Genomic DNA, 56,385 nt, shown 5'->3' with positions numbered 1-56,385 from the left:
GTTCAGCACATATTCTTCGAACCGATACTGCAACTTGCACTCCAGCAAAGGCATGCCACCGAGCCCGTCGAATGAAGGCCAAGGTAAGGAAAAAGTAAGCCGTTCGCAAAGCGGTCATGCCGAGGGCATGGCACAAGTATCGCGATAGTGTTGCAGCAAAAAGGGCCCAGCTCATGACCATTGCGCGCCGTAGACTGCTTCAACTCGCCGCGGGGATTGCCGCTCTGCCGGTCCTGGGAACGACCGCACGAGCAGAGACGTACCCGGCGCGGCCAATCCGCTTGATTGTGCCGCAAGCCGCCGGAGGCGCTGCCGACGTCAGCGCACGGTTGATCGGTCATTGGTTGTCGGAGCGCCTTGGACAGCCCTGCACCATTGAAAACCGGCCGGGCGCGGGCGGCAATATCGGGACCGAGGCGGTGGTGACGTCGGCGGCGGACGGCCACACACTCCTGCTGGCTGGATCGTTCAACGCCATCAATGCCACTCTCTACGAGAAGCTCAGCTTCAACTTCATCCGCGATATCGCGCCGGTCGGCGGGATCATGCGCAATCCGCTCGTCATGGCGGTGCATCCATCCATTCCGGCAGGCACCGTGTCCGAGCTGATTGCTCACGCCAAGGCCAATCCGGGCAAACTGAATTTTGGGTCCGCGGGCAACGGCAGCCCGCAGCACATGGCGGGCGAGCTGTTCAAGATGATGACCGGCATCGACGTGGTGCATGTGCGCTATCGCGGCTCCGCAGCGATGTTGTCCGACCTTCTGCGAGGCGAAATCCAGATGGCGTTCGATCCGATCGTCTCGTCGCTCGAACACGTCAAGTCGGGCAAGCTGCGCGCGCTGGCGGTGACAACCGTGACCCGGTCTTCAGCTTTGCCTGACATTCCTGCTGTCGCGGAGACCGTGCCGGGTTACGAGTCGGTCGGCTGGGTCGGCATTGGAGCGCCCCGACACACGCCAATTCAGATTGTCGAGCGGCTGAACGCCGAGATCAATGCGGGTCTGTCGGATACCGCTATCCAGGCGCGGCTGATGGACCTCGGGGGGGCGCCGTTACAGGGCTCCCCGGCCGAGTTCGCCAAGCTCATCGCCGAGCAGACTGAGCGCTGGGGGCATGTGATCCGCACCGCCCAGATCAAACCGGAGTAGCGTGGTGTCGGAAATCGAAATGTCACGAAGATACGAAGAAATCATTACGACGCAGGAGCGCTTGCGCGAAGTTTGCAATCCGCCGAGCTTTCGTGCGAGCAACAAAGTCATCGACCACGTTGACGAGATATGCCGCCGGTTCATTGCGGCTTGCCCGTTCGTGGTCGTGGCTTCTCGTGGGAGCGACGGCCGGATAGACGTCTCACCCAAGGGCGATCCAGCCGGCTTCGTCGGGGTACTCGACGAGAAGACGCTGGCGATTCCAGATCGAGTGGGAAATAATCGCCTCGACACGTTCGAGAATTTGCTGGCGCATCCCGAAATAGGGCTGATCTTCATGATCCCTGGCCATGGCGACACGCTACGCATCAGCGGGATCGGAAAAATCGTCCGTGATTGTGCGCTGCAAGCGCGTTTTGCCGTTAATGGCAAGCCACCGAACTTGATCCTCATCATCGACGTGCGCGAGGTGTTCCTACATTGTCCGAAATGTGTGCTCCGTTCGAGACTCTGGGACCTCGAGCATTGGCCCGATCGATCGACCTTGCCATCGCTGGCCCACGCGATCGCGACTCACTCGCGATCAGGCGAGACGGAAGCGGACGTTCAAGCGGTCATCGATCATGGAACTGCCAATCTCTACTGACTGGATCGGCGTTCGGCTGCCCGACCGGGATGCGGTTGCGCGCGCCGAGGGCATCGAGCGCGGATCATCATGACCGGGAATCCAGGCCTGGCGCTATTTGCCGACCAGGCCGCATTTGCTGCGGTCGAGCGGACGAAAGGCCTGGTCGGGCGGGATCGTTGCGACCAGCTTGACGAAGTCCCACGGGCCTTTCGATTCCTCCGGCGTCTTGACCTGGACCAGATAGAGATCGTGCACCATGCGCTGGTCCTCGCGGATGCGGCCGTTGGTGGTGTAGGCGTCCGACACCGGCGTCTCCTTCATCTTCGCCATAACGGTCGCGCTGTCGTCGGAATCGGTGTCCTTGATCGCCTGCAAATAATGGCGCACGGCGGAGTAAACGCCGGCCTGGATTTGCGAGGGCATCGCCTTGCGGCGGCCATAGAACGCATCGGAGAATTTCCGGGCGGCCGGCGAGACGTCCTCGAAGAACGAGGTGACGATGAGATCACCGCGCGTCGCCTTGAGCCCGACCGCCTCGATGTCGACGTTCTGGAACGACATCGGCACGATCTTCATGCCCTGGCTGGCGAGCCCGAACTCCTCGGCCTGCTTGATCGCAGTCGCATTGTCGCCGGCGACGTTGATGGCCAGGATCTTGGCGCCCGACGACTGCGCCTGAAGCAGGAAAGAGCTGTAGTCAGGCGTGCCGAGTTGCGCCTTGACGCTGCCGGCGACCTTGCCGCCGAGGGCGGCGATGCGCTCGCGCGCGGTTACCTCGATCGAATGGCCGAAGGCGTAATCGCCGGTGATGAAGAACCAGGGCTCCTTGCTGGTCTGCATGATGCCGGAGACCACGGCGGTGGCGGTGGAATAGGCGTCCTGGGTCCATTGCACGCTGGTCGGGGCGCATGCTTCATCGGTCAGCTGGTTCGCGCCGGCGCCGGAGATGAGGAATATCTTGCCGTTGCCGCGCACCAGCTCCTGCACCGCCAGCGCCGCGCCGGAGCTGCCGCCATCGGCGATGGCCTGGACCCCGTCGCTGAACCATTTTCGCGCCAGCGATGCAGCGAGATCCGGCTTGTTCTGGTGATCGGCCTGCAGGATCTCGATCGGCTTGCCGTTGATCTTGCCGCCGAACTCTTCGGCGGCCATCCGCGCCGCCTCGACCGAGCCCGGGCCCATGGCGGTCGCGAACACGCCGTTCATGTCGGTGAGGACGCCGATGCGGATGGCTTCGCCCTTGATCTCGGCCCGCGCGGGGAGGGGCGCGAGCGCGAGTGTGATCAGTACAGCGGCCGCGGAGCTGGTGCGGGTCGTGCCCATGACGTTTCCTTGGGTTTATCGTTGATTGATCGGTCTTGGCGATCAGGCCGGTTCGGCGATCACCGTGTTGCGCAAGGTGCCGATGCCGGAGATCTCGACTTCGACGGTGTCGCCGGGGCGCATCCACAAGGGCGGCGTGCGCTTGGCGCCGACACCGCCCGGCGTGCCCGTGACAATGACGTCGCCGGGCACGAGCGGGCAGATCGTGGAGATGTAGGCGATCAGCTCGGGGATGGCGGTGATCAGGAGATCCGTCGTGGTGTCCTGCACGATGTTGCCGTTGAGCCGGGTCTGCAAGGTGAGCTTTGACGGATCCGGAATCTCGTCGGTCGTCACCAGCCACGGACCGAAACTGCCGCTCTCGGCAAAGGTCTTGCCGGCGAGGAATTGGCTGGTGTGGCGCTGCCAGTCGCGGATGCTGCCTTCGTTGTAGCAGGAATAGCCGGCGACATGGTCGAGCGCGCGGCCGGCCGGGATGTGACGGCCAGCCTTGCCGATGACGAGCGCGAGCTCGCCTTCGTAGTCGAAGTCGTCGCTCACCCCTGGTTTCACGATGGGCTGGAGATGGCCGACCTGGCTGCAGGCGAAGCGCGCAAACAGCGCCGGCTTCTCCGTGACGGTGCGACCGGTCTCGGCGACGTGATCGCGATAATTGAGGCCGACGCAGATGATCTTGCCGGGATCGGGGATCACGGGCGCGAAGCTGACCTTGTCGAGCGCATGGTCGGGGGCAGCCGATGCGGTGAGCCTTGCCGCTTCGGCGAGGCGACCGGATTCGAGCAGCTGCCGCAGCGTGGCGCACCCCGCCATCCGCGCGCCGAGATCGACGACGCCATTGTCCTTGAGGGCCCCGAAGGAGGCGCGATCGCCGGTGATGAAAGACAGCAGCTTCATGAGGTATCCTTGAAAGTTGGTTCGATCAGGCCGCGGACGGCACGTGGGTCGCAAGATTGATGGCGGCGATGAGGCGGTCGAGCTCGGCCGCGTTGCGGGCGGTGCCGCGAATGTAACGGTCGGGACGAACCAGTGCGGCGATGATGCCGTGCTCGCGCAGCCAGTCTCCGACACCTTCGGCGTCGTCGCCGGTGAGGATCTCGATCCCGGTCTGCGACAGCGCGAGGCGCGACGGCAGTGCGGCCGCGGTCTCGATGAGCAGCACATGACGATAGCCGGTCCGGTCGTCGCTGCGGTGTCCGCTCAGCATGAATTGTGGCGCCAGGTGTCCGGCGAGCGGCAAATCGCCGAACCCCAGTCCGGGGCCGAGCAGCGGCTTCTTCACCTCCAGCCTGACCGGCGCGTTCTCGCGCGCTTCGCCGGCAGCAAGGCCGGCCTCGATCGCCTTGGTGTTGATGACCCCGCCGAGGCGAATGGCGAGCTCGATGAACTCGCGCACATGCGGCAGGCGCTCGCTCTGATAGGTGTCGAGCAGATCGGGCGCGGCGCCGCCCTGGATCACGCTCGCCAGCTTCCAGGCGAGGTTGGCGGCATCGCGGATGCCGGCGCACATGCCCTGGCCGAGAAAGGGCGGGGTCTGGTGCGCGGAATCGCCCGCGAGCAGCAATCGTCCGTTCCGCCATTGCTGCGCGATGACCGAATGGAAAGTGTAGACCGCAGCGCGCTCGAGCTCGGCATCGTCGGGCGTGATCCAGCGCGACAGCAGCTCCCAGACCTTCCCGGGTTGCGCGACCTCCTGCGAGTCCTCGTCGGCGAGGACCGTGATCTCCCAGCGCCGCCGCGTGCCGGTGCCGCGCACGTAAGTCGCCGGCCGCCTGGGATCGCAATGCTGCAGGCTGTAATCGCCGAGGTCGTCGCGCGCGCGCTTGAGCAGAACGTCGATCACCAGCCAGCGCTCGTGGAAGCCGAGGTCGTCCATCCCCGAGCCGATGAAGCGGCGCACCAGGGAGCGGGCGCCGTCGCAGCCGATCACGTAGCCGGCGCGGACCTCGCCGAGCCTTCCGTTGGAGAGGTCTTCGTAACGGACGCGCACGCCGTGCTCGTCCTGATCGAGCGCGAACACATCGCAGCGGCTGCGCAAGGCGACGTGCGGCCAGCGGGCGAGGCCGCCGATCAGCACGTCCTCCAGATCCGGCTGGTGGAAGCGATAGCTGAGATGCCAGCCCATCGGCGTCGGCGTCTGCGGACGGGACCAGTCCAGCAGCATGCGGCCGGCGGCATCGAGAAAGAGCATGCCGGGGCTGAGAATGACATGCGGCAGGATCGCTTCGGCAAGCCCGATGGTCTGGAACACGCGCATGCATTCATCATCGAAATGCACGGCCCGCGGCAAATGATAGGTCCGCGCCTCGCGCTCCAGCACCAGCGTCCGCACACCGCACAGGCCGAGCAGGTTGGCGAGCGTGGCGCCCACCGGCCCGCGGCCGACGATCACGACGTCATACTCTTCAGCGATGGATTTATCTTGCATGGGGTATCTCTTCCCCAGGACGGGCCGGCCCTTCAACGCCGGCGTGCCAAGTGTCCAACCAGCGGACAGCCTCCTCCACAGCCGGTCTTGTCCGCCAGCCGGACGCTTTCGCAATGGCGCTACTTCGAGCCGGCCTGCCTTGGTTACCTAGGCACAGGAAAAAAAGTGCAGGTTGTCTGTTGAGGCAACCGCGGAGGAGCGACGATGCTGAAACGCGCGGGAGTGGCGTGCCTAGCAATCCAATTGTTCGTGGCGCCGGCTTCGGCCGCGGACATCAACGTGGGAATCCTGCTGTCCACGACCGGCCCGGCTGCCGCGATTGGAAATGCCGAGCGCAACGGCACCAGCTTTGGCGCAAGCGAAATCGCGGGCCACAAGGTCAACTATCTGTTTCTCGACGAAGCCTCGGACAGCACCGCGGCGGTCGCAGCGATGCGGAAGCTGTTTCAGGGCAGCAGCATCGACATTCTCGTCGGCCCGACCACGACGCCCGGATCTTTTGCGGTCATCGATCCCGCGGTCGAATACCGGGTTCCGGTGATCACGCTTGCCCCCGTCAACGCCCTGGTGGCTCCGGTCGATGCGCGCAGGCGATGGATATTCAAGACGACCACCAACGACGATCACGAAGCCACGCCGTTGTTCGCACATATGAAGAAGAGCGGCGTCCGGAAACTCGCCCTGATCGGTTTCGGCGATTCCTATGGTGACGCCTGGAGCAAGGTCAGTGCGGAGATGTGCGCGGCAGCGGGCATCGCGCTGGTCGCCGACGAGAAATATGCACGGACCGATAACACCGTCGTCGGGCAGATCCTCAAGATCGTCGCCGCCGATCCCGACGCCGTTCTCATTGCGGCCTCCGGCGCGCCCGCGGCGCTACCGCTGCTTCAGCTGCGTGAGAAGGGATTTGCAGGCAAGGTGTACGGCACGCTCGGCGCCACTTTCGGAGATTTCCGGAAGCTGACGGGCGCACAAGGCGACGGCATCTTCGTGCCGCTGAGCCCGGCCGTCGGCGCCGCCTCGTTGCCGGACGGCCATCCAGCCAAGCAGGCCGCACTTGAATTCATCCAGCGCTACGAAGGCAAGTTCGGTGCGGGAAGCCGCAACATCTTTGCGGGATCCGCCTACGATGCCCTGCTCCTGATCGAGCGCGCTGCACCCGCTGCGCTGAAGGTGGGCGCGCCCGGAACCCCCGAATTTCGCGAGGGCCTCCGCAGCGCGATCGAAGGGCTCAAAGGCCTGGCCGGCTCCCGCGGCGTCTACAATTACGGTCCCAACGACCACACCGGCCTCGACCAGACTGCGCTGACGCTTGGTCAGCTCCAGAAGGGCGAATGGGTGGCGGTGCCCTGAGGCGGGCCTCCGGACGGACAGGGAGAAGAAAGGATGCCGGCCATTCCCGGACAACCGGTCTACGACGTCGATCTCTACAGCGACGAGGTCCTGCGCGATCCATATCCGCACTACAGGGCCCTTCGCGATCTGGGCGCGGTGGTCTGGCTGCCGCGTCACGAGCTCCATGCGGTGGCTCGCTTCGACGACGTCCGTGCCGCCCTGCGAAACCCAGCCGTGTTCTCGTCGGCCCAGGGAGTTGCGGCCAACGACCACGTCAACAGCATCTCGCGAGGCACGACGCTGGCGAGCGATGCGCCCTTGCATGATCGCCTTCGCGCGATCATAGCGGCCCCGTTGCTGCCGCGGGCTCTGGAAGAGATTGCGCCGCAGATCAGGGCGGAGGCCGCCCGGCTTGTTGACGACCTGGTCGCCCGCGGCGCCTTCGATGCGGTGTCGGATCTGGCTCAGCACCTGCCGCTGACGATCGTCTCCAAGCTCGTGGGGCTGGAGGATCATGGCCGTGGCAGCATGCTTCGCTGGGCTGCTGCGACCTTCAACGTGCTCGGCACCATGAATGAACGGGGCTGCACGGCTCTGAAGGACGTTCAGGAGATGCGCGCCTATCTCGGTGGCGAAGAGATCAGGACGCGTCTGCGTCCCGGCAGCTGGGGCGACCGCATCTTCGCCGCTGCGGATCGAGGCGAGGTCGAGCCCGAGCGCTGCCCGGTGCTGATGCGGGACTATCTCGGGCCGAGTCTCGACACGACCATCTTCGCGACGGCCAACCTGGTCTTGCTGTTCGGCCGGCATCCCGCGCAATGGGATCTGGTCCGCAACGATCCGGCCCTGATCCCGAATGCGATCAACGAGGCGCTACGGCTGGAATCGCCGGTGCGGGGATTCACACGCCATCTTGCGGCCGATGCGGCGATTGCGGACCTCGCCATTCCGCGCGAGAGCCGGCTGCTGCTGCTATACGCGTCGGCCAATCGCGACGAGCGAAAATGGCAGGATCCGGAACGCTTCGACGTGACACGCCGCGCCAACGACCATCTCGGATTCGGCAATGGGACGCACATGTGCGCGGGCCTTCATCTGGCCCGGCTGGAGATGACGGCACTGCTCGAAGCCCTGGTGAAGCGCGTGGCCTGCTTCGAGATCGGGGAACCCGTGCTGGCCCTCAACAACGTGTTGCGGGGCCTCGCTTCCTTGCCGGTTCGGGTGACACGCGCTTAGCCCGCGGTTGCCGCACCCCCGACGTCGATGGCTGCCGCGGCGCTGCGCATCGGATCGACAAAGGTTGCGATGGCTTCCTCCATGCCCAGCGCCGAGCGGATCCAGATGATCGAGATGCAGCCGAATACGGCGCCATCCCGCACGATCGGGACGGCGATCGAGGCGGTCTTGGGATTGTATTCGCCCTCGCTTCGGATGGCGTACCCTCGCGCCGCGGTCTCGGCGATCATGCGGTCGAGCCGGCCCTGATCGAGGAAGGGGCGGTCGTCGGCCTCGTCGATGCGGCGGAGATGATCGAGGATGAGATCGCGTTCGCGCGCAGGACAGGCGGCGAGATAGGCGCGGCCCGCAGACGTGCGCAGCATGGGCAGGCGCTTGCCGATCATGCCGCGATCGATCGAGAGCGGGCTGCGGGAGTGCGTGGTCTCCTGCACCACCATCGCCGCGTTCTCGTAAGTCGAGAGATCGACCGGCCAGACCAGCTTCTTGCTGAGATCGGCGAGGTAAGGCGCCGCCGCCTGGCAGATCACCACGCCGGGATCATAGCCGTCGCCGAGGCTCAGGGCGCGCCGGGTGACCCGAAACCGGTCGTCGCTGGCGCTGCGGGCGATATAGCCGAGCTCCTCCAGGGTTTCGAGCAGGCGGTAGACGGTGGGCCTGGGCAGGTCGAGCGCGCGGGCGACGTCGCCGGCGCGGATGCCGCCGGAACGGTTGACCTCGTGCAGCACGTCGAGCCCGCGCTTGAAGGCGCGGACGCCCTCGGACTGCCGCGGCTGGCCGTTCCGCGTCCGCTCCTTGGACACTGCGTATTTCCTCCCTTGTGGCACGTCGCGGCGCGCTTATTGTCACCTGCGAACGCGAGGCGATTGCGGAACGCCACCGTAGGATCGCGCGCGGCCGGTATCAAGCTCGCTGGAATTCGGCGACCGCGATGCTTCGGGAGGAATTCGATGGAAATCGCAGCGCTCGGCTATATCGGAATCAGTTCGTCCCAGCTCGACCAGTGGAGCCGGATGGCGACCGGGCTGCTCGGCATGCAGCAGGTCGATCGCGGCGGCAAGATGCGGGCCTTCCGCATGGACGACCGCAAGCAGCGGCTGATCGTCGACGGCGGCAGTGATGCCGGCCTTGCCGTGATGGGATGGGAAGTTCCTTCGACCGCCGAACTGGACAAGTTGGCTGGACGGCTGGAAAGCCATGGCATCAAGGTGGTTCGAGGCTCGCGCGCGCTCGCTGACGAGCGGCATGTCGGCGAGCTGATTGCGTTTGCCGATCCCGCCGGCAACCGGCTGGAGGCTTTTTGCAAGCCGGAGCTTGCGGACGAGCCGTTCAGGCCGGGCCGCCCGATCTCGGGCTTCCGCACCGGAGCGCTCGGCATGGGGCATGTCGTGCTCAATGTGGAGAATGTCGAGGTGCTGTTGCCATTCTATCGCGACGTGCTCGGCTTTCACGTCTCGGATTTCGGGCTGAAGCCTTACGGGCTCTATTTCTTCCACGTCAACGGCCGCCACCATTCCTTTGCGATGGTCGGATCGGGGCGGAAGGCGATGCATCACTTCATGGTCGAGCTCGGCTGCCTCGACGATGTCGGGCAGGGCTACGATCTCGCGCAGATGGACGAGGGGCGCATCGCCTACACGCTGGGCCGGCACACCAACGACCACATGACATCGTTCTACGTGAATACGCCATCCGGCTTCTTCATCGAATACGGCTGGGGCGCACGCGTCATCGATCCCGAGACCTGGCAGCCGCACGAGACTTTTGACGGGCCGTCGCTCTGGGGGCATGAGCGGCTCAATATGCCGGAAGAGCAGCGCAAGCGGTTGCGCGACATGCGGCTCGACGCGGCTGCCCGCGGCGTGCGCGTCGCCGATCCGCGCGTGCCGCCGCTCAACTGCGCGTGGCTGGACCAGGTGGTCGCGCGTGAGTGATCTGCGGCGAGCCGCGATCAGGCTTCGCCGAGATCGACCTCGGTCAAAATCCCCTGGCGCAGCGCCAGCCGGACCAGCTCGATGTCGGAGCCGACGCCGAGCTTGTCCTTGATCAGGGAATGCAGGTTGGCCACCGTCTTCGGACTGACATGCAGCGTCTCGGCGATCTCCTCCGTCGTGTTCTCGGCGAGCAGCAGCCGCAGCACCTCGAACTCGCGCGGCGTCAGCACGTCGGCGGCCAAGCTCTCGCCGCTGATGCGGCTGAGCGCAAGCTCGTGGTCGATGTCGGGGCTGATGGCGATCTTGCCGGCGAGCACGTCCTTGACCGCGCGCACCAAGGTCTCGGGCGGGCTGGTCTTGGTGACGTAGCCCCTCGCACCGGCGCGGATCGCCTGCACGGCAAAGCCGGCATTCTCGTGCATGGTGAAGACGAGGATTCGCGCCGCCTTGTCCCACTGCCTGATCCGCCTGACGGCCTCGATGCCGCCGATCCCGGGCATGCTGAGGTCCATGATGACGAGGTCGGGCGCCTCGGACTTGTAAAGACGATAGGCTTCCGCTCCGTCGGCCGCCTCGGCGATGACGCGCAAGCCCGGCTGTTTCTGGAGCACCGAGCGATAGCCCTCGCGGACGACGGAATGGTCGTCGACCAGCAGGATGGTGGCCTCCGTCGCGCTCATGCCGCGTGCTCCAGGGCCCCAGATGCGGCAGCCGCGAGCGGAATGAAGACGCGCAGCGCGGAGCCGTGAGGGCCGGTCTCGAAGCTGAGCCGCCCGCGAAGCGCGGCCACGCGCTCGCGCATGCCGAGCAGGCCCATGCCGGACTTGGCGGCAGCCTCAATCGGCCGGCCATCGTCCTCGATCGCGAGCGCGATCTCGCTGTCGGCCATCGTCAGATGCAGGCTGACCTTCGTTGCGCCGGCATGCTTGGCCGCGTTGGTGAGCGCTTCCTGCACGATCCGATAGAGATTGGCACTGACGTCGGCGGGCACGCTGTCGAAAGCGCCGTCGAACCGGATCTCGAAACGGGGCTGACCGCGGCTGCGGCCGTTCCACCCCGAGACCAGGCCTTCGAGGCTGGCGACGAGGCCAAGCTCGTCGACATCGGGCGGCCGCAACCGGAACAGCGCACCGCGCAGCGTCTCCATCATGCCGGTCGCGGTGCGGGCAATGCTGTCGCATTCGCCGAGCAGGTCGGGACAGTCCTGCGCCGCAGTCTGGCGGGCGGATGCGGCCAGCGCGCGGATCGCGGCGAGCGACTGGCCGAATTCGTCATGCAGCTCGCGGGCGAGATGACGGCGCTCCTCGTCCTGGAGCGCAATCAGCTTCCGCGTCAGCTCGCTGCGCTCGGCGAGCGCGGTGTCGAGGCTTTCGGCGAGATGGTTGAAGACGTCGCGGATGGCGGAGAGCTCGGCGAGGTCGAACGGCGGCAGCCGGGTGCTGAGGTCGCCGGCGGCGATGCGTTCGAGGCCGCTGCCGATCATGCGGGTGGGGCGCAGGGCGCGGGCCAGTGCGGCATAGACCAGCGCGCAGAGCAGCGGTAGCGCGATCGCAAGCGCGATCATCAGGCGGCCGGCCTCGTGCCAGGCCTCCGCCGTCTGCACCGCCGGGTCGACCGAGACCACGGTCTCGCCGAGCCTGGTTCCGCGCACGATCACGGGCCGCGCCGCCTCGCGGCCGGGGTCGAACAGGCTGCGATAGAAGGCGGCGAAGGCTTGCGGCGGCGGACTTGCCGGGGCAGGCGCGCCGCTGCAGAAACGCTGCAGCATCTCGCCGCCCGGCCCACGGAATCCGAGACAGAGGCCGGGCGTCATCACATGGGCCCACACCGGGTCGAGATTCGGAAAGTCGGAGCGGGGGCTCGGCGCCCACTGCACCTTGCCTTGCTGTAGCTCCAGCGTCTTGGCCACGATGGCGGCGATCCCGTCGATGCGCGCATGCGCGGCGCTATCGGCGGTGACGAGGAAATAGGTGGAGATTGCGGCGAAGCAGGCGGCCGATATCGCGGCCACGCGCAGCGTCAGACGGACCTTGAGATCGAATCTCGGGCGATTCCACATCGGCTTGCACCTGGCGCGAACGGACTTGTCGCGCCTCATTAAAGGGCAGAACGCCGGCGGCGGGAAGCGTTCCCGACTTGCCGCAGTGCAACGTCGTGAAATTTTCCCGGCGTTGGTCGCCACCTCTCCCTACGGGAGAGGTGAAGCAAGACGTGCCGCGCTCAGAACGTGAGCTGCACCTTCATCGACTGCGAGCGATCGCTGGCGAGCTCGAAGGCGGCGACCGCGTTCTCGAAGGGCATGGTGGCCGTGATCAGCGGCTTGACGTCGATCAGGCCTTCGCCCATCAGGCGCACCGCGAGCTCGAACTCGGGATCGAAGCGGAAGGTGCCGCGGAGCTGCAATTCCTTGGCGACGATCGAGTTGATCGGCAGCGTCATCTCGCCGCCGAGGCCGAGCTGCACCAGCGTCGCGCCGGGCCGGAGCACGTCGAGCGCGGTGCGGAGCGCTGCCTGGTTGCCGGAGGCTTCGAACAGTGTGTCGAACACGCCCTTACCGGCGCGCCAGGGATCGAGCGCGGTGGCATTGGTCGCGACGTTGATGGCATGCGAGGCGCCGAGCTTTTTCGCGACCGCGAGCGGCGCCTCGGCCACATCGGTGACGACGATCTCGGACGCGCCGCCGAAACGCGAGACCAAGATCATCAGCGCGCCGATCGGACCGCAGCCGGTGATCAGCACGCGCTTGCCGAGCAGGGGACCGGCCTGCTTGCCGGCATGCAGGCACACCGCGAGCGGCTCGGCGACCGCGGCTTCCGCCAGGGACAGCTTGTCCGAGATCGGCACGGCCTGCGTGGCATCGACCGTGATGAACTCGCGAAAGCCGCCCTGCACATGGGGAAAGCGCATCGCGCTGCCGAGGAAGCGCATGTCGAGGCACTGGTTGCGCATGCCTTCCTGGCAATGCAGGCACGCCCCGCACGGCTTGCTCGGGTTGACCGCGACGCGTGTGCCCGGCTTGACGCTGGTGACGCCGGCACCCACGTCGGCAACGACGCCGGCGATCTCGTGACCCAGCGCCATCGGCTGCTGGATCCGCACGACGCCGAAGCCGCCGTGATGGTAGTAGTGCAGGTCGGAGCCGCAGATCCCGCCATTGGCGATCTTGACGCGGACCTCGCCGGGGCCGGGGGCCGGATCGGCATAATTGTCGATTCGCAGGTCCTTCGGGGCGTGGATGACGACGGCGCGCATGGCTTGCTCCCTGGGCTTCGCGATTACATCGCGGCGATCATGCCGCCATCGACATAGATGATCTGGCCGTTGACGTAGGTGGACGCATCGGAGGCGAGGAAGATCGCGGCGCCCACCAACTCATCCGGCTTGCCCCAGCGCTTGGAGGGGATGCGGCCCATCAGCCAGCTATTGAAATCGGCGTTGTTGACCAGCGCCTCATTCATGTCGGTCAGCATGTAGCCGGGGCCAATCGCGTTGGCCTGGATGCCGTGCTGGGCCCATTCCACCGCCATCGAACGGGTCAGGTTCTTGATGCCGCCCTTGGCGGCGGTGTAGGGCGCGATGGTGGGGCGGGCGAGCTCGCTGCCGAGCGAGCCGATATTGATGATCTTGCCGTGCTTGCGCGGGATCATGCGCTTGGCCGCCTCGCGGCCGATCACGAAGGCGCTGGTGAGGTTGGTCTCGATCACCTTGCGCCATTCGTCGGTGGTGAATTCCACCAGCGGCTTGCGGTGCTGGATGCCGGCATTGTTGACGAGGATGTCTACCGCGAGCCCTTCGCGATCGAAGCGCTCGAACGCGGCGACGATGGCGGGCTCGTCGGTGACGTTGAAGGCGGCGCCCTCGGCCTGATGACCGGCGGCACGGAACTCGGCGACGGCCTGCTCGACCCGCTTGGGATCGACGCCGTTGATGATGATCCTGGCGCCGGCCTTGGCCATGCCCTCGGCAATGGCACGGCCGAGGCCGCGGGAGGAGCCGGTCACGAGCGCGGTGCGGCCGGAGAGATCGAAGAGGGAGGTGCTCATCTCAAGAATTCCTCAGACGTTGGAGCGGCGCACGGTGAGATCGGTGCGCTCGAAGACGGCAGGCAGGAGATCGACGCCGAGGCCGGGGCCTTCCATCGGGAAGACATAGCCGTCCTTGATCACGGGCATCGTGGTGACGAGCTCATTGTACCAGCCTTTGTAGAAGGCGCGCACCGATTCCTGGATCAGGGTGTTGGGCTGGCTGAACGACATGTGGATGGCGGCGATGAAGCCGATCGGGCCGATGCAATCGTGCGGTGCGAAGGGCCGGTGATAGGTCTCGGCCATCGCGGCGATCTTGCGGCCTTCGGTGAGACCGCCGGTCCAGCACAGATCCGCCATCACCACGTGCATGGCGTCGCGGTCGAGCATGTCCTTGTAGGGGAAGCGCGAGCCCAGCGTCTCGCTGGCGCAGACCCAGACGTCGGTCGAGCGGGCATATTCGGCCAGCGCCTGCGGCGAGTTCATGCGGATCGGGTCTTCGTACCAGGTCGGCTTGTAGGGCTCGAGCGCACGCGCGATCTGCTTGGCCGTCGGCAGATTCCAAAGCGAATGGAGCTCGACCATGATCTCCATCTTGTCGCCGACGGCTTTGCGGATCTTCTCGAACGGCTCGATCGCCTGCTTCATCTGTGCGGCGGTGATGTAGAGGCCCTTGTTCTCCTGCGCTGCGGGATCGAACGGCCAGATCTTCATCGCGGAGATGCCGCTCTCCAGGAGGCTCTCGGCGAGCGCATCGGCGTGGTTCATGAAGCCGTCGAGATCCTCGTAAGGGCCCTTAGAGGCGCCGAGATTCCAATTGGCCACCGGGCTGATATTGGTCGAGCGCACATATTGCGTGCCGGCGCACGTGTTGTAGATGCGCTGCTTGTCGCGGCAGAGGCCGCCGAGCATCTGGTGCACCGGCTGATTGCAGACCTTGCCGAACAGGTCCCACAGCGCGATGTCGATCGCGGACGCCGCACGGTACTCGACCCCGGTGGAGGACTGCGCCATCGGCAGGTTCAGCATGTCGCGATGGATCGCTTCGATGTGCAGGGGATTGCGGCCGAGCAGGCGGCCGGCAAAGGTGTCGTGGATCTGCGCTTCGACCGCGCCCGCGCCGTAGAAGGTTTCGCCGAGACCGATCAGACCCGTGTCGGTGTGGATGCGGACCCAGATGACGTTGGAAAATTCCTCGGTGCGTAGTGTCTCGATCGATGTGATCTTCACGGCAACTCTCCTCCCATCGAAAGGCGCTTCGCACCCGACGTCTCATTTTGCGCTGCAACATGTTGCAGATCGTGCCGACGTCTTACGCCTGCTTGTAATATATCACAACATGTTTTAAGGGTGCCACAATAGGGCGCCATCCTGCAACGAGAGCGCGGGCTGACGGGAGGACGACATGGCACGACGCAAGCGCGCGCTCGAGGTGGTGAAGGACGAGGATGACGGCGGTGGCCGGCGCTCCCGTAGCAACCGTCTCAACTTCTTCGAGTTGGCCTATCAAAGGATCGAAGAGCTCCTGGTTCATTGCGAGCTCAAGCCCGGCCAGTTCATGACCATGCAGGAATTGCAGCAAATCACCGGTTTCGGCCGCACGCCGGTGCATCACGCCGTCAATCGTCTCTCCGCTGACACCCTCATCATCATCCGGCCCCGTCACGGCCTCACCATCGCGCCGATCGATCTGGCGCGCGAACGCATGCTGCTGGCCTTACGCCGCGACATGGAGCGTTTCGTCATTCGCCTCGCGGCGGATCGCGCCAGTCTTTCCCACCGCAATCAGGCGCTGCACATCGAGCGTTTGTTACGCGAACGTCGCGCTAGCCTGACACTCGACGAGTTCAACAGCCTCGACCGCCGCATCGACGCGCTGGTGCTGGAGGCCGCCGGCGAGCCGTTCCTGGTGCACACGCTGCGGCCGCTGCACACGCTGTATCGGCGCATCGGCTACATCCACCATCGCTTCATGCCGGGGCAGGCGGATCTGTCAGGCACGATCGATCACCATCTCGCCATTCTTGCAGCCGTCGCCAACCGCCGCGTCGAGGACGCGGTGAAGGCGAGCGACGCGTTGATCGACTACATGGGCGAGATGTTCTCAGGGATGGAGGCGGGGATCGATCCGCGCCTGCTCGATTGCAGCATCGAGCCGCTGCTCGGCGCGTAGAGCATGATCCGGAGAAGTGTGCAGCGGTTCTCCGAAAGGATCATGCTCAAAACAACAAGCTGAAGCGCGATGAGATCCTGATCTCATCGCGCTTTGGAGAGTTCTGAAGAAAGGAAGAAGAATGTCAACGATGGCGATGCCACAAGCGACCGTGAGCGAAGCCGCGGTCCGCTACCTCATCACGAATTACAGTCCCAAGGGCAACAAGGTCGGCTGGCTGATGATGGCCTCGATCCTGGTCGAGGCCTGGGACCTCTATTCGATCGCCTTCGTGCTGATCTTCATCAAGGAACAGTACAATCCCGATCCGCTGATGCTGGGCCTGGCCGCTGCCGGCACGCAGGGCGGTGCGCTGATCGGCGCGCTGCTCGGCGGCTGGCTGTCCGACAAGATCGGCCGCCGCGTCATGTTCCTGGTGACGATGGTGCTGTTCATCGTGCTGGCGCTGGCGCAGGCCTTCGTGCCCAGCGTCGGCTGGCTCGTCGTGATCCGCTTCCTGCTCGGCATCCCGCTCGGCTCCGACATCTCGACCGGCTACACCTACATCATGGAATCCATGGCCAAGGGCGAGCGCGAGGTCATGGGCAACCGCTGGCAGTTCATGTTCGCCGTCGGCGAAGTGCTGACCATCGGCGTCATCGTGATCTTCCTCCTGGTCGACATGAACCACGAGATGCTGTGGCGCGTGACGCTCGGTCTGGGTGCGGTGCCGGCGCTGATCATCCTGATCATGCGTCACGACGTGCCGGAGACGGCGGTGTGGCTGGTGCAGAAGGGGCGCTACCGCGAGGCCAAGCAGGTCGCGCGCGAGATGTTCAACGACAATCTCGACATGCTGCCGGATCGGGACGTGGAGGTGCCGAAGACCAGCACCCGCGCGTTCCTCGCCGATCTCAGGAAGGATCCGATCCGCTGGCGCGCCACGTTGTATGGCTGGATCGCCTGTTTCGCGCAGGCCAGCGAATTCTCGACCTTCGCGTTCTACCTGCCGGTGCTGTTCGTGATGGTCGGCGTGTCGAGCGTGCTCGGCATCAACCTGGTGACAATGGCGCTGTTTTCCTTCGCAGCGCTGTCGGGATGGGTCGGGCCGCTGCTGACGCCGAAAATCGGCCATCGCGGCATCTCCATCGCGGGCTTCTCCATCGTGCTGGTATCGCTGCTGGTCGCCGCGTTCGCGCTCTACACCGACAACAAGATGCTGCTGCCCTTCGCCGCGGCCGGCATGCTGTGGGGCCACTACTGGGACGCCTCGAACTGCATGACCATCCCGACCATGGTCGCCCGTCCGCAATATCGCGGCACCGCGAGCGGCTTTGCCTACATGTTCGTGAAGCTGCCGTCGTTCCTGGCGATCTTCCTGTTCCCGACGGTGTTCGCCGCGATCGGACAGGCCAATGCCACGCTGATGGTCGCGATCTTCCCGCTGATCGGATTGCTCGCCGCAATCTTCATCCTGCCGGAAGTCTACGGCTACGAGAACGACTGAAGACGAGTGCTATCTGATCGCGGCGGCCAACGCCGCGATCAGGGCCGGCGGCGTCACCAGCAGGCCGAGCTTGAGGAACGGCCAGGCGCCGACCTCGATCTTCTCGCGCCGGAGCGCCACCAGCCAGAGAATGGTGGCGAGCGAGCCGGTGACCGACAGATTGGGGCCGAGATCGACGCCGATCAGGATCGCGCTGACCACCGGCGCGGGCAGGTGATCGCTGGCGGCAACCGAGCCGGCGACGAGGCCGACGGGTAAGTTGTTGGCGATGTTGTCGGCGATCGCGGTGGCAATGCCGACACTCCAGGCCGCTTTCGGCACGGACTGCGCCACCGCCTGATGCAAGAGCGCGCTGAGCTGCGCGATCACGCCGGTCTTCACCAGCGCTTCCACCATGACAAAGAGTCCGCCGACCAGCGGCAGCACGCTCCAGGAGACGCCGTGCAGCATCGGCAACGGCGACTGCCGGCTGATCAGCAGCACGATCGCAGCCGTCACCACGCCGCAGATGAAGGTCGGCAGGCCGAGCTGCTTGTCCAGCGCCGACGCCGTGACCAGCATGATGCCGATCGCGACGATGCCGAGGGCCGTGAGCTTGCCGCCGCGTCCGAGCTTGGGATGCGGCACGCTGCGCGCGATCGTCTCCTCCTTCAGCGCGCGGTGCTGGGTCAGGCGCAGCACGATGTAGGTCAGCAGGATTGACGCCGCCGAGGGCAAGGCGAACAGGCGCAGCCATTCCGTCAGGTGCGGCATGCGCGCGCCGAAGACGACGAGATTGGCGGGATTGGAGATCGGCAGCACGAAGCTTGCGGCGTTGGCGATGAAGGCGCAGACGAACAGGTAAGGCAGCGGCTTGGCGCCGGCCGCGCGCGTCGCGGCATAGACGGCCGGCGTCAGCACGATCGCGGTGGCATCGTTGGAGAGCAGCACCGTCACCAGCGTGCCGACGAGATAGACCAGCAGGAACAGCCGCTGCGGCGAGCCGCGGGCATATTCCACCGCAAGCGCGGCGAGATAATCGAACAGGCCTTCGAGCCGCGCCAGCTCGGCGATCAGCATCATGCCGATCAGGAAGAGATAGACGTCGAGGCCTTTCTCGATGCCGGTCAAAGCCTCCTGCCACGGCAGCAAGCCAAACAGCACGAGTGCGCCGGCGCCGATCACGGCCCAGATCGCCTCGGGCAGGCGAAACGGCCGGATGATGACGCAGGCGGTCGCGACGACGATGATGCTCCAGGCCCAGATGGCGTCAGACGGCACGGTCGATCCTCGAATGCAGACGATTCATTCGGCAGCGATAGCGGAAGCCGACGCCACTGTCTTCCCCTGCGGGCGCGGGTCGTCGTCGCCGCTTTGCCGCGTCTCGGGCAAAGCGACGAGGCAGATGACCGCGCCGACCGCCGCGACGGCGCCGAGCGTAACGAACGCCGCGCTGTAGCCGGCGCCGACCACGATGAGGCCGGCCAGCGTCGTCGACAGCGCCGCGCCAATGCTCTGGGCGGTGATGACCGCGCCCTGCGCGACGTTGAAGCGGCCGGTGTTGCGCATGAGGTCGGCGATGATGACCGGGAAGATCGCGCCAAAGATGCCGGCGCCGACGCCGTCGAGAAGCTGGACGCCGACCAGCCAGAATGGGTTGTCGGAGAGCGTGTAGAGCGCGCCGCGAACCGGCAGGATCAACAAGGCGGCAAGGAAGAAGCGCTTGTGGCCCCAGCTGTCGGCGCGTGCGCCGACCAGCATGGCAAACGGCACCATCACCAATTGCGCCGCGACGATGCAGGCCGACATCAGGCTGGTGCCGATGTTCTTGTCCTGGAGAGCGAGCTTCTGCCCGACCAGCGGCAGCATCGCCGCGTTGGAAAGGTGGAAGAGCAGGACACAGACCGCAAAGACGAGGAGAGGGCGGCAGGTCAGGAGCACGCCGAGGCCGGAGGGCGTTTCCTGCTGCGCATCTCGGCCCGCATCGTGCAGCCCGCGGGCCAGCTCGTGATCGATGGCGCGGGCGGGAATTGCGACGATGCTGAGGAGGCTTGCGATCGCCATCGCGCCGAGGAGGAAGAAGACGACGGTCGGACCGAAGCAATAGGCAGAGATACCCGCCACAGCGGCTGCGACGGCATTGCCGGCGTGGTTGAAGGTCTCGTTGCGGCCGATCCGCCGGGTGAACGCGGCATGGCCGAAGATACCGAGGGAGACGGCGGCAATCGCGGGCGGAAAGACGACGGCGGCGGCCTGGGCCATGCCTTGCGAGATCGTGACCGGCAGGAAGCCCGGAAACAACGGCAGCGAGAGCGACGCCACCGTCACCATGACCGCAGCGATGACCATCACCAGCCGCTTCGCCCGCGTCGCGTCGACCAGCGCACCGGCAGGCGTCTGTGCCACAATGCCGGCAATGGTCGCGATCGACATCACGAGGCCGATGCGTGCCTCGTCCCAGTGCTGCTCGGTGAGGAGGTAGACCGCGAGATAGGGGCCGAGTCCGTCGCGGACGTCAGCAAGGAAGAAATTGGCCGCGTCCAGGGCGCGGCCGGCCCGCCTTGCCTGATCGGGGTATTCGCTGGACATCGGATTCTCGATCGAGGCTGGACGCGCCGCGGCAAGAACCGATATCACGGCATCATTGTTCCCGCCTTGGAGCTTCACGTCTGTTGGATGGGGCGGCGGTATTCACGGTCGTCATTGCGAGCGCAGGGAAGCAATCCAGTCTGCCTCCGCGGAAAGATTCTGGATTGCTTCGCCGCGCTCGCAATGACGGAAGTTGCGGCGGCTGCTCGCGAATGTGACACTTACCTCGCCACCGATAGCTTCTCCGTGATCGCCTTGCGCAGGATGCGCGAGAGCGATTCCACCGAATACGGCTTCTGGATCAGCTCGAAACCGCGATGGGCGTTCTCGGCGAGCACGTTGCTGTAGCCCGAGGTGAGCACGACCGGCAGGCCCGGATAGCGCTCGCGGATGACGCCGGCGAGCTCGACCCCGTTCATGCCGGGCATGATGACGTCGGAGAACACGAGGTCCACGGCGAATTCGTTCTCGCCGAGGATCGCCAGCGCCGCGTTCGCGTTGGCGACGCGGCGGACGACATAGCCGAGATCCTCCAGGAGCTCGGTGGAGAAGCGGCCGACCTCGTCATCGTCCTCGACCACGAGCACGCGATAGCCACGCCCGGTCGTGGCCGCCTCGTGGCTCAGCGCCGCGGCTTCCTTCTCCGTGGCGGGGCTTTTCGCCTGCGGCAGATAGATGGTGAAGGTCGCGCCCTTGCCCGGCGTGCTCGTCACCGCAATGTCGCCCTCGGACTGCTTTGCGAAGCCGAAGGCCTGGCTGAGGCCGAGGCCGGTGCCCTTGCCGACCTCCTTGGTGGTGAAGAACGGCTCGAAGATCTGTTCGAGATGTTCCGGCGCGATGCCGCTGCCGGTGTCGGTGACGGAGATCGCGACATAGTCGCCGCCGCGCGCCGATTGTGCGCGCAGGCTCGGAATCCCTGCGACCTTGCGCACGGCGATGGTGAGGCGGCCTTCGCCGTCCATGGCATCGCGGGCGTTGATGGCGAGGTTGATCAGCGCGGCCTCGAACTGGGCGATGTCGGCCACCGTGAAGCAATCGGCATCCTGAACGTCCACGGCGATCTCGATGCGGCCACCGACGAGCGGCCGAACCAGCTGCGCCACCCCCTCGACCTGGCTGCCGACGTTGAAGATCTGCGGCTTCAGCGGCTGCCGGCGCGCGAAGGCCAGGAGCTGCGCGGTCAGCTTGGAGGCACGTTCGACCGTCTCCGAGATGGCGTCGACATAGCGGCGACGGCGCTCCTCCGGCAGCTCGCGCCGGCGCAGGAAGTCGGTTGCCGAGCGGATGATGGTGAGGAGATTGTTGAAGTCGTGCGCGACGCCGCCGGTGAGCTGGCCGATCGCCTCCATCTTCTGCGACTGCCGCAGCGCTTCCTCGCCGCGCCGGCGCTCGGTGATGTCGACGGCCTCGGGCACCGCGCCTGTGATGTTGCCGTGGCGGTCGAGCACGGGGCGCATCCCGAACTCGAAATCGCGCTCGCCGACGGGCAGGCGCAGGCGCATCTCGAGCCGCACAGGCTCGCCTTTGAGCACCGTGTCGAAGGCCTCGCGCACGGCGGCACTCATTCCGTCGGTGCCGGTGAACCAGGGCGTGTCCCAGAACGGCTTTCCGATCACATCGGCGGAATTTGCCTTGATGCCGGCAAGCGCCGTCTTGTTGGCGTAGACCAGTTCGCCCCTGAGATTGACCAGGCCCTGATACTGGTTGCTGGTTTCCAGGATCGCGCGCAGCCGCGCCTCGTTGGCTTCGAGCTCGGCGGTACGCTGGGCGATGCGCTCTTCCAGCGTCTCGTTGAGCTGTCGGAGCTCGATCTCGGCCTGCTTGGCGACGGTGATGTCGTGGGCGACGCCGATGAAGCCGATATGCTTGCCGGTCGCATCCCAGCGCGGCTGCGATTCCGAGCGCAGCCAGCGCCATTCGCCGCTGGCGTTCTTGTAACGTGCTTCCAGCACGAACGGCTTCAGCGAGGCTTCGCCCTGAACGGATTGCTGGAGCACGTGCGGCAGGTCGTCCGGGTGCAGCACCTTGCGCCAGTCGAAGTCGATGGCCTGGTCGTAGGGCAGGCCGACGAAATCGACATAGGCCTGGTTGGCGAAGGAGCGCTTGCGGTCGAGCTTGGTGACCCAGATCGGCACCGGCGCGCTGTCGGCGATCAGCCGGAAGCGCTCCTCGCTCTCGCGCAGCGTCTCGCGCGCCAGCGCCTGGTCGGTCATGTCGATATGGGCGCCGACCAGCCGGATGGCGCGGCCGTCCTTGTCGCGCTCAAGCTTGGCGACCACCCGGATCCAGCGCGTCTCGCCGTCGCTGGGGCGGATGATGCGGTATTCGGCGCTATAGTCCTCGCTCGTTCCCGCGAGAGCGTCGAAGAAATGCTTGACGGTTGCGTCGCGGTCGTCGGGATGGATGCGGTTGACCCAATCCTCATGCGACTCGTCGGCGGCTTCCGGCGGAAGGCCGTGGATCATCAGATATTCGGGCGAGCGACGGTTCTTGAAGCCTTCGCGGAAATCGACCTCGACGCCGCCGACCTTGCCGATGCGCTGGATGCGCGCCAGCTCGGCCTCGCGCTCCTGCAGCGCGCGATAGGCGTTGTCGCGCTCACGCGCGACGTCTTCGAGGTGCTGGCGCAGCCTTTCGGCGGCGATGGTCTCGGGCAATGGATCGTTCAAGGCATCGGCCGTTGTCATGCAGGTGCGCACGTGCCGGACCGATATTCACACAGACGGGGCGTCGTGGCCATTGTTTAGAGGGCAGGTGGTGCCCGGAAATGGGCGCGCATGCCCGAATGTGGAGAAGTACGCGGTGGCAACGTCCGGTCTGGCAATTTGTTCCGGATACTGGAACGATCGGCTGATTGAGGCGTCGTCGCGAGGCGCCAGCTCTCCGATAAGCGTTCCTTTCCCACGAGGATAAATCTTGAAGCTCTTTGTCTGCCAGGCCTGCGGCAACGTCCTCTATTTCGAGAACCGCGCCTGCGAACGCTGCGGCCATCGGATCGCCTTCCTGCCGGAGAAGGAGACCATGTCGGCGATCGAGGCCGACGGGGAGGCATGGAGGATCCTCGCCCAAAAGGGCGAAAGCCGGATGCTGTGCCGGAATGCCGAGTACGATGCCTGCAACTGGCTGACCGATGCAGGCGATACCACCGGCTATTGTCGCGCCTGCCGCCACAATGGGACGGTGCCGAACCTCTCGGATCCGGCGCAGCTCGCCGGCTGGCGCGAGCTGGAGGTGGCAAAACACCGTCTGTTCTATTCCCTGATCCGCTGGAAGCTGCCGCTCCAGACCCGAAAGGACAATCCGGAGCATGGCCTGATCTTCAACTTCCTCGCCGACGATCCGCACAGCGGCGAGAAGGTCATGACCGGCCACGACAACGGCCTGATCACGATCGCGCTGACCGAGGCCGACGACATCGAGCGCGAGCGTCGCCGGCTCGAGATGGGCGAGCCCTATCGGACGCTGCTCGGGCACTTCCGCCATGAGGTCGGGCACTATTTCTGGGATGTGCTGGTGCGCGATGGCGGCAGGCTCGACCAGTGCCGCGCCGTCTTCGGCGACGATACCGCCGATTACGGCCAGGCCCTGCAGCGCCACTATGCCGAGGGCGCGCCGCCGGACTGGCAGCAGAACTACGTCTCGTCCTATGCCACGATGCATCCCTGGGAGGATTTCGCCGAGACCTGGGCGCATTACCTCCACATCGTCGATGCCCTGGAAATGGCCGCCGAGTTCGGCATGGAAGTGCGTCCCAAGGTCGACCGCGACGGGGAGTTGACCGCGCGCATCCGGTTCAATCCATACGAGGCGAGGGATGTCGAGGCGCTGGTCAACGCATGGCTGCCCTTCACCTTCGCCATGAACAGCGTCAACCGTGCGATGGGCCTGCGCGACCTCTATCCCTTCATCCTGTCGCCGGCCGTGGTCGGCAAACTGGGCTTCATTCATGACCTGGTCCGGGACGCGGCCAAGACCGGAAAGCCCTAGGGATGCCGCACGGCGGGCGCGCCGGGCCCATTTCGGTCTTGCGCTGGTACGCCAAAGGCGGCCCGATTTAGACCGTTGCCTCCGGCCCATTTTGATGTACCACGGGAGCCACACGGCCCCTCCCAAAGGCCCCAACGGCCAGGGAAGGGTCCCGCCCAAGGTCGAGACTCAAGAAAAGCATGTTCAAACGCATTCTGATCGCCAATCGCGGCGAAATCGCCTGCCGGGTCATCAAGACCGCACGCAAGATGGGGATTCAGACGGTTGCGGTCTATTCCGAGGCCGACCGCGATGCCCTCCACGTCGAGATGGCCGACGAGGCGGTGCTGATCGGCCCGCCGGCCGCGGCCGAGAGCTATTTGGTGATCGAGAAGATCGTGGAGGCCTGCCGCAAGACGGGGGCTGAGGCCGTGCATCCCGGCTATGGCTTCCTGTCAGAGCGCGAGGCGTTTCCGCGCGCGCTGGAAGCCGCCGGCATCGTCTTCATCGGCCCGAACCCGGGCGCGATCGCGGCGATGGGCGACAAGATTGAATCCAAGAAGGCGGCCGCAAAAGCAAAAGTCTCGACCGTGCCGGGCTATCTCGGCGTGATCGAGGACGACAAGCACGCGGTCCGCATCGCCGACGAGATCGGCTACCCCGTCATGATCAAGGCCTCCGCCGGCGGCGGCGGCAAGGGCATGCGCATCGCCCATTCCAAGGCCGAGGTCGCCGAAGGCTTCAACCTCGCCAAGGCCGAAGCCAAGGCCTCGTTCGGCGACGACCGCGTCTTCGTCGAGAAGTTCATCGTCGATCCCCGCCACATCGAGATCCAGGTGCTGGGCGACAAGCACGGCAACGTGATCTATCTCGGCGAGCGCGAATGCTCGATCCAGCGCCGCAACCAGAAGGTCATCGAGGAAGCGCCGTCGCCGCTGCTCGATGAGGCCACCCGCCGCCAGATGGGCGAGCAGGCGGTCGCGCTGGCCAAGGCCGTGAACTATGATTCCGCCGGCACCGTCGAGTTCGTCGCAGGCCAGGACAAGAGCTTCTACTTCCTGGAGATGAACACGCGCCTCCAGGTCGAGCATCCCGTCACCGAGCTCGTCACCGGCGTCGATCTCGTCGAGCAGATGATCCGGGTGGCGAGCGGCGAGAAGCTCGCCATCGCGCAGAAGGACGTCACGCTGACGGGCTGGGCGGTGGAATCGCGCCTCTATGCGGAAGATCCGTTCCGCAACTTCCTGCCCTCGATCGGGCGCCTAGTGAAATATCGCCCGCCGGCGGAGGCCAGCCGTGACGGCATCACCATCCGCAACGACACCGGCGTGCAGGAGGGCGGCGAGATCTCGATCCATTACGATCCGATGATCGCCAAGCTCGTCACCCATGCGCCGTCGCGCGCGGCGGCGATCGAGGCGCAGGCCACCGCGCTGGACTCGTTCTATGTCGACGGCATCAGGCACAACATTCCGTTCCTGTCGGCCTTGATGCACCATCCGCGCTGGCGCGAGGGAAGGCTCTCGACCGGCTTCATCGCCGAAGAATTCCCCAAGGGTTTTGCGGTGCGCGTGCCCGAAGGCGAGGTCGCGCGGCGCATCGCCGCGGTCGGCGCCGCGATCGATCACGTGCTGGGGGCGCGCAAGCGGCAGATCTCCGGTCAGATGGGCGGCCGTGTCGTTCAGCGTGAGCGGCGTCGCGCAGTCTGGCTCGACCGCCAGGAGATCCTGCTCGAGGTCGCGCGCGAAGGCGAGGCGATCGCGATCCGCTTCATCGATGCCGACGGCAAGGCCGGCAATTCGCATCTGTTGCAGTCGCCGTGGAAGCCGGGCGATCCGGTCTGGCAGGGCACCATCGACGGTCACCTCGTTGCCGTGCAGGCGCGCCCGATTCCGAACGGCATCCGTCTCGCGCATCAGGGCGTCGAGGTCCCGGTCTACGTCTGGACCGAGGCGGAAGCGACCTCCGCACGGCTGATGCCGGTGACGACGGCCTCCGACAGCGGCAAGAAGCTGCTCTGTCCGATGCCGGGCCTCGTCGTCTCGATCGCGGTCAGCGAGGGGCAGGAGGTCAAGGCCGGCGAGACGCTGGCGGTGGTCGAAGCCATGAAGATGCAGAACGTGCTGCGCGCCGAGCAGGACGGCACCGTGAAGAAGATCCACGCCAGCGCGGGCGCGACGCTCGCGGTGGACGCGCTGATCCTGGAGTTTGCGTAAAGCGTGCGAGTGGGGCCCACGCTGGCCCCACCAACGCCGTCATTGCGAGCGCAGCGAAGCAATCCAGACTGCCTCCGCGGAAATACTCTGGATTGCTTCGCTTCGCTCGCAATGACGGAGTATGTTGCGGCTGCGTCGCAATAATTGGGAGGGCACCATGGCCTTTCGATCCCGCCGCGAGGAACTGCGCTCCATCCTGTCGGGCACGACTTGCGTCCATCCCGGCTCGGTCTATGACGCGATCTCGATCCGTATTGCCGAGGATCTCGGCTTTCCGCTCGGCATGTTCGGCGGATCGGTGGCCTCGCTCGCCGTGCTCGGCGATCCCGATGTCACGCTGATCACGCTCAGCGAGCTCGCTGAGCAGATGCGGCGGATGTCCCGCGCCTCTGCGCTGCCGGTGCTGGTCGATGCCGATCACGGCTACGGCAATGCGCTGAACGTGCGCCGCACGGTGCAGGAGCTGGAGACGGCGGGCGCGGCCGGCCTCACTATCGAGGACACGCTGTTGCCGGCGGCATTCGGCGAGACCAAGGCGCAGCTGATCCCGCTTGAAGAGGGCGTCGGCAAGATGAAGGCGGCGCTTGGCGGCCGCAGCGATCCCTCGCTGGTCATCATGGGCCGCACGGGCGCAGCCGCGATCACCTCGATCGAGGATGCGGTGCGCCGCGCCCAGGCCTATGAGGCCGCCGGCGTCGATGCGCTGTTTTTCACCGGCATCAAGTCGCGCGCCGAGCTCGAGGCGATCGCCGCCGCCACGCGCCTGCCGATCGTGCTCGGCGGCGCATCGGAGGAATTGAGCGGGCTCGACTATCTCCAGGGCCAGCGCGTCCGCATCGCGCTGCAGGGCCACGCGCCGATCGCCGCCGCGACGCAGGCCGTCTACGAGACGCAGAAGGCGTTGCGCGAGGGCATGGCGCCAAGAAGCCTCAAGGGCCTGGCGTCGGCGGAGCTGATGGCCCGCGTCACGCGCGAGGCCGCGGTCAAGACGCGCAGCGCCGATTGGCTCGGATCGAAGCCATGAGCCGGGTGATTCTCCAGGTCATGATCCGCGGCCGCGTGCAGGGCGTCGGTTACCGGGGCTGGGTGGAGTCGCAGGCCACCGCGTATGGCCTCGAAGGCTGGGTCCGCAACCGCCGTGACGGCAGCGTGGAAGCGTTGTTGGCTGGCGCGCCGACGCACGTTGCCGACATGGTCGCGCTGTGCCGCCACGGCCCGCCGTCCTCGCGCGTCGACAATGTCACCAGCGAGACGGCAAGCGTGGATGAGCTGAACTTGCGCAGGGCAGGGGAAGCCTTTTCGGTGCTGCCGACGGTGTGATGTGGCGGCGGTCTGTGCGCAACGCCTCGTCCTTCGAGACGGCGCTGCCGCGCCTCCTAGGATGAGGCTAGTCAACGTCGGTGCCCGTCGCAGGGAAAAACTCTCAAATGCGATAGCTCCGCCGCTTACGCGGAGAGGTGAAGAAGAAACACTCACCTCGGCAGTTTCGCGATCGCTTCGCTCAGCTCGTGGATCTCGTAGGGCTTGCGCAGGATCGGGAAATCGCCGCGCACGTCGGCGGCGACCTCGCTGTAACCGGTGGCGAGCAGGATCGGCAGGCCGGGACGGATCCGGCGGAGGTGATGGGCGAGGCTGAGGCCGTCCATCTTGCCGGGCATGACGATGTCCGAGAACACGAAATCGACTCCGTCGCTCTCGATCTCGCGCAATGCCGCCTCGGCATCGGCGACACGGCGCACCTGGTAGCCGAGCTGCTCCAGAAGACCGATGCTGACCAGAGCGACGTCGGGATTGTCCTCGACCAGCAGCACCGTGCCGCTGCCGCGGAACGCCGCTCCGGGCGTCTCCCGCGACGGCACGTCCGTGCCGCGCGGCAGGACGATGGTGAATGTCGTGCCCTTGCCGAGCTCACTTGCGACCTTCACCGTGCCGCCGGCCTGGTGGGCGAAGCCGTGCACCTGCGAAAGGCCGAGGCCCGTGCCTTTTCCGATCGGCTTGGTCGTGAAGAACGGCTCGAAGATCTTGTCGAGAACGTCGGATGGAATTCCGAGCCCGGTATCGCGGACGTCGATTGCGACGAAATCGCCGACGAGGGGCGCCTCGTTCAGCACGACGTTGCGCGCTCCGATCGTCACCGCGCCGCCGTCCGGCATCGCGTCGCGCGCATTGATGACGAGGTTGAGCAGCGCGGTCTCGAGCTCGGAGACGTCGGCCTTGATCGGCCAGGTGTCGGAGCCGATGTCGAAGGCGAGACGCACGGAGCTGCCGACGCCCGCGTCGAGCACCTCGCGGATGGCCGCGACGCGTTCGGCAAAATCGATCGCCTGCGGGTTGACGCTCTGCCGCCGCGCGAAGGTGAGAAGCTGGTTGGTCAGCGCTGCGCCGCGCTTGGTCGCGGTGTCGATCGCCGAGATGGCGCGCTCGAGCTTGGAGTCGTCGGCGGCGCTCCTCTTCAGGATGTGAAGGCTGCCGCCGATGATCATCAGAAGATTGTTGAAGTCGTGGGCAACGCCGCCGGTGAGCTGCCCGAGCGCATCGAATTTCTGCGACTCGGCCAGCTGCTTCTGCATCGCCTCGAGCTTGAGCTGGGCATTGCGGCGCTCGGTGATGTCGCGTGTGATCTTGGCGAAGCCGATCAGCCTGCCGTCCTCGTAGATCGGGTCGATCACGACGCTCGCCCAGAAGAACGTGCCGTCCTTGCGGACGCGCCAGCCTTCCTCCTCGTATCGGCCCTTTTCGCGCGCGATCCCGAGCGCCCGTGCCGGCTTGCCATTGGCGCGGTCGGTCTCGGTGTAGAAGCGGGAAAAATGCTGGCCGAGGATTTCCTCGGGGGAATAACCCTTGATGCGTTCGCCGCCGATGTTCCAGCTGGTGATGGTCCCGTTCGGGTCGAGCATGTAGAGGGCGTAGTCGGCAACCCCCTCAACCAACAGCCGGAAACTGCGCTCGCTCTCGAACAGGTCTCTCTGTTGACTGAACTTTTCGGCCATTCCCGGACCCCGCCTCGACGGGAACAAACGCCGAAGACCGGGAGATGGTTCCCGCTCTCTGGGACATTTTTGGGCAGGCCTGGCGGGCCGTATGCAAGGCTTCGTCTTGACAAAAGGCCAAACTCGTCAGCTATTTCTGTCATGACAGAAATAACCGGAAAGAAGAAACTTCCCGCCGCCGTCGAGCGCTTCATCCTGCATTGGGGCGACATGGGCGACGAGTGGGGCGTGAACCGCTCGGTGAGCCAGATTCACGGGCTGCTTTATCTCGCCGAGGCGCCGATGACGGCCGAGGACATCGCCGACACGCTCGGCATGGCACGGTCCAACGTCTCCAACTCGCTGAAGGAACTGCTCGCCTGGAACCTGATCCGGCGGGTGCCGATCCTGGGCGACCGCCGCGACCATTACGAGGCCGAGACCGACATCTGGGAGATCGCCGCGAGGATCGCGGCGCGCCGCAAGGAGCGGGAGATCGACCCGGCGATCGCGGCGCTTCGCGCCTGCGTGTCCGATGCCACGGACGATCCCGGCATCAGTCCCGTCGCAGCCAGGCGCCTGAAGGAGATGCTCGCGTTCACCGAGCTCGCCGACCACTGGTTCATGCAGATGCTGAAAGTGCCGCGGCCGCGGCTGGTCGCCTTGATGCGGCTCGGCGAGAAGATCGCCAACCTGCTGCCGCTGGGCAAAGCCAAATAGTTCTCGAGGAGGTTACGATGACGTCGGCTCGATTACCAGGCTTAGGCGCACCTCCCCCCGCTCACACAAAACTGCTCGACGACCGTCGCTTCCGCGCGCTGCTGTCGGACGAGGATTGGGGCCGCTTGCCGCTGGCGACCTGGCGGCGCTTCTCGAAACGCGTCGCCGACGGCGACAGCGTCGTCTATGTCGGTGTGGTCGACGAACTCGCCTTCAGCGGTTTCGGCTGGTGGTTCGCGCAGGCTGCGCGCCTGATCGGCGGACCATTGCCGACCGGCCGCGACATCGGTGTGCCCATGATCGTCACGGTCACCGAGGACGGCGCGACCGGCGGCCAGACCTGGACGCGCATCTGCGCGCGCAAGCGCGGCTTTCCGCAGGTGATCCATTCCGCCAAGCGCTTTGCCGGTCCGACCGGGCTCGAGGAATATGTCGGCTTCGGCGTGTCGATGGCGCTGCGCATTTCGGTCGAGGACCAGGTGCTGATCTTTCGCAGCGCCGGCTACGGCCTCCAGCTTGGACGGCTGTGGTTGCCGCTGCCGCGCTGGCTGACACCGGGCGAACTGATCGTGTCGCATCGAGATCTCGGCGAGGGTGCTTTCCGCTTCACCCTCGATGTCACTCACCCGCGTCACGGCGCACTGATCCATCAGTCCGTCCTGTTCAGGGAGGCCGTATCATGACGCCGCTGTTGTGGACGCTCATCGCGATCCAGATCGTGATGGGTGTGTTCGACACCTTCTATCACCACGAATTTACCGAGCGCCTGGCCTGGCGGCCGTCACAGCGCTTCGAGCTGAAGCTGCACGGCATCCGCAACATGCTCTATGCGCTCCTGTTCCTGGTGCTCGGCTGGCTCGAGGTTCACGGCGTGCTGGCGCTACTGATCGTCGCGGTGCTGGTCGCCGAGATCGTCATCACGTCGATCGATTTCGTCGAGGAGGATCTGAGCCGCAAGCTGCCGCCGAGCGAGCGCATCAATCACACGCTGCTCGCGATCAATTACGGCGCCATCCTGGTGTTGCTGATGCCCGTGCTGATTGCCTGGGCGATGCAGCCCGTCGGCGTGACCGTCGTCTATCAGGGTCTGCTCAGCATCGCCGCCACCGCCTGCGCATTCGGCGCGGCACTGTGCGGCCTCAGGGATTTTGCCGCGATGCGGCGGCTCGCCCGCATGCGAAGCGTGCCGGCGGCCGGACTTGTCGAAAATCTTGCCGGCCGCAAGACCGTGCTGATATCGGGCGCCACCGGCTTCATCGGCAGCCGGCTTGCGGCAAGCCTCAGCGGGGCAGGGCACCACGTCATCGCGCTGATCCGCAACCCTGTGAAAGCCGAGATGCTGCCGCCACCGGTGACGCTGATCACCAGCCTCGATCAGCTCGCCTCGGACACGCAGATCGACGCCATCGTCAATCTCGCCGGTGAGCCGATCGGCAACGGCCTGTGGACCGACGCGAAGCGCGCGAAGATCATCGGCTCGCGCATCGACATGACCGGCGATGTCGTCAAGCTGATCGCGCGGCTCGCGCGCAAGCCGGAGGTGCTGATCAGCGGCTCGGCGATCGGCTGGTACGGCCTGTGGGCGGACCAGGTGCTGACGGAATCGGCCAAATCTCACGCCTGCTTCAGCCACGAGCTGTGCGCGGCCTGGGAGAGCGCGGCGCGGCCGGCGGAAGAGCTCGGCGTGCGCGTAGTGTTTTTGCGCATCGGCCTCGTGCTCGGTACCGAAGGCGGCTTCATCACGCGCATGCTAACGCCCTTCGAGTTCGGCCTCGGCGGCGCGCTCGGCACCGGGCGGCAATGGATGTCCTGGATCGAGCGCGACGATCTGATCCGCCTGATCGCCTATGTGATGGCGACGCCGGATCTGTCGGGTCCCGTCAACGCCACCGCGCCGATCCCCGTCACCAACGCCAAGTTCACCGAAGAGCTCGGCCGCCGCCTGCACCGGCCCGTCCTGTTCCGCATTCCCGGCGGGCTGCTCCGCCGGATCGGGGGCGGCTTTGCCGACGAGCTCCTGCTCGGCGGCCAGCGCGTGCTGCCGAACAAGGCGTTGAGCCGCGGCTTCGTGTTCCGCCACGAGACTCTGCGCAGCGCGTTCGAGGCGATCTTGTGAGGTTGTGTCGTATCCCAGAAAGACATCTTCGCGCGTTGGACGGCTGGTTTTACGGATGCTTGACCGCGACAGCCTTACTGGACGCGATGCTACTTGTCGCCGTAGCGGTGATATCGCCTGAGCCTAGCTTGAAGCAGACTGTCGTTGGTACGTTGGTAGCTGCTATCTTCGTGGTGCCGCTGACTTTCTGCGCGACTTGTATCCTCACGGCCGTTCCGGCGGCCATTGCGATCTGGCTTGGCGAACGTCTGTGCACCCGCGCCATGACGTTCTACGCAGGCTCTGGCGTCGTGGTCGGTGCATTTTTCTGCGCGTTGCTCTTCAAGGACATCGGTTGGCTCGGCGCGGCATTTGTTCTCGCCGGCTGTCCGGCTGGGCTCGTTTACTGGCGCTTGGCGGGCAGGTACGTCGGGGTGGACTAGGGCAACGATCGGAGCGCTACGAAGCCACACTCCGGAACGTCGCCGCCACCGCGCGGAGCGCGGCGAGTTTCGCGGGATCGCTGACCTTCGAGTGCAGCATCACCTTCGAGCTGCCGAGCTTCGGCAGCTTGTGTGCAGGACCGATGTCGACCAGCCCGGGCGGCGTGATTCTCCGCGCCAATGGCGCGATCGCAAGCCCGGCGAGCGCGGCAGCAACCACCGCGGTGACTCCGCCGCCGACGAAGCGTTCGCGCCAGGCGAGGCCGGCCTTGTCGAGCGCGCGCACAGCGACGGCGCGGACGCCGCAGGGCGGGGCGAGGGTCGCGAGCGGCAATGGCTCTCCCTTCGGCAGTGAGAAACGTCGCCCGGCGAACCAGCCGAACTCGTCTTCAGTCAGCTTCTCGCCGCCGCGGCGGCTGCCTTCCTGGCGGACGATCACCGCATCCAGCTCGCCCGAATCATAGGCATCCTGCATCTCGCGCGAGAAGCCGATGGTGACGGCGAGGGTGAGATTGGACGACATCGCGTGCAGGCGCTCGAGCAGCGGTACCAGTTCCGGGCCCGCCGCGTGGTCCGAGATGCCGAGCGTGAGCGACTTCGCCGCGGAAGCGTCGGCCGATAGCGCGCGATCGTGTGCGTCCATCAGCGCGCGGGCGCGATCGAGGAAGGCCGCGCCGTCGGAGGTGAGCCGGACCGCGCGTGGCGAGCGCTCGACGAGTCGCTTTGCCAGCAGCGTCTCCAGCCGCTGCAGCTTGAGGCTGACCGCCGCCTGGGTCGTGCCGAGCGCTTGGGCGGCGCGGGTGAAGCTCTGGAGGTCGGCGACCAGCAGGAAGGCCTGGACGGTGGCGATGTCGAGCGTGGCTTTCATTATCGATAGTTATCATTGATATCAGGAGAGATAAGATATCAAAATGACGGCGCGAGGTCTAGCTTCTCACCAACGCGCAAATCGCGCGGCATATCGAGGAGAACGACCATGCCCCTGATCACCGTGTCCTACACCACGTCCCGCCAGTCCGCCTCGCTGAAGGCCGACATCGCGAGCGCGGTATCCGAGCTCACCGCAAATATCCTGCACAAGGATCCCAAGGTCACCGCGATCATCGTGAAGTCGGTCGACGCCGGCGACTGGTTCGCCGGCGGCACATCGCTTGCCGAGCAGAATCTCGCAAGCTACTGGATCGACATCCACGTCACCGAAGGCACCAACACCAAGGACGAGAAGGCGGCCTATCTCGCCGCCATGTTCAAGCGCATGGCCGAGATCCTGGGCCCGCTGCATCCCGAGACTTACCTGCATGTCGACGAGGTCAAGGGCGACGCCTACGGCTTCGGCGGTCTGACCCAGGAGCGGCGCTACATCGCCGGCAAGCTCGAGGTTGCGCTGCAGGCGGCGTGATGCGGGAGGCCGCGGGTGAACGATCACACCCGCGGCCCGAAGCCGTCAGCTCGCGGCGCGGAACTGCACTTCGGCGTTGTTGATGAAGCACGTCTTGTCGAACTGTGTCAGGTCCAGCGGGTTCGGCAAGCGGACATCGCCGAGATCGGGGCAGGGCTTGACCGCGGGATCGTAGGAGCGGTCGATCTGCGAGATGAAGACGACGATCAGCCCCATGTCGCGCGCAAACGATTTCAGCGCGCGGACCTGGACGGTGAGATCGGGATTTTCCCGCCTTTGATCGAGCAGTTGCAGATAGTCGATCACGACGAGCGTGCCGCGCGCCGCCGAAGCCATGTGTTTCACGACGTAGTCGGCGCTGATGACGTCCGAACAATCGACCTCGAACAGCTTGTCGAACTGCGCCGGCTCCGCTCCGATCGCACGGAGCCGGTCCAACACATCTCGCTCGGTGTACTCCAGTGAGAAGAATGCGGCGCGATGGCCGGACTTCATGGCTTCGACGGCCAATTCGAGGCTCATCAGCGTCTTGCCCTGGCCGGGACGCGCCCCGACCAGCACCAAATCGCCCGGACGGAATTGCGCGAACAGTTTGCTCGCGGGGGTGAGTGCGGCTGCTTTGGCCGCAAGCATGCTCCAGGCGGAAAACCCTTCCGTCGCAGCGATGCGGTCAAGCGCGTCGTGGAGCGGAATGCCGGCTTCGCGCGACAGGCGCCTGGCCTTGCGCTTCAGATGGTAGATCGGTGCAGACAGTTTCATCGTCAAAACCTCCCATTGCGAGCATGGATCGCAACCCCTCCTTATGCCTGGCGCTCGAACAGTCGGCCGATGATCAACTCGCCCGGCATGAGGTCTGCTTTCCCGGCGGAGGGGGGAGGCGTGGGCGGCACCGGAATGGAGCGTAGCTGATTCCCGAAGGCGCGGGAGCGTGCGCGGTCGGCTCGAACAGAAAAAGATTAGACGGCCGCTTCCGGCAGCTGCGCGCGGGTCGGTCCGAACAGCTCTTCGAACGCCTGCCGGAGCGCAATATCGACATCGGCGATGGTCACGAGCTGGCCGAGATCGAGCAGCGAAGTGACGCCGTAACGGGGATCGACGACACCGCAGGGCACGATGCCGGCGAAATGCGACAGCTCCGGCTCGACATTGATGGCGATGCCGTGAAACGAAACCCAGCGCTTCAGGCGGACGCCAATCGCCGCGATCTTGTCTTCGTGCTCAGGTCCCTTGTCGGGTCGCCTGACCCAGACACCGACCCGGTCCTCGCGCCGCTCGCCGCGGACGTTGAAGGCGGCCAGCGTCTTCAGGATCAATTCCTCAAGGCTCGCGACATAGGCCCGCACGTCCGGCCGGCGGCGCTTGAGGTCGAGCATGATGTAAGCCACGCGCTGGCCGGGCCCGTGATAGGTCAGCTGCCCGCCGCGCCCCGTAGCATAGGTCGGGAAGCGTGCCTCGAGCAGGTCGCTGTCCTTGCCCGATGTTCCCGACGTGTAGAGCGGGGGATGCTCGAGCAGCCAGACCAATTCCGGGGCCTCGCCCGCGGCAATCGCCGCAACGCGCGCCTCCATGGCGGCCACCGCCTCGGGATAGGGCACCGGCGCGTCCGAAATCCGCCATTCGACGGCTTCGCCGCCCGTGACGGAAAACGACGTCAAATCGAGGTCTTGACGCTGGTCTTGACGCTGGTCTTGGCGCCGTTCTCGGCGGGGGTCTTGGGGCGAATTAACCATTGGCTAACCATAACGTGGTGATGATCTCGGGAGCAAATGCCAAGTCCTTTGGCGTAAGTCCCAAGTTGCGGCGGTCCCGACAGTGCCCACTCTCGATAAAGTCACCGTGGATCTCATGGTCGTCCTCGGGACGACCACCATGCCGATCCATCAGGTATTGCGTCTTTCCCGCGGCGCCATCATCGAGCTGGATGCGACCGAGGCCGACGAGGTCAAGGTGCTCGCCAATAACCTGCCGGTCGCCTCCGGCGTCGTGCTGGTCGACCGCAACCGCATCGCGGTCGAGGTCAAGCAGATGTTGCCGCGCTCGCCGGGGACGCGATAGGGCCCGGCGGTCCGCGAGTGGCGCCCATGCGCCTGGATTGGGCCGATCCGGGCGGGTGAGAATTTCCTGCCACGCTTGTGGAATTCAAGGGCTTTGCAGGCTTGTATCCCCCTGATGGATTTGTTAGATCGGCGGCCGCTGATCCGGCCAGCCTTCAAGCCTCAGGCCGGCATCTCCTAGCGCTCGTGGCGGAACTGGTAGACGCGCTGCCTTGAGGTGGCAGTGGGTAACACCGTGGGGGTTCGAGTCCCTCCGAGCGCACCAAGCCCACACTTAACTCGTTGAAGTTACAGTGTCATTTTTCCAGAATTGCTGCGCAAAGTTGCTGCGATGATCCCGGCGGCGCGAGCTGCGAGTTTCCAGCCATCCCCGAACGGTTGTAGCAGAAGAGGGGATGCTCCCTAGCTCGAGGCAGGGCATTCCCGGCGTGGCGGCGCTCGAATCAAGCCTTCGAGCGCCATTCCTTCGATAACGACCGAGGGCCTCGAGGCGGACGCAGACGCCTCTTGGTTGATCCGAACCAAAGGTTGCCTGGCGCGGGGTCAGCTGCAGCTCAGCGGCAAGGGCTGATAGGGGTGCAACTCGTACCAGTCATAGCAATCCGGGTAGGCGCCGTAGAATCCGTAGCCGGGCCGGTAGCGACCGTAGCTGTGAAACGCGTGCTGGCGCAGGCCTCCGGCATGGCCACCGAAGCCAAGCTGCCCGCCACCGAACCGGGCGCCGCCGCCAAAACCTCCCTCATGGGCCATGCCGCCGAAATGCGCGCCGCCGCCGAAGCCCGCATGTCCACCGCCGAAGCCGCCACTGCCAAAGCCGCCGCCGTGGCCGCCACCACCGCCGCCATGTGCATCGGCCGCGCCGACAGCGAGCGTCGAGGCGAGTGCTGCTGTCGCTAGAATCATGATTGCATGTTTCATGGATGACTCCTCTTGTGTTGGGCAGGCCGGCCATGTTGCGCGTGACGTTGCCGATGACCGGTCAGTGATGAAGGAGAGGTAGGCCCGGTGCACGGCGGTCCAACTGAATTCGGTGTCAGGTATCGGGCAAGCCGCTCGCGAAGAGCGTCTCGCGCGTCGGCGTGACTTACGCGCAGGGGCGGGCTGACCGGCGCAGCCCGCCCCTTGTCCTTGCAAAGACGCGGCGAAGCCACACGGCGGGCCGCGCTCGCCCAATCTTTAGTAGCTGCCCGTGCCCGGCTCGCACGGCACGTTGTTGCCGGTCCACGGCGGGGTGGCAAAGGCGCCGACGCGCGGCGCCGGAACGCAGGCGCGCTCGCCCGGATAATGGAACGGCGTGGTCGCCGCGACCGTATCGGCGGTCACCTCGGGCTGCTGCGCGACGCGGTGGTGCTCGCGCGCCATGACTGGGCCGCCCAGCAAGGCGGCTGCGATCAATCCCATCGACAATAGTCTGGACGCGGTCATTCGCTCTCTCCTGTGATGACATCGGGCCGATCAAGCCGGCTCACCGTCGATGTGCGAACGATCGGGCATGATTCAAACGCACGATTTGATCACTGCATTTCAACCGCCTGAGAGCCGCCGTGCTGTCGCAACCACGATCGTGCGAATGCACAACATCCGTGACCCTTGAAACGACAGCACGTGCGTTGACGGCATATGTTCGATTCAGCGCGGTTGGCAGCGGAGCCCGGAAGATGTTCATGACGTTTGTGGCACACATCGTGCGCGCACTCGTGCCGTTGACGGCACGCACAGCCGACAACATGAACCGCAATTTAATGGCACGGCGTGCGCAGCAAGCCTATCTCGTAAGGCAGCGGGCGACCGGCGTCAGGCGGCATCAGCGCCGCGTCTTAGACTTGCGCGGGCACTGAGCATGACACGATGCGACGCCGAACCCGTGCTGTCCAGCCGCGCATCGAGGCGCCGTGCGGACGATGGGACGAGGCTCATGACCCGGATTCTCCTGATTGAGGACGACACTGAAACCGCAGAGGCGATCCTCGCCGAACTCGGCGATCGCGGCTTCGAGGTGCAGTGGGCCGGCAACGGCGTCGACGGTCTCGATCGGGCGCGTGCGTCGAGCCCCGACGCCATGATCGTCGATCGCATGTTGCCGGGAATGAACGGGCTCACCATCATCGAGACGCTGCGCAAGGATCACATCAGGACGCCTGTCCTGGTGCTGAGCGCGCTCGGCGCGGTCGATGACCGCGTGCGCGGCTTGCGCACGGGGGGAGACGACTATCTCACAAAGCCGTTCGCCCTGGTTGAGCTGGTCGCGCGGATCGAGGCGCTGCTGCGCCGTCCGACCGAGCGCCGCGCGACCAGGTTGCAGGTCGGGTCGCTCGAACTCGATCTGATCGAGCGAACCGCGCGACGCGGCGAACGCAGGCTCGACCTGTTGCCGCGCGAATTCCGCCTGCTCGAGTACATGGTGCGCCGCAACGATCAGCTCTTGACGCGCGCGATGCTGCTCGAGGAGGTCTGGCACTACAAGTTCGTTCCAGCCACCACCAACCTGATCGACGTGCATATGGGCCGGCTTCGTCACAAGGTGGACGGTCCCGGGGAGGCACAGCTCATCCACAATGTACGAGGCTCCGGCTTCGTCTTGCGCTCGCGGTCGTAGGGAGGGGCGATGCCGCAGACTCAGTTGATCCGCTCCAGCACGTTCCTCTGGGCTCTGGCCGTGGCGGCCTCCTTCGCGCTGTTCGTGGTCGCCTTGTTCGCCTTCATCTACTGGAAGCTCGATGCCTATCTGGTCGCGCGGTCCGATCGCATGATCACCACGCAGATCAGCTTCGTTGCGGAATTGTCCCCGGCCCGCCGCGTCAGCGCCATCGCGGATCACCTCGCGCAGGATTCCAGGGGCGTGCAGTACGCGGGACTGTTCGATGCCGCCGGCAAGAGGCTGGCCGGCAACATCGACCGTGTGCCGCGCGAGCTGGGGCTCGATGGAGCGGCGCAGGGCGTGCAACTCGATCTGTCGGAGAAGCCGACGGCGCATAGTCCCGTCGTCAGGGCGGTCGGCAGGCGTCTCGACGGCGGCGATGTCCTGGTGATGGGACGGAACGTCGACGAGACGCGCGAGATATCGAGCGTGGTGGGCCAGGCGCTGGCCCTGGGCCTGCTGCCGGCCTTCAGCCTCTGCCTGCTTGCCGGTGTCTGGCTGAGCTTGCGTGCCCAGCGACGCGTAGAGGAGGTCAACCAGCGGGTCCAGCGCATCGTGGCCGGCGAGCTGCGCGAGCGGCTTCCGGAGGGCGGGACGGACGACCCGTTTGCGCGGCTGGCCAGGATCGTCAACGGCATGCTCGATGAGATGGAGACGATGATCAATGCGCTCGCCGGCGTCGGCAACGACATCGCTCATGATCTCAGGACGCCGCTGACTCGCGTCCGCCTGGCGCTGGAGCGCGGGCGGACGCATGCGGCAACGCTGGAACAGCTGCAGGACGTCACGGACAAGGCGATCGCCGGCATCGACCAGTCGCTCGCGATCGTCACGGCCTTGCTGCGCCTGACGGAGATCGAGAACAACCGCCGCATGGCCGGCTTCGGCGAGGTCCCGCTCGACGAGATCCTGCGGGAGGTGTGCGACGTCTACGAGCCGATCGCCGAGGACAAGCATGTCGGGCTCGGCGTCGTCACCGAGCGCAGTGTGCAGGTGTGGGGTGACCGCGACCTGCTGTTCGAGGCGGTCGCCAATCTCGTCGACAATGCGATCAAGTTCACGCCGTCGGGCGGGCGGGTGGAGCTTGCCCTCGAAACTGAGGACGACACCGCGCTGCTGCGCGTGAGCGATACCGGGCCCGGTATCAGCGAGCAGGAGCGCGAGGCCGTGCTGCGGCGGTTCTACCGCTCCGACAAGATACGCAGTACGCCAGGCATCGGGCTTGGACTGAGCCTGGTGGCGGCGATCGTCAAGCTGCATGGGTTCCGGCTGATCATTGGCCCGGCTCCCGGCGGGCGGATCGAGATCCTCGCCTGGACCGGGAGGGCGGGCAGGGCCATCACGCACCGGTCGCGCGCATTGCTGCACGCAGACGCGGGCCAGATGGGATGAGCCAAATGACGTGCGATGCCTTTGAGATCAACCAACCCGCCTGGACCATAGGAGTGACAAATGCAGACGAGCCATGAAGTGGCGCGGCGCAATCCCGTTGCCGTGCCGGTCGCGGCGGCGTCGCCGCCGTTCCTCACCGCTTATTCCGTCGCCATCCGGCGCTATGCGCTGCTCGAGTCGGGTCAGGAGCAGCAGCTCGCGCGTCGCTGGCAGGAAACGCGGGACCGGCGCGCCGCGGATGCGCTCGTCACCAGCCATCTTCGGCTCGCCGCCAAGCTGGCGCGGGGCTACAGGGGATACGGCCTGCCTCTGGTCGATCTCATCGCGGAGGCGAATCTCGGCCTCGTGATCGCGGCGTCGCGCTTCGAACCAGGCCACGACGCGCGATTCTCCAGCTATGCGATCTGGTGGATCAAGGCCACCATTCACGACTACATCCTGCGGTCCTGGTCCCTGGTCAAGATCGGGACGACGGCTGCCCAGAAGAGGCTGTTCTTCAAGCTCCGCGGCGAGATCAGGAAGGTCACCGGAAGCGCCATGGAGGGGCTTACGCCCGATGTCGCCGAATTGATCGCTGCGAGGCTAGAGGTGACGGCGCGCGAAGTGATCGAGATGGACGCGCGGCTCAACGGTGACACGTCGCTGAACGCGCGCGTCGGTGACGGGGACAGCGGAACTGAGCTGGAAGCCCTGCTGGTGGACGGAGCGGCCGACGCCGAGACGATGCTTGCCGATCGCGACCAGACGGAGCAGCGCAGCAGGGCTTTGCGCGCTGCGCTGGATGGGCTTGGGCCGCGGGAGCGTCATATCTTTCAGGCGCGGCGGCTGACGGAATGTCCCGCTACGCTCGATCAGCTCGCCAGCGAGCTGTCCATATCCAGCGAGCGAGTTCGGCAGATCGAGATCCGTACCTTCGCCAAGGTCAAACGGGCCGTCATGAACACCGCGCATGACGCGTCACACGCTGCCACGCGCATCGACTGAATTCGTTTTCATTTGAACGGAGGCGCGGCCGTCCTCACCTGTCCGACGATCCTGCACAATCCTCTACCAGGCAGACCATTATGGGAATTGTTCGCTTCGCGCTGCGGCTTCCGCACACTTTCTACGTGCTTGCGGCGTTGATCCTGTTCCTCGGCGGCATCGCGATCCGCTCGATGCCGACAGACATCTTTCCGGAGATCCGGATCCCCGTCGTCACCGTCATCTGGAGCTACACCGGCCTCTCGACGCCGGAGATGGAGCAGCGCGTCAGCACCTACAGCCAGTATTCGATCAGCGCCAATGTCAGCGGTATCAAGAACATCGAGGCGCAGACCCTCAACGGCCTGTCGGTTCAGAAGATCTACTTCCAGCCGGACGTCAATCTCGATCTCGCGATCTCGCAGATCGTCTCGGCGACCAACGCCATCCGCGCCCTGATGCCGCCCGGCATTCAGCCGCCGATCATCGTGCAGTTCAATGCCTCGAGCGTGCCGGTGCTCCAGCTCAGCCTCGAATCGAACAGCCTGAACGAGCAGCAGCTCTACGATTTCGGCATCTACCGGGTCCGCCAGCAACTGGCTCCCGTTCCAGGCGTGACCCTGCCCACGCCTGCCGGCGGCAAATACCGCCAGATCATGATCGACCTCGATCCGAACAAGCTGCTGTCGCGCGGATTGACGCCGCTCGACATCGTCAACGCGGTGAACACGCAGAACCTCACGCTGCCGACCGGCACGACCAAGATCGGCGACACCCAGTATACCGTTCGCACCAATGCGACGCCGGCGACGATCGATGACCTCAACATGATCCCGGTGAAGTTCGCGAACGGGGCCACGATCTTCCTGAAGGACGTCGCCCAGGTCCGCGACGGCGCCCAGGTCCAGCAGAATATCGTGCGCGAGGACGGCCACCGCGCCGTCCTGCTCAGCGTCATCAAGAACGGCAATGCCTCCACGCTCGCCGTCGTCAACGGCGTGAAGCACGCGTTGGCATCGATCCGCGCTTCCGCTCCGGCGGGACTGAAGATCAACGAGCTGTTCGACCAGTCGATCTTCGTCGCCCACTCGGTCGGTGGCGTGCTGCGCGAAGGCGCGATCGCGGCCGGTCTGACGGCGCTGATGATCCTGGTGTTCCTGGGATCGTGGCGGTCGACGCTGGTCGTCCTGATCTCGATCCCGCTGGCGATGCTGTCCTCGCTGATCGTCCTGTATTTCCTCGGCGAGACCCTCAACACCATGACGCTCGGCGGCCTCGCCCTTGCCGTCGGCATCCTCGTCGACGATTCGACGGTGACGATCGAGAACACGCACCGGCTCTGGACCGAGGAAGGCATGCCGCTGCCGGAAGCGACCCTGCACGGAGCCGCTGAGATCGCGGTGCCGACGCTGGTCTCGACGCTCGCGATCAGCTGCGTGTTCACCTCGGTCGTGTTTCTGGAGGGTCCGGCCAAGTACCTCTTCACGCCACTCGGCCTTGCCGTGGTGTTCGCAATGCTGGCCTCCTACGGGCTATCGCGGACGCTCACGCCGATCACCATCGGCCTGCTGCTGAAAGGCGAGCGGCGCCATCGCGAGGGCGAGCGCCCGTCGAACATGTTCGCGCGCGCCTCCGCGGCGTTCGAGCACGGCTTCGAGCGCCTGCGCGACGGATATTCCGATCTCCTCGACAAACTGCTACGACATCGCGTCATCGTTCCCGTCGTCGCCACGCTGGTGCTGGCACTCGGTGCCACCATGTTCGCCTGCGTCGGCAGGGACTTCTATCCCCTGATCGACGGCGGCCAGATCCAGCTCCACGTTCGCGCGCCCGCGGGCACGCGGATCGAGCGGACGGAAGCGATTTTCCAGGCGGTGGAGGACAAGATCCGCGAGGTCATTCCGGAGCGCGACCGGGCGCTGATCGTCGATAACATTGGCCTGCCGGCGCGCGCCTACAATCTCGCATTCACTGACGGCTCGACCATCGGGGTGAACGACGGCGTCATCCTGGTGTCGCTGAAGGACGGGCATAAGCCAACTGCGGATTACGTCAAGAAGCTGCGGCAGGTGCTGCCATCGGCGTTCCCGGAGGACACGTTCTATTTCCAGGCAGCGGATATCGTCACGCAGATCCTGAATTTTGGACTTCCGGCGCAGGTCGATGTCCGCACGGTCGGTTACGGTAACAACAACCTCGCCGTCGCCAAGGAGCTGCAGAAGAGCCTCGCCGCGATCCCCGCCGTCGTCGATGCGCATCTGCAGCAGGAGGTCGATGCTCCCGCGTTTTATGCCGATATCGACCGCACTCGCGCCGCGCAACTGGGCCTCAATGCCAGCACGGTGGCGACCAATATCAATGTCAGCCTGAGCTCGTCCGCGCAGGTCTCGCCGAATTTCTGGACGGATCCAACGTCGGGCATCCCCTATTACCTGGCGGTACAAACACCGGAATACAGGGCCAATTCGTTGAACGCCCTGGGCAACACGCCGGTGTCGGCCTCGCTTGCCGCAAGCGGCCAGACGGTGCCCGGACTGCTCAGCAATGTCGCCACCTTCAAGCGGGGCACCGTTCCCACCAATTCGAACCAGGCCAATGTCCAGCCGGTTTACGACGTCTATGCGAGCGTACAGGGTCGCGATCTCGGCAGCGTCGCGGCCGACATCGAGAAGGTGACGTCCACGCTGCAGAAGCAGCTGCAACCGGGCAATTCGATTCAAGTCCTGGGACAGATCCAGAGCATGCATCAGTCGTTCCGCGATCTCGGAATCGGATTGCTGTTTGCGGCCATCCTCGTCTACCTGCTGATGGTCGTGAACTACCAGAATTTCGGCGATCCGTTCGTCGTCATCATGGCGCTCCCGGCGACATTCTGCGGCATCGTGACGATGCTGTTCATCACCGGGACGACGCTGAACGTGCCGTCGCTGATGGGAGCCATCATGGCGATCGGCGTTGCCTCGGCAAATTCCATCCTGCTCGTGACTTTCGCGCGCGACGAGCAGTTGAAGGGGCACTCGGCGTTCCAGGCGGCGCTGAGCGCGGGCCGGACGCGAATCCGGCCCGTGCTGATGACCGCGGCGGCGATGATCGTGGGCATGATCCCGATGGCGATCGGTGGGCCTGGCGAGGAGCAGAATGCCGCGCTCGCGCGGGCGGTCATCGGCGGCCTGCTGTTCGCGACCCCGACCACCTTGCTGATCGTGCCTTATCTCTTCGCCATGCTGCGCATGGGCAACGACGGCAAGCCTCACCACGGCGTATTCGAGGAGCAACCGGAATGAGTGACGTTCGCGCAAGGACCGATGACGAGGGGGCGAGAGACCGCCCCCGGGCAGAAAACCTCCGGGTCGTGGAGCTGCCGGGCAAGGGCGCGCGATACGGCCGCCGTTACGGCGGCGCGCTGCTCGGAGGAGGCGTGCTCCTGCTGCTTGCGGGCGGTCTCGGCATTGGCGGCTGGCGGCACTATGAGGCTGCGCGTGACGTGGCTGCGGTGGCGGAGCAGGCTCGAACCAACATTCCCGAGGTTCGGGTCGCGACGGTCAAGCCCGGCGGTGCGATCATGAAGGTGAGCCTGCCGGCGACGACGACCGCGTTCGAGGCGGCCAACATCTTCGCGCGGACCAGCGGCTATATCGAGAAGCGCCACGTCGATATCGGCGATCGGGTCAAGAAGGGCGACCTCCTCGCGGAAATCACCGCGCCTGAGCTCGACCAGCAGATCGCTCAGGCGCAAGCAACGCTCGCGCAGGACCAGGCCGCGCTTCAGCAGGCGCAGGCAAGCCGGGAACTGGCCGAGGTGACCAACTCGCGCGACAGCAATCTCGTCAAGCAGGGCTGGTTGACGGCACAACAGGGCGACAACGATCGCCTTACCCTGCGCGCGCAGCAAGGCGCGGTGGGTGTCGCCCAGTCGAACATCACGGCGCAGGAAGCGCAGATCCGAGTTCTCCAGCAGGAGAAGTCCTACCAGCGTGTGGTGGCGCCATTCGACGGCGTGGTCACGCAGCGTAACGTGGACAACGGCAGCCTGGTATCAGCGGGGTCGACTTTCATGTTCACGCTGATGCATTCCGACGTGATCCGAACCCAGGTGTTCGTGCCGCAGGACGAAGCGTTCGGCGTTGGCCCGGGCGTCGATGCGGATATCCGCGTTCCCGAGATTCCGGGGCGGACGTTTGCAGGCAAGGTCACGCGGATCGCGACCGCGCTGCAGCCGGGCAGCCGGACGCTGCTGACCGAGATCGACGTTCCCAATCCGGACGGGCTGCTCAGCCCGGGTATCTATTGCACGGTCGAGCTGTCGATCCCGCGTCGGACGGCATCGACGACGATCCCGTCCGATGCGCTCGTCTTCGACCAGAGCGGCCTCCATGTCGCGGTCGTGCGCAATGGCACGGTTCATTTTCAGCAGGTCTCGATCTCCCGGGATTTTGGCACCACGGTGGAAGTGCGCGACGGCGTGCAGCCGGGCGACCAGGTCGTGCTCAATCCTGCGGTCAATCTGGCGGAGGGATGCAAGGTCACCGTTCGCAAGACCGAGACGGGCTAGGACCATGGTGATGAAGCGGATCGCGTTCGCGACGATCTTGGCTCTGCAACTGGGCGGCTATCCAGTCGAAGCCCAGGTTGCAACGACCGGTACAACGGCAATGGGTTTGCCGACGGTGCCCGGCGCGATCGTGATTTCGCCGCTCAACAGTCCCGGGCCCTTTTCCGCAACGACCGTGTCAGGTGCCCCGGACACGACGCTGGCACCGGTTCCGCTCGCGTCGGATCCGACGACGCCGGGGACGGTGGTGGTCTGCGCTCCGCCGTCGTCATCGCCGACGCCGGTGCCGGCGACGCCGACCGTATCGCCGACAGGCCTTGCACCACCGGGCATCGCGGCGCCGTTGCTGCCGGTCATAGGGCAGAACAGTAGCGCCATCGGGACGATCTTTTCAGCTGCGCCCTCAGGAACAGGTGCGACGGTCGGATGCAGCGCGACGCCGGGGGGAGAGGTGACGAGCGCTGCCTCCTTGCCGTTGTCGATCCCGCAAGTGGCTACAAGCCCCGCGCCTGGTACGATCCAGGCGGGCGCCGGTGGTGCCGGTGGCACGGGCATAGACCCGGACGCGGCCGTCGTGCCCAGTCCGAACAGCTCGTCTTGCATGGAGGGCGTCTCGATGAATCTCGCGTCGCCTGCGACTGTGTTGCCGGCGAACGCCTCAGGCGCGGCGCCGACGCCGGGCGTATCGCCAATCCTGCCGCCGGGATGCTGACGTGCAAGGCGGATCGAACGCTAGTGGCAGGTCCATGACGCAGGATTGTTGACGTCACGGGTCGAGATGCCCGGTATTTCTGCCAAGGCGCGGGCAAAGGTGAGGACGGGAAGATCGATCTCCTGGTCGAACAGAGCGCCGACCGGACCGACGAGATCAAGTGCCATTTGCTGACGGTCCGATCTCGCCATGATTCCTGCCCAAGCTGCCGAAACCTTCAGCTCTTTGAAAAGGCAGTGCTGGCTTCGGGCCACGGACCAGTCCTTCGGCGAACAGCACTTCGGCTCGCGAGAGCTCGGATGGGTCCTTGACCAGGAGAATCTCGGCCTTGATCCGCAAGAGATCCGCAAGGCAGCATAATCGCCACCTTTGCCGCGATATCGTCACGGCTTCCTCCACCGCGGCCAGCGCCAGCGCAGCCTCGCCGCTTGCCAGCAGGCCTTCGGCAAGTGATCCGAGAAATTCCGGATTGCCCATCAGCCATCCATTCTCGGTCCGCGCCTTCAGGCCGCTGCGCAGCATCGCTAGTCGGGCATCATGCTGGCCTTGTAGGACGAGCAATTGCCCCTTCAGGCAGGACGTCCAGCTGGTCCAGAAAGCAACTCCTTCGCTTTCTCAAGCGGATTTATGACTCAATTCCGTCTCTACCTCGGCTTCGGACGGGTTGGATGTCTCGGCCCGCGGCTTGCGCCCGGTCAGCCTGTTGCCGAGCCGGTCGAGATAGAGATAGACGACGGGGGTCGTGTAGAGCGTCAGGAGCTGCGACAGCATCAGGCCGCCGACGATGGTGTAGCCGAGCGGCTGGCGCAGCTCCGCGCCGGTGCCCGAGCCGATCATCAGCGGCACGCCGCCGAGTAGCGCCGCCATCGTCGTCATCAGGATCGGGCGGAAGCGCAGCGTGCAGGCCTGGTAGATCGCCTCTTCCGGGCTGAGCCCATGCTGGCGCTCCACCTCGAGGGCGAAGTCGACGAGCATGATGCCGTTCTTCTTGACGATGCCGATCAAGAGGATGATGCCGACAATGGCGATGACGCTGAGATCCATATGGACCGCGAGCAGCAGCAGCAGCGCGCCGATACCCGCCGAAGGCAGCGTCGACAGGATTGTAATGGGGTGGATCAGGCTCTCGTAGAGCACGCCGAGGATGATGTAGATCACGATCAGCGCCGCCCCGATCAGCAACGGTGTGCCTCGAAGGGAGGACTGGAAGGCCTGCGCATTGCCCTGGAACGAGGTCGACAGCGAGGCAGGCTTGCCGGTCTCCTTCTCGATCTTTTGGATCGCCGTCACCGCATCGCCCAGCGCGACGCCGGGCTTCAGGTTGAACGAGATCGTCACCGACGGGAACAGGCTTTGGTGATTGATCAGGATCGGCGCGGGCTTGATCACGCTGTGAACCAGGGTGCTGAGCGGCACCTGCTGGCCGGTGGCCGAGTTCAGGTAGATGTCCCTGAGCGCTTCGGGCCCGTACTGGAAGCGTGGATCGACCTCCATCACGACGTGATACTGGTTCAGTGAGGTGAACATGGTGGAGACGATGCGCTGGCCGAAGGCGTCGTCGAGCGCATTGTCGATCGTGGTCGGCAGGATGCCGAAGCTCGAGGCGACCTCGCGATCGACGGTAACGTCCAGCTGCGGACCGGCATTGGCCTGGTCGCTTGCGACGTCGCTGATGACGTCGAGCGCGCGGAGCCTCTCCAGGAAGATCGCCGACCAGTGGGTGAGCTCGTTGGAATCGGCGTCCGTCAGCGTGTATTGATACTGCGTCTTCGACAGGCGGGCGCCAATGGTGATGTCCTGGGAGGCCTGCATGTAGAGCCTGATGCCCTGGATGTGGGCGAGCCTGGGCCCCAGCCGTTCGATGATCTGGTCGGCGCTCGCCTTGCGCTCCGGCTTCGGCTTCAGCACGATGAAGATGCGCCCCTGGTTCAGCGTCGCCGTCGGCCCTCCCGGACCGATATAGCTCGCCACCGACTGGATCGCCGGGTCCTTCGACAGGACGTCGACGATCGCCTGTTGGCGTTCGGACATGGCCGGGAAGGAGATGTCCTGGGCAGCCTCGGTGATGCCCACGATCTGCCCGGTGTCCTGCTGCGGGAAGAAGCCCTTCGGGATGATCACGTAGAGATAGCCCGTCAGCGCGACGGTCGAGAGCATGACCAGCAGCGTCGCGAAGCGATGGCGCAGCACGACGCGAAGGCCCTGCGCGTAGAGCGCAAGCAGGGCATCGAAGCCACGTTCGAAGACGAGGTAGAGCTTGCCGTGCCTGCTCCGCGAATCGTCCTTCAGGAGGCGGGCGCACATCATCGGCGTCAGGGTGAGCGAGATCACAAGTGACAGCAGCAGCGAGGCGGTGATTGTGACCGCGAATTCCTGGAACAACTTGCCGACATAGCCACCCATCAGGAACAGCGGGATGAACACCGCGATCAGCGACAGCGTGATGGAGACGATCGTGAAGCCGATCTCGGCGGAACCCTTGAGTGCTGCCTCCATCGGCGTCATGCCCTGCTCGAGATGGCGCACGATGTTCTCGATGACGACGACGGCATCGTCGACCACGAAGCCCACCGCGATCGACAGCGCCATCAGCGAGAGGTTGTCCAGGCTGTAGCCGAGCACGTAGAGCACCGCGAAGGTACCGACCAGCGCCAGGGGGACCGTGATCGCCGGAATGACGGTGGCCCAGAAATTCCGCAGGAACAGGAAGATGACCATCACCACCAGGGCGACCGTCAGCATCAGCGTGAATTGAACGTCGGAGACCGCGGCGCGGATGGTGGCGGTGCGATCGGCGGCGATCGTCACCTTGATCGCCGGCGGAACGGAAGCCTGGAGCTGCGGCAGCAGCTTCTTGATGCGATCGACCGTCGCGATGACGTTGGCGCCGGGGACGCGCTGGATGGCGAGGATGATGGCCCTCTCCTTGCCGTACCAGCCGGCCAGAAGATCGTTCTCTGGTCCCTCGATCGCGGTGCCGACGTCGCGTATCCGCACCGGCGAGCCGTTGCGATAGGCGATGATGAGGTCTTCGTAGGCCGAGGGCTTCAGCAGCTGGTCGTTGGTGTTCAGCGTATAGGTCACGCGTGGGCTGTTGAGCGTGCCCTTCGGCAGATCGACATTGGCGCCGGCGATCACGTTGCGAACGTCTTCGAGACCGATGCCGCGGGCTGCAAGCGCCTGCGGATTGATGCGGACGCGGATTGCGGGCTTCTGCTGGCCGCCGATGCCGACGAGACCGACACCGGGAACTTGCGAGATCTTCGGCAGCAGGATGTTTTCCGCATAGGCGTCGACCGTGGTCAGTGGCAGCGAGTCCGAGGTCAGCGCGATCAGCATGATCGGCGTCTCCGCCGGGTTCACCTTCCTGATCGTGGGAGGGTAGGGGATATTCGGCGGCAGGAAAGGGCTGGCGGCATTGATCGCGGCCAGGACGTCAACCGCCGCGCTGTCCACCGTCCGCGACAGCTCGAATTGCACGGTAAGCTGAGCTACGCCGAGCGCACTGGACGAGGTGATCTGTGTGATGCCGGGGATTTGACTGAGCTGCTGCTCGAGCGGGGTTGCGAGCGACGAGGCGATGGTGCCGGGATCGGCGCCGGGCAGTTGCGCCGAGATCTGGATGGTCGGGTAATTGACGTTCGGCAGTGCGCCGACCGGGAGCAGCGGATAGGTCGCAAGGCCGCACAGCAGCAGGCCGGCCATCAGCAGGGCGGTGGCGATCGGCCGCAGGATGAAGGGCGCGGAGAGGTTCATGGTATCGCGTTCTGCACGGCGCTCTGCAAGTCGGCTTCCTGCGCCGCCTTGCCGTGCAGCTCGCGAACGCGGCTGCCCTCCGTCAGCCGATACTGACCGTCGACCACGACGACGTCGCCCGGCTTCAGCCCCTGGTCGATCAAGGCCTGTCCGTCGCTGATCTGCGCGACGTGAACGGGACGCAGGGCCGCGGTCCGGTCGGGAGATACGACGTAGACGTAGCTGCCGTTCGTCCCCTGCTGCACGGCGGAGCCGGCGACGGTGAGCGCATTCTTCTGAACCTCGAGCAGCAGGCGGGCGTTCACCAGCTGGCCCGGCCACAGCCGGTGCTCGTGGTTCGGAAACACCGCCTTGAGCTGGACGGTGCCGGTCGTCCCCGCGATCTCGTTGTTGACGAGCAGCAGCGTGCCCTCGTCGAGCTTGATCTTGTTGTCCTGGCTATAGGCGATGACCTTCAGCTCGCCCTTTGCGGCGTGCTCCTGGATGACGGGCAGGTCCGTCTGCGGCAGCGTGAACAGCAGCGAGATCGGCTCGATCTGCGTCACGACGACGAGACCGTTCGGGTCGGTCGGATGAATCACGTTGCCGACGTCGATCTGGCGCACGCCGGTGATTCCGGGAATTGCCGACGTGAGCCGCGTGTAGCTGAGTTGGACATTGGCCTCGTCGATCTGGGCCTGGTCCGCCTTCACGGCGGCCTTGAGCTGCGCGACCTGCGCGGTCTGCGTCTCGATCAGTTGCGGGGTCGCATAGCCCTTGTCGCCCAGCTGATTGTAGCGTGAGAGATTGGCCTCGGCGTTCACGAGCTGCGCCTGGTCCCTGTCGCGGTTGGCCGTCAGCTGCTCGATCTGGGCCTCGTAGGGACGCGGATCGATCTGGGCGAGCAGGTCGCCGGCCTTGACCGTGCGTCCCTCGGTGAAGGCGATCTTGACGATCTGCCCCTGAATCTGGCTGCGCACGACGTCGGTGTTGTAGGCGATCACCGTTCCGATACCGCGCAAATAGATCGGGACGTCCTTGCCGGTGACCGTGGCCGCGACCACCGGCACGGCAGCAGGAACCGGCGTGGCCGCCACGGCGGGCTTCCGGTCTCTGCCGGACAACCAGAGACTGCCGCCGATCAGGAGCGCGGCGAGAGCAACGAGGGCAATGGCGAGGTTCCGTTTCACGGAGGTCGTCCTTCTTGATCTCAGGGATTGCCGGAGCCGTCCATTGGAGACGTGCCGACCGTGGAGTTGGGCCCGGGCACCGGCATGGACGGGCTTATTCCGGCGCCGCCGATCTCGGTGGAGCCCAGCGGAATTCCGACGCGCCCGACCGTCGATGTCGAGGGCAGGGGCGAGGCAGCTACGACGCCACCGGCGCAATTGCTCGACGAGGTGCCGGACAGCCCCCCGCCGTCGAACAACGCTCCCGTCGAAGCAGTACCACTCGACCCGACGCAGCCCGTGGCGCTCTGCATGGGATTGATCGGAGAGATGCCGGGCGTCGCGATCTCGGTCGATCCCAACGGAATGCCTACGGGCCGCGTGGATTGCGGGTTGAGCGGCGAGGTCGCGAGCATGCCGGCAGTTGGTGGCATTCCCGGTGCTGCTGTCTGGGCGATGGCTGCGCCCGAGACCAGCCAGAGCATGCCGGTCGCAAGCATCGCACTGGGATTCATCAACAAAACCCAGTGCGATCCCCGCCTGCGTGCGGCGATATCGTTCGATGAGTGCTGCTTATGCATGGGGAACGCTCCACCTGATTGCATCGACACTAGAAAGCTGCGCTCGGGTCGGTATTTCCAGAACGCACGTTCGGCTCCCCGGCTGCACGACCGCGTTGCCGGGTCGTCTCGCCATCGTGCCTGAAGCGGCCTTTCCTATCGGAGCTCGCGTTCTTCTCGATGGCCAGGCGATCCGGCAATTTGCGACGGATTCACGCTTCCGACAGATCGTGTCAGGGATTTCAGTGTGCCTGACGTGGTCCTCCGTCCAAGAGGCCCGGCGTGCGAAGTGGCAATGACAGTTGCTTGCCGAAATACGCAGGCGAACAGCGAAACTAGTGTCGCGTCATTCCAACCCGGAGTGATCCCGACATGAAACACCTCAACGCTGGCCTCGCCTTTGCTGCAGCCCTTTCCCTGTTCGCGAGCGTCGCCCCGGCGCGTGCGGAACCCCTGAAGAACATCGTCCTCGTGCACGGCGCCTGGGTGGATGCGTCCGGCTGGAAGCCGGTCTACGAGATCCTGGTGAAGGAAGGCTTCCGCGTCACCATGGTGCAGGAGCCCGAGACGTCGTTCGCCGACGACGTCACGGCGGCGAAGCGCATCCTCGATCTTCAGGACGGCCCGACGCTCCTCGTCGGTCACAGCTATGGCGGTTCGATCATCACCGAGGCCGGTGTTCACCCCAACGTCGCCGGTCTCGTCTACGTCGCCGCGCATGCGCCCGACGTCGGCGAGGACGAATCGGCGCTGGGCAAGAAGACACCGAGCGTGCTCGGCAAGACCGAAGGCGTCATCAAGGTCACGCCCGACAAGTTCACCTATCTCGATCCCGCGCAATTCCCGAAGCTGTTCGCGCCGGATCTGCCGCGCGAGCGTGCCGAGTTCGTCGCGCGCTCCCAGGTTCCTGCCGCGGCGCAGGTGTTCAGCACGCCCCTGACGGCGGCTGCGTGGAAGACCAAGCCGAGCTGGGGCATCGTCGCCGGCGGCGACCAGATCATCAACCCGGATCTGGAGCGCTGGTATTACGAGCGCGCCAAGAGCCACACCACGGTGATCCCGGGCGCGAGCCACTCGGTCTACGAGTCGCATCCCAGGGAAGTTGCGGCCGTGATCACCCGCGCCGCACGCAGCATCGATCAACCTGCCACCCGCTGACGGCGCATTCTACCGGTCCTGACGCAGGGCCGGCGGAACGAAGGCCGGCGGGGGAGACGGCACTCCCGCCGGTTCGACTGTCCCATCAGGAGGATTCCGTGAACACCAGCTGGCAGAACAACCGGGCCGCGCGCGATGCCCGCATTGCGGCCGGCGCCGGCCTTGCCCGAGGCAAAATCGTCGAGGCACGCGATGCGACGCGCCTGCTCGAGGCCGTTATCAGGCCCGGCGACCGGGTTTGCCTCGAGGGCGACAACCAGAAGCAGGCCGACCTGCTCAGTCGCGCGCTGCTCGCGGTCGATCTCTCCAGGGTCAACGATCTGCACATGGTGCAGTCGGGCGTCGTTCTTCCCGAACATCTCGACCTGTTCGACCGCGGGGTCGCCAAGCGTCTCGACTACGCCTATTCCGGGCCGCAATCGGCGCGCATCGCGCGCATGCTGTTCGGCGGCAAGATCGAGCTCGGCGCGGTCCATACCTATCTGGAATTGTTCGCTCGCTATTTCATCGACCTGACACCGCAGGTCGCGTTGATCGCCGCCGTCAGCGCCGACCGCGACGGAAATCTCTACACCGGCCCGAACACCGAGGACACGCCGACCGTAGTGGAGGCGACCGCGTTCAAGGACGGCGTCGTGATCGCCCAGGTCAACGAGATCGTCGAGACGGTGTCGCGGGTCGACATCCCGGGGGACCGCGTCCACTTCATCGTCAAGTCCGACAAGCCGTTCTTCGTCGAGCCGCTGTTCACGCGCGATCCGGCCGCGATCACCGAGGGACAGATCCTGACCGCGATGCTCGCGATCAAGGGCATCTATGCGCCTTATGGCGTGCAGCGGCTCAATCACGGCATCGGCTTCAGCACGGCTGCGATCGAGCTCCTGCTGCCGACATTCGGCGAGCGGCTTGGGCTGAAGGGTAAGATTGCAACCCATTTTGCATTGAACCCGCATCCGGCGCTCATTCCCGCGATCGAGTCCGGTTGGGTACGGCAGATCCATTCATTCGGCTCGGAAGTCGGCATGGATGACTACATCCGCGCCCGCCCCGACGTGTATTTTACCGGTCCCGACGGCTCACTGCGCTCCAATCGCGCCTTTTGCCAGACCGCCGGCCTCTATGCCTGCGACATGTTCATCGGCTCCACGCTGCAGATCGATTTGCAGGGAAATTCGTCGACCGTTACCGCGTCCCGCATCGCCGGGTTCGGCGGCGCACCGAATATGGGGGCCGATGCCCGTGGGCGGCGGCACCCCAGCGGCCCCTGGCTGAAGGCCGGAGCAGAGGGCGACCCTGGTGGCGCGGCACTGCTGCGCCGCGGCCGCAAGCTGGTCGTGCAGATCGGCGAGACGTTCGGGGACAAGAACGTGCCACTGTTCGTCGAGAGGCTCGATGCCATCGAGCTCGCCGAGAAGCTCGAGCTCGAGCTTGCGCCGGTCATGATCTATGGCGACGACGTCACGCATATCGTCACCGAGGAGGGCATTGCGAACCTGTTGCTGTGCCGTACCGCGTCGGAGCGCGAGCAGGCCATTCGCGGTGTCGCGGGCTATACCGACGTCGGTCGTCGGAGGGACCATGGCATGGTCGCGCATTTGCGCGAGCGTGGGGTGATCCGTCGCCCGGAGGATCTCGGCATCAATCCGCTCGATGCGGATCGCAACCTGCTGGCGGCGCGCTCGATCAAGGATCTCGTGCGCTGGTCGGGCGGCCTCTACGCGCCGCCGTCGAAATTCAGAAACTGGTGAGGACGGTCCATGGAAGATCTCAGGTTCCAGCACAGGGTTCGCGCACCGGCCGGCGGCACGAGGCAGAGCGCAATCGTCGGCGTGGTCGCCTCGGGCAATCTGGAAGTGCTGGTGGAGCGCGTCTTGCCGGACGCGGAATGCGCCGTCGACATCAAGACCGCGGCAGTTGGCTTCGGCGAGGTGTGGACCGCCGTGATCGGCGATTTCGTCGAGCGCTATTCGCCCGGCGGGCTGAGATTCTCGATCAACGACGGCGGCGCGCGCCCCGATACGGTTTCGCTTCGCTTGGCGCAGGCGGTGCGATTGATCGCGGAGAACGGCCAATGAGCGCGCCCCTCAAGGACATCACACCGGCCGAACGCGCCCGCAGCACCAGCTTCCACGAAGCGTCGGCCCGCACGAGGCTGGAGCTGCTGCTTGACGCCGGCAGCTTCGTCGAGTTCATCGGTCCGGAGCAGCGCGAAGTCAGTCCTCACTTGAAGATTTTTGATCTTCCCGAACAGTTCGACGACGGCATCGTCGTCGGCCGCGGCCGCCTCGACGGCTCGCCGGTGTTCGTTGCCGCGCAGGAGGGTCGCTTCATGGGCGGCGCCTTCGGCGAGGTGCACGGCGCCAAGCTGACGGGGCTACTCCGCGCCGCGCGCCAGATCGCATTGATCCCCGTCTTGATCCTGTTCGACACCGGCGGCGTGCGGTTGCAGGAAGCCAATGCCGGCGAGCTCGCCATCGCCGAGATCATGCGGGCGGTGATGGAGGCGCGCAGCGCTGGCGTCAAGGTGATCGGCCTGATCGGCGGCAGGTCCGGATGTTATGGCGGCGGTGGATTGATCGCAGGCTGCTGCTCGGCGCTCGCCGTCTCGGAGCCTGGACGCATCGCAGTGTCGGGCCCCGAAGTGATCGAGACCAATCGCGGTGTCGAAGAGTTCGACTCGCGCGACCGCGCGCTGGTCTGGCGCACCATGGGCGGCAAGCATCGCCGGCTGCTGGGCGCCGCGGATGTCTTTGCCGACGACAATGTGCAGGATTTCCGCGAAGCCGCGCTCGAACTGCTGGGCCTGATCGGATCTTTCGGCCTCGACAGCTTGAAGGCAGAGCAGGAGCGGCTTGCCGACCGGCTAAGCCGCTACGGCGCCTGCCTGGATGCCATCGACATCTGGACGGCGCAGGGCATCGCGTGCGCTGAAACGGTTCCGGAGCTGCCGGCCGATCAATTCATTGCGCTCGCCGACGAAATCGGGAGGACCAGCCGTGACGCTCGATGACATTCTAGGCTCGCTCTTCCCCGACGGCCATGAGATCAGGAAGGACAAAGGCGTCCTTCTCGGCTGGGCGACGCCGCGATGCGGCGAAAAAATGCTCGTCGTCGGTGTCGCGGATCTGACCGCACTGGGCGTCGACGAGGCGATCAGATTGTCCGGCCATCTCCTGGCGTCGATCGGCCGCGACTCTGGCCCGATCCTTGTGCTCGTCGACAGCGACAGCCAACGCATGAGCAAGCGCGACGAGCTGCTCGGGCTGAACGAGTTCCTCGCGCATCTGGCCAAGGTGCTGATCCACGCGGACATGAGCGGTCGGCCGACCATCGGCCTTCTCTACGGTCACTCGGCGGCGG

The 56,385-nt window shown here is 65.5% G+C and carries 52 protein-coding genes and 1 tRNA gene (2 of these 53 only partly in view); 28 read left to right on the top strand and 25 right to left on the bottom strand.

The features are described 5' to 3' along the window. On the bottom strand, positions 1-33 hold the 5' end (the start) of the coding sequence (locus BDOA9_RS26070) for a winged helix-turn-helix domain-containing tetratricopeptide repeat protein (protein ID WP_025036902.1). It extends 1,521 nt beyond the left edge of the window; the window shows 33 of its 1,554 coding nt (coding positions 1-33); it begins with the start codon at positions 31-33; its stop codon lies off the left edge, out of view. A 140-nt stretch (positions 34-173) separates the two neighbouring features. On the opposite strand from BDOA9_RS26070, the gene BDOA9_RS26065 reads away from it, so the two are divergent. Together BDOA9_RS26065 and BDOA9_RS26060 are read left to right on the top strand one after the other, a co-directional pair. Then, on the top strand, positions 174-1,151 hold the full coding sequence (locus tag BDOA9_RS26065) for a Bug family tripartite tricarboxylate transporter substrate binding protein (protein ID WP_025036901.1): 978 nt from the start codon (positions 174-176) through the stop codon (positions 1,149-1,151). 4 nt (positions 1,152-1,155) lie between these two features. Further along, the gene (locus tag BDOA9_RS26060) at positions 1,156-1,797 is read left to right on the top strand and encodes an MSMEG_1061 family FMN-dependent PPOX-type flavoprotein (protein ID WP_244521527.1); all 642 of its coding nucleotides are present in this window, start codon (positions 1,156-1,158) and stop codon (positions 1,795-1,797) included. 93 nt (positions 1,798-1,890) lie between these two features. Here BDOA9_RS26060 and BDOA9_RS26055 read toward each other — a convergent pair whose 3' ends face one another. From BDOA9_RS26055 to mhpA, 3 genes are read right to left on the bottom strand one after another with little or no spacing between them, the layout of a single operon-like run. Further along, positions 1,891-3,102 (bottom strand): ABC transporter substrate-binding protein, encoded by a 1,212-nt coding sequence (locus tag BDOA9_RS26055; RefSeq protein WP_025036899.1) that lies wholly within the window; start codon positions 3,100-3,102, stop codon positions 1,891-1,893. A gap of 42 nt (positions 3,103-3,144) precedes the next feature. Then, positions 3,145-3,996, bottom strand: coding sequence for a fumarylacetoacetate hydrolase family protein (locus tag BDOA9_RS26050; protein ID WP_025036898.1), 852 nt, complete (start codon positions 3,994-3,996; stop codon positions 3,145-3,147). A gap of 25 nt (positions 3,997-4,021) precedes the next feature. Next, a complete protein-coding gene (gene mhpA / locus BDOA9_RS26045; protein WP_025036897.1) occupies positions 4,022-5,527 on the bottom strand; it encodes a bifunctional 3-(3-hydroxy-phenyl)propionate/3-hydroxycinnamic acid hydroxylase MhpA in 1,506 nt (501 codons plus the stop codon). A 279-nt stretch (positions 5,528-5,806) separates the two neighbouring features. On the opposite strand from mhpA, the gene BDOA9_RS26040 reads away from it, so the two are divergent. Both BDOA9_RS26040 and BDOA9_RS26035 read left to right on the top strand, forming a co-directional pair. Further along, entirely contained in the window at positions 5,807-6,880 is a 1,074-nt protein-coding gene (locus BDOA9_RS26040) for an ABC transporter substrate-binding protein (RefSeq protein WP_244521526.1), read from the top strand. Positions 6,881-6,913: 33 nt separating this feature from the next. Continuing rightward, entirely contained in the window at positions 6,914-8,098 is a 1,185-nt protein-coding gene (locus BDOA9_RS26035; protein WP_025036895.1) for a cytochrome P450, read from the top strand. Here BDOA9_RS26035 and BDOA9_RS26030 read toward each other — a convergent pair. Next, positions 8,095-8,901: a DNA-binding transcriptional regulator gene (locus BDOA9_RS26030; RefSeq protein ID WP_025036894.1), complete on the bottom strand. Its 807-nt coding sequence runs from the start codon at positions 8,899-8,901 to the stop codon at positions 8,095-8,097. The two genes, BDOA9_RS26035 and BDOA9_RS26030, sit on opposite strands and share 4 nt — an antisense overlap. A gap of 147 nt (positions 8,902-9,048) precedes the next feature. Here BDOA9_RS26030 and BDOA9_RS26025 point away from each other — a divergent pair, with 147 nt between their 5' ends. Continuing rightward, entirely contained in the window at positions 9,049-10,032 is a 984-nt protein-coding gene (locus BDOA9_RS26025) for a VOC family protein (RefSeq protein ID WP_025036893.1), read from the top strand. 17 nt (positions 10,033-10,049) lie between these two features. On the opposite strand, the gene BDOA9_RS26020 is transcribed toward BDOA9_RS26025, so the two are convergent. The 5 genes from BDOA9_RS26020 to BDOA9_RS26000 all read right to left on the bottom strand — a co-directional run bounded on the left by BDOA9_RS26020 (position 10,050) and on the right by BDOA9_RS26000 (position 15,287). Then, entirely contained in the window at positions 10,050-10,712 is a 663-nt protein-coding gene (locus tag BDOA9_RS26020) for a response regulator (protein WP_025036892.1), read from the bottom strand. After that, on the bottom strand, positions 10,709-12,091 hold the full coding sequence (locus BDOA9_RS26015) for a sensor histidine kinase (protein WP_025036891.1): 1,383 nt from the start codon (positions 12,089-12,091) through the stop codon (positions 10,709-10,711). Before BDOA9_RS26015 ends, BDOA9_RS26020 begins: the two co-directional genes overlap by 4 nt. 161 nt (positions 12,092-12,252) lie before the next feature. After that, entirely contained in the window at positions 12,253-13,284 is a 1,032-nt protein-coding gene (locus BDOA9_RS26010; protein ID WP_025036890.1) for an L-idonate 5-dehydrogenase, read from the bottom strand. A 23-nt stretch (positions 13,285-13,307) separates the two neighbouring features. After that, positions 13,308-14,075 carry a glucose 1-dehydrogenase gene (locus tag BDOA9_RS26005; protein WP_025036889.1) on the bottom strand — a complete coding sequence of 256 codons (768 nt, stop codon included), beginning with the start codon at positions 14,073-14,075 and terminating at the stop codon, positions 13,308-13,310. Positions 14,076-14,087: 12 nt separating this feature from the next. Beyond that, positions 14,088-15,287 carry a mandelate racemase/muconate lactonizing enzyme family protein gene (locus BDOA9_RS26000; RefSeq protein ID WP_025036888.1) on the bottom strand — a complete coding sequence of 400 codons (1,200 nt, stop codon included), beginning with the start codon at positions 15,285-15,287 and terminating at the stop codon, positions 14,088-14,090. A gap of 175 nt (positions 15,288-15,462) precedes the next feature. On the opposite strand from BDOA9_RS26000, the gene BDOA9_RS25995 reads away from it, so the two are divergent. Both BDOA9_RS25995 and BDOA9_RS25990 read left to right on the top strand, forming a co-directional pair. Further along, on the top strand, positions 15,463-16,230 hold the full coding sequence (locus tag BDOA9_RS25995; RefSeq protein WP_025036887.1) for a GntR family transcriptional regulator: 768 nt from the start codon (positions 15,463-15,465) through the stop codon (positions 16,228-16,230). 121 nt (positions 16,231-16,351) lie between these two features. Next, complete coding sequence (locus BDOA9_RS25990; RefSeq protein ID WP_025036886.1) at positions 16,352-17,716, top strand: MFS transporter; 1,365 nt, start codon at positions 16,352-16,354, stop codon at positions 17,714-17,716. Between the two features lie 9 nt (positions 17,717-17,725). On the opposite strand, the gene BDOA9_RS25985 is transcribed toward BDOA9_RS25990, so the two are convergent. From BDOA9_RS25985 to BDOA9_RS25975, 3 genes are all read right to left on the bottom strand, one after another. Continuing rightward, a complete protein-coding gene (locus BDOA9_RS25985) occupies positions 17,726-18,976 on the bottom strand; it encodes an arsenic transporter (protein WP_025036885.1) in 1,251 nt (416 codons plus the stop codon). Between the two features lie 24 nt (positions 18,977-19,000). After that, positions 19,001-20,284, bottom strand: coding sequence for an MFS transporter (locus BDOA9_RS25980; protein ID WP_025036884.1), 1,284 nt, complete (start codon positions 20,282-20,284; stop codon positions 19,001-19,003). A 221-nt stretch (positions 20,285-20,505) separates the two neighbouring features. Next, positions 20,506-22,983, bottom strand: a complete 2,478-nt coding sequence (locus BDOA9_RS25975) for a hybrid sensor histidine kinase/response regulator (RefSeq protein WP_025036883.1) — start codon at positions 22,981-22,983, stop codon at positions 20,506-20,508. 217 nt (positions 22,984-23,200) lie between these two features. Between BDOA9_RS25975 and BDOA9_RS25970 the strand changes: the two genes are divergently transcribed. The 4 genes from BDOA9_RS25970 to BDOA9_RS25955 all read left to right on the top strand — a co-directional run bounded on the left by BDOA9_RS25970 (position 23,201) and on the right by BDOA9_RS25955 (position 27,786). Beyond that, positions 23,201-24,271 carry a zinc-binding metallopeptidase family protein gene (locus tag BDOA9_RS25970; RefSeq protein ID WP_025036882.1) on the top strand — a complete coding sequence of 357 codons (1,071 nt, stop codon included), beginning with the start codon at positions 23,201-23,203 and terminating at the stop codon, positions 24,269-24,271. 179 nt (positions 24,272-24,450) lie between these two features. Continuing rightward, positions 24,451-26,466, top strand: coding sequence for an acetyl-CoA carboxylase biotin carboxylase subunit (locus BDOA9_RS25965; protein ID WP_025036881.1), 2,016 nt, complete (start codon positions 24,451-24,453; stop codon positions 26,464-26,466). 157 nt (positions 26,467-26,623) lie between these two features. Continuing rightward, positions 26,624-27,490: an isocitrate lyase/PEP mutase family protein gene (locus BDOA9_RS25960; protein ID WP_025036880.1), complete on the top strand. Its 867-nt coding sequence runs from the start codon at positions 26,624-26,626 to the stop codon at positions 27,488-27,490. Beyond that, positions 27,487-27,786: an acylphosphatase gene (locus BDOA9_RS25955; protein ID WP_025036879.1), complete on the top strand. Its 300-nt coding sequence runs from the start codon at positions 27,487-27,489 to the stop codon at positions 27,784-27,786. Before BDOA9_RS25960 ends, BDOA9_RS25955 begins: the two co-directional genes overlap by 4 nt. 152 nt (positions 27,787-27,938) lie before the next feature. Here the strand turns inward: BDOA9_RS25955 and BDOA9_RS25950 are convergent, their stop codons facing one another. After that, entirely contained in the window at positions 27,939-29,456 is a 1,518-nt protein-coding gene (locus BDOA9_RS25950; RefSeq protein WP_025036878.1) for a PAS domain-containing sensor histidine kinase, read from the bottom strand. Between the two features lie 141 nt (positions 29,457-29,597). On the opposite strand from BDOA9_RS25950, the gene BDOA9_RS25945 reads away from it, so the two are divergent. From BDOA9_RS25945 to BDOA9_RS25930, 4 genes are all read left to right on the top strand, one after another. Then, positions 29,598-30,155, top strand: coding sequence for a GbsR/MarR family transcriptional regulator (locus BDOA9_RS25945; protein WP_025036877.1), 558 nt, complete (start codon positions 29,598-29,600; stop codon positions 30,153-30,155). Positions 30,156-30,172: 17 nt separating this feature from the next. Continuing rightward, on the top strand, positions 30,173-30,838 hold the full coding sequence (locus BDOA9_RS25940) for a DUF4166 domain-containing protein (protein ID WP_025036876.1): 666 nt from the start codon (positions 30,173-30,175) through the stop codon (positions 30,836-30,838). Continuing rightward, positions 30,835-32,271 carry a TIGR01777 family oxidoreductase gene (locus tag BDOA9_RS25935; protein ID WP_025036875.1) on the top strand — a complete coding sequence of 479 codons (1,437 nt, stop codon included), beginning with the start codon at positions 30,835-30,837 and terminating at the stop codon, positions 32,269-32,271. Before BDOA9_RS25940 ends, BDOA9_RS25935 begins: the two co-directional genes overlap by 4 nt. Positions 32,272-32,399: 128 nt before the next feature. Further along, positions 32,400-32,693, top strand: a complete 294-nt coding sequence (locus BDOA9_RS25930; protein ID WP_152033474.1) for a hypothetical protein — start codon at positions 32,400-32,402, stop codon at positions 32,691-32,693. Positions 32,694-32,709: 16 nt separating this feature from the next. On the opposite strand, the gene BDOA9_RS25925 is transcribed toward BDOA9_RS25930, so the two are convergent. Next, positions 32,710-33,561, bottom strand: a complete 852-nt coding sequence (locus tag BDOA9_RS25925; protein ID WP_025036873.1) for a LysR family transcriptional regulator — start codon at positions 33,559-33,561, stop codon at positions 32,710-32,712. 108 nt (positions 33,562-33,669) lie between these two features. Here BDOA9_RS25925 and BDOA9_RS25920 point away from each other — a divergent pair, with 108 nt between their 5' ends. Then, positions 33,670-34,092, top strand: a complete 423-nt coding sequence (locus tag BDOA9_RS25920) for a tautomerase family protein (RefSeq protein ID WP_025036872.1) — start codon at positions 33,670-33,672, stop codon at positions 34,090-34,092. Between the two features lie 45 nt (positions 34,093-34,137). Here the strand turns inward: BDOA9_RS25920 and BDOA9_RS25915 are convergent, their stop codons facing one another. Beyond that, positions 34,138-34,851 (bottom strand): DNA helicase, encoded by a 714-nt coding sequence (locus BDOA9_RS25915; RefSeq protein WP_025036871.1) that lies wholly within the window; start codon positions 34,849-34,851, stop codon positions 34,138-34,140. A 197-nt stretch (positions 34,852-35,048) separates the two neighbouring features. Next, complete coding sequence (lipB, locus tag BDOA9_RS25910; RefSeq protein WP_025036870.1) at positions 35,049-35,822, bottom strand: lipoyl(octanoyl) transferase LipB; 774 nt, start codon at positions 35,820-35,822, stop codon at positions 35,049-35,051. An 82-nt stretch (positions 35,823-35,904) separates the two neighbouring features. Between lipB and BDOA9_RS25905 the strand changes: the two genes are divergently transcribed. Both BDOA9_RS25905 and BDOA9_RS25900 read left to right on the top strand, forming a co-directional pair. Beyond that, on the top strand, positions 35,905-36,147 hold the full coding sequence (locus tag BDOA9_RS25905; protein ID WP_018647371.1) for a FliM/FliN family flagellar motor switch protein: 243 nt from the start codon (positions 35,905-35,907) through the stop codon (positions 36,145-36,147). Positions 36,148-36,326: 179 nt separating this feature from the next. Continuing rightward, positions 36,327-36,411: transfer RNA gene (locus BDOA9_RS25900), tRNA-Leu, on the top strand. A 278-nt stretch (positions 36,412-36,689) separates the two neighbouring features. On the opposite strand, the gene BDOA9_RS25895 is transcribed toward BDOA9_RS25900, so the two are convergent. After that, positions 36,690-37,064 (bottom strand): hypothetical protein, encoded by a 375-nt coding sequence (locus BDOA9_RS25895; RefSeq protein ID WP_042336772.1) that lies wholly within the window; start codon positions 37,062-37,064, stop codon positions 36,690-36,692. A gap of 258 nt (positions 37,065-37,322) precedes the next feature. Further along, positions 37,323-37,571: a hypothetical protein gene (locus tag BDOA9_RS25890; RefSeq protein ID WP_025036868.1), complete on the bottom strand. Its 249-nt coding sequence runs from the start codon at positions 37,569-37,571 to the stop codon at positions 37,323-37,325. 490 nt (positions 37,572-38,061) lie between these two features. Here BDOA9_RS25890 and BDOA9_RS25880 point away from each other — a divergent pair, with 490 nt between their 5' ends. The 5 genes from BDOA9_RS25880 (at position 38,062) to BDOA9_RS25860 (ending at position 45,691) form a co-directional block, all read left to right on the top strand. Further along, a complete protein-coding gene (locus BDOA9_RS25880) occupies positions 38,062-38,742 on the top strand; it encodes a response regulator transcription factor (protein ID WP_025036866.1) in 681 nt (226 codons plus the stop codon). 9 nt (positions 38,743-38,751) lie between these two features. Continuing rightward, positions 38,752-40,176 carry a sensor histidine kinase gene (locus BDOA9_RS25875; protein WP_025036865.1) on the top strand — a complete coding sequence of 475 codons (1,425 nt, stop codon included), beginning with the start codon at positions 38,752-38,754 and terminating at the stop codon, positions 40,174-40,176. A 60-nt stretch (positions 40,177-40,236) separates the two neighbouring features. Next, a complete protein-coding gene (rpoH, locus tag BDOA9_RS25870) occupies positions 40,237-41,160 on the top strand; it encodes an RNA polymerase sigma factor RpoH (protein WP_025036864.1) in 924 nt (307 codons plus the stop codon). 80 nt (positions 41,161-41,240) lie between these two features. Beyond that, positions 41,241-44,423 carry an efflux RND transporter permease subunit gene (locus tag BDOA9_RS25865; protein ID WP_025036863.1) on the top strand — a complete coding sequence of 1,061 codons (3,183 nt, stop codon included), beginning with the start codon at positions 41,241-41,243 and terminating at the stop codon, positions 44,421-44,423. Further along, positions 44,420-45,691: an efflux RND transporter periplasmic adaptor subunit gene (locus BDOA9_RS25860; protein ID WP_025036862.1), complete on the top strand. Its 1,272-nt coding sequence runs from the start codon at positions 44,420-44,422 to the stop codon at positions 45,689-45,691. The genes BDOA9_RS25865 and BDOA9_RS25860 overlap by 4 nt, the downstream gene beginning before the upstream one ends. Before the next feature lie 57 nt (positions 45,692-45,748). Here BDOA9_RS25860 and BDOA9_RS25855 read toward each other — a convergent pair whose 3' ends face one another. The 6 genes from BDOA9_RS25855 to BDOA9_RS39050 form a co-directional block, all read right to left on the bottom strand. Beyond that, entirely contained in the window at positions 45,749-46,294 is a 546-nt protein-coding gene (locus tag BDOA9_RS25855) for a hypothetical protein (RefSeq protein ID WP_025036861.1), read from the bottom strand. A 129-nt stretch (positions 46,295-46,423) separates the two neighbouring features. Continuing rightward, a complete protein-coding gene (locus BDOA9_RS39510; RefSeq protein ID WP_244521524.1) occupies positions 46,424-46,570 on the bottom strand; it encodes a hypothetical protein in 147 nt (48 codons plus the stop codon). Beyond that, on the bottom strand, positions 46,560-46,925 hold the full coding sequence (locus BDOA9_RS39505; RefSeq protein WP_025036860.1) for a hypothetical protein: 366 nt from the start codon (positions 46,923-46,925) through the stop codon (positions 46,560-46,562). The genes BDOA9_RS39510 and BDOA9_RS39505 overlap by 11 nt, the downstream gene beginning before the upstream one ends. A gap of 93 nt (positions 46,926-47,018) precedes the next feature. Beyond that, positions 47,019-50,159 carry an efflux RND transporter permease subunit gene (locus tag BDOA9_RS25845; RefSeq protein ID WP_025036859.1) on the bottom strand — a complete coding sequence of 1,047 codons (3,141 nt, stop codon included), beginning with the start codon at positions 50,157-50,159 and terminating at the stop codon, positions 47,019-47,021. After that, positions 50,156-51,328 carry an efflux RND transporter periplasmic adaptor subunit gene (locus BDOA9_RS25840; RefSeq protein ID WP_025036858.1) on the bottom strand — a complete coding sequence of 391 codons (1,173 nt, stop codon included), beginning with the start codon at positions 51,326-51,328 and terminating at the stop codon, positions 50,156-50,158. The genes BDOA9_RS25845 and BDOA9_RS25840 overlap by 4 nt, the downstream gene beginning before the upstream one ends. A gap of 20 nt (positions 51,329-51,348) precedes the next feature. Continuing rightward, a complete protein-coding gene (locus BDOA9_RS39050) occupies positions 51,349-51,822 on the bottom strand; it encodes a hypothetical protein (RefSeq protein ID WP_192859611.1) in 474 nt (157 codons plus the stop codon). A 417-nt stretch (positions 51,823-52,239) separates the two neighbouring features. On the opposite strand from BDOA9_RS39050, the gene BDOA9_RS25830 reads away from it, so the two are divergent. The 5 genes from BDOA9_RS25830 to mdcE form a co-directional block, all read left to right on the top strand. Continuing rightward, positions 52,240-53,025, top strand: coding sequence for an alpha/beta hydrolase (locus BDOA9_RS25830; protein ID WP_025036856.1), 786 nt, complete (start codon positions 52,240-52,242; stop codon positions 53,023-53,025). 98 nt (positions 53,026-53,123) lie between these two features. After that, positions 53,124-54,773, top strand: a complete 1,650-nt coding sequence (mdcA, locus tag BDOA9_RS25825; RefSeq protein ID WP_025036855.1) for a malonate decarboxylase subunit alpha — start codon at positions 53,124-53,126, stop codon at positions 54,771-54,773. 9 nt (positions 54,774-54,782) lie between these two features. Then, positions 54,783-55,100: a malonate decarboxylase acyl carrier protein gene (gene mdcC / locus BDOA9_RS25820; RefSeq protein WP_025036854.1), complete on the top strand. Its 318-nt coding sequence runs from the start codon at positions 54,783-54,785 to the stop codon at positions 55,098-55,100. Next, on the top strand, positions 55,097-56,035 hold the full coding sequence (locus tag BDOA9_RS25815; RefSeq protein ID WP_025036853.1) for a biotin-independent malonate decarboxylase subunit beta: 939 nt from the start codon (positions 55,097-55,099) through the stop codon (positions 56,033-56,035). The genes mdcC and BDOA9_RS25815 overlap by 4 nt, the downstream gene beginning before the upstream one ends. Continuing rightward, a protein-coding gene (gene mdcE, locus BDOA9_RS25810; protein ID WP_025036852.1) for a biotin-independent malonate decarboxylase subunit gamma crosses the window boundary here: on the top strand, positions 56,022-56,385 show its 5' portion. It continues 359 nt past the right edge of the window; only the first 364 of its 723 coding nucleotides appear in the window; it begins with the start codon at positions 56,022-56,024; its stop codon lies off the right edge, out of view. The genes BDOA9_RS25815 and mdcE overlap by 14 nt, the downstream gene beginning before the upstream one ends.

The organism is Bradyrhizobium sp. DOA9, from assembly GCF_000617845.2.
Classification (GTDB): Bacteria; Pseudomonadota; Alphaproteobacteria; order Rhizobiales; family Xanthobacteraceae; genus Bradyrhizobium.
This window is presented reverse-complemented; position numbering and strand designations above follow the sequence as displayed.

Excerpts from the sequence above, each read along its gene's own strand:
- BDOA9_RS26065 (WP_025036901.1), top strand. The coding sequence starts at position 174 with ATGACCATTGCGCGCCGTAGACTGCTTCAACTCGCCGCGGGGATTGCC.
- BDOA9_RS26055 (WP_025036899.1), bottom strand. The coding sequence starts at position 3,102 with ATGGGCACGACCCGCACCAGCTCCGCGGCCGCTGTACTGATCACACTC.
- BDOA9_RS26050 (WP_025036898.1), bottom strand. The coding sequence starts at position 3,996 with ATGAAGCTGCTGTCTTTCATCACCGGCGATCGCGCCTCCTTCGGGGCC.
- mhpA (WP_025036897.1), bottom strand. The coding sequence starts at position 5,527 with ATGCAAGATAAATCCATCGCTGAAGAGTATGACGTCGTGATCGTCGGC.
- BDOA9_RS26035 (WP_025036895.1), top strand. The coding sequence starts at position 6,914 with ATGCCGGCCATTCCCGGACAACCGGTCTACGACGTCGATCTCTACAGC.
- BDOA9_RS26025 (WP_025036893.1), top strand. The coding sequence starts at position 9,049 with ATGGAAATCGCAGCGCTCGGCTATATCGGAATCAGTTCGTCCCAGCTC.
- BDOA9_RS26020 (WP_025036892.1), bottom strand. The coding sequence starts at position 10,712 with ATGAGCGCGACGGAGGCCACCATCCTGCTGGTCGACGACCATTCCGTC.
- BDOA9_RS26015 (WP_025036891.1), bottom strand. The coding sequence starts at position 12,091 with ATGTGGAATCGCCCGAGATTCGATCTCAAGGTCCGTCTGACGCTGCGC.
- BDOA9_RS26010 (WP_025036890.1), bottom strand. The coding sequence starts at position 13,284 with ATGCGCGCCGTCGTCATCCACGCCCCGAAGGACCTGCGAATCGACAAT.
- BDOA9_RS26005 (WP_025036889.1), bottom strand. The coding sequence starts at position 14,075 with ATGAGCACCTCCCTCTTCGATCTCTCCGGCCGCACCGCGCTCGTGACC.
- BDOA9_RS25995 (WP_025036887.1), top strand. The coding sequence starts at position 15,463 with ATGGCACGACGCAAGCGCGCGCTCGAGGTGGTGAAGGACGAGGATGAC.
- BDOA9_RS25990 (WP_025036886.1), top strand. The coding sequence starts at position 16,352 with ATGTCAACGATGGCGATGCCACAAGCGACCGTGAGCGAAGCCGCGGTC.
- BDOA9_RS25980 (WP_025036884.1), bottom strand. The coding sequence starts at position 20,284 with ATGTCCAGCGAATACCCCGATCAGGCAAGGCGGGCCGGCCGCGCCCTG.
- BDOA9_RS25965 (WP_025036881.1), top strand. The coding sequence starts at position 24,451 with ATGTTCAAACGCATTCTGATCGCCAATCGCGGCGAAATCGCCTGCCGG.
- BDOA9_RS25960 (WP_025036880.1), top strand. The coding sequence starts at position 26,624 with ATGGCCTTTCGATCCCGCCGCGAGGAACTGCGCTCCATCCTGTCGGGC.
- BDOA9_RS25955 (WP_025036879.1), top strand. The coding sequence starts at position 27,487 with ATGAGCCGGGTGATTCTCCAGGTCATGATCCGCGGCCGCGTGCAGGGC.
- BDOA9_RS25950 (WP_025036878.1), bottom strand. The coding sequence starts at position 29,456 with ATGGCCGAAAAGTTCAGTCAACAGAGAGACCTGTTCGAGAGCGAGCGC.
- BDOA9_RS25945 (WP_025036877.1), top strand. The coding sequence starts at position 29,598 with ATGACAGAAATAACCGGAAAGAAGAAACTTCCCGCCGCCGTCGAGCGC.
- BDOA9_RS25940 (WP_025036876.1), top strand. The coding sequence starts at position 30,173 with ATGACGTCGGCTCGATTACCAGGCTTAGGCGCACCTCCCCCCGCTCAC.
- BDOA9_RS25935 (WP_025036875.1), top strand. The coding sequence starts at position 30,835 with ATGACGCCGCTGTTGTGGACGCTCATCGCGATCCAGATCGTGATGGGT.
- BDOA9_RS25925 (WP_025036873.1), bottom strand. The coding sequence starts at position 33,561 with ATGAAAGCCACGCTCGACATCGCCACCGTCCAGGCCTTCCTGCTGGTC.
- BDOA9_RS25920 (WP_025036872.1), top strand. The coding sequence starts at position 33,670 with ATGCCCCTGATCACCGTGTCCTACACCACGTCCCGCCAGTCCGCCTCG.
- BDOA9_RS25915 (WP_025036871.1), bottom strand. The coding sequence starts at position 34,851 with ATGAAACTGTCTGCACCGATCTACCATCTGAAGCGCAAGGCCAGGCGC.
- lipB (WP_025036870.1), bottom strand. The coding sequence starts at position 35,822 with ATGGTTAATTCGCCCCAAGACCCCCGCCGAGAACGGCGCCAAGACCAG.
- BDOA9_RS25895 (WP_042336772.1), bottom strand. The coding sequence starts at position 37,064 with ATGAAACATGCAATCATGATTCTAGCGACAGCAGCACTCGCCTCGACG.
- BDOA9_RS25890 (WP_025036868.1), bottom strand. The coding sequence starts at position 37,571 with ATGACCGCGTCCAGACTATTGTCGATGGGATTGATCGCAGCCGCCTTG.
- BDOA9_RS25880 (WP_025036866.1), top strand. The coding sequence starts at position 38,062 with ATGACCCGGATTCTCCTGATTGAGGACGACACTGAAACCGCAGAGGCG.
- BDOA9_RS25875 (WP_025036865.1), top strand. The coding sequence starts at position 38,752 with ATGCCGCAGACTCAGTTGATCCGCTCCAGCACGTTCCTCTGGGCTCTG.
- rpoH (WP_025036864.1), top strand. The coding sequence starts at position 40,237 with ATGCAGACGAGCCATGAAGTGGCGCGGCGCAATCCCGTTGCCGTGCCG.
- BDOA9_RS25865 (WP_025036863.1), top strand. The coding sequence starts at position 41,241 with ATGGGAATTGTTCGCTTCGCGCTGCGGCTTCCGCACACTTTCTACGTG.
- BDOA9_RS25860 (WP_025036862.1), top strand. The coding sequence starts at position 44,420 with ATGAGTGACGTTCGCGCAAGGACCGATGACGAGGGGGCGAGAGACCGC.
- BDOA9_RS25855 (WP_025036861.1), bottom strand. The coding sequence starts at position 46,294 with ATGCAAGACGAGCTGTTCGGACTGGGCACGACGGCCGCGTCCGGGTCT.
- BDOA9_RS39510 (WP_244521524.1), bottom strand. The coding sequence starts at position 46,570 with ATGGCACTTGATCTCGTCGGTCCGGTCGGCGCTCTGTTCGACCAGGAG.
- BDOA9_RS39505 (WP_025036860.1), bottom strand. The coding sequence starts at position 46,925 with ATGCTGCGCAGCGGCCTGAAGGCGCGGACCGAGAATGGATGGCTGATG.
- BDOA9_RS25845 (WP_025036859.1), bottom strand. The coding sequence starts at position 50,159 with ATGAACCTCTCCGCGCCCTTCATCCTGCGGCCGATCGCCACCGCCCTG.
- BDOA9_RS39050 (WP_192859611.1), bottom strand. The coding sequence starts at position 51,822 with ATGAATCCCAGTGCGATGCTTGCGACCGGCATGCTCTGGCTGGTCTCG.
- BDOA9_RS25830 (WP_025036856.1), top strand. The coding sequence starts at position 52,240 with ATGAAACACCTCAACGCTGGCCTCGCCTTTGCTGCAGCCCTTTCCCTG.
- mdcC (WP_025036854.1), top strand. The coding sequence starts at position 54,783 with ATGGAAGATCTCAGGTTCCAGCACAGGGTTCGCGCACCGGCCGGCGGC.
- BDOA9_RS25815 (WP_025036853.1), top strand. The coding sequence starts at position 55,097 with ATGAGCGCGCCCCTCAAGGACATCACACCGGCCGAACGCGCCCGCAGC.